Origin of the sequence: Microbacterium candidum (assembly GCF_030315975.1) — a bacterium.
Lineage (GTDB): Bacteria > Actinomycetota > Actinomycetes > Actinomycetales > Microbacteriaceae > Microbacterium > Microbacterium candidum.
Window position 1 is genome coordinate 1 of record NZ_JASXSZ010000005.1, and the last position, 57,671, is coordinate 57,671.

The following is a 57,671-nucleotide window of genomic DNA, read 5'->3' on the forward strand; positions in this document are numbered from 1 at the left end:
TCGGTGACGTGGTGGATCTCGCACCAGCCGGCGGGGACGCCGCAGCCGGGGATGATGCAGCCGCCGTCGCGGAGCGCGATCGCCCGGCGCTGGTACCGGTTGAACACGCGTTCCTCGGTGCCGAGCCGGACGATGCGGCCGCTGCCGGCGAGGGTGACGCGTTGGATGACGCCGGCGCAGGCGACGTGGCGGGCGGTGAAGATGGATGCGGGCTCGGCGGACCCTTCGAGCCAGGCCCGCCCGGTGCTCGCGGTGAGGTCTTCTTCGCGGATGGAGACGATGAGGGTGGGGGCGGCGCCGCCGATGGTGGGCAGGTCGCGGCTGGCGGCGGCGACGGTGAGCGCCGCGGCGAGGGCGTCGTGCAGCTTCTGCGGGCCGGTGCGGTCGTCCCGCGGGACGTCGTGGGCGGGAGGTGACTCCGTGTCGTGGAAGCGGACGGCGTGCGGGGAGGTGGTGGCGTCGTGGATGCGCACGAGTTGCGCGGCGACCTCGGGCAGCAGTGCACCGCGGATGGGGATGACGCCGTCGCGGGCGGTGCCGAAGGTGATGCCCCGCCTGCGGGCGGCGGCGTGCGCGTCCGGTTCGGCGCCGTCGGGGTCGAGGACCGCCGCCCACACCTGCGCCTGGACACGGAGCAGGTCCGCGCACGCGGGCGGGAGGCCGTCCGGGCCCTCGCCGCGGGCGGCCGCCGCGAGCAGGCCGTCCGCGGTCAGCACACCCTCGACGCCGACCCGGTCCCGCATGGCGAGCAGGGGACCGGCGACGGCGAGCACCCCATCGACCCCGGTCTCCGCGTCCAGCAGAGCGTTCCGCATCGCGGGCAGCCGTGCCGGCATCCCCGCTCCGGTGACCGGGTCCCATGCGAGCGCGGTGGCTTTCGCGGCGCGTTCGAGTTTCGCGGCGGTGTGCGGCCCGTTGCGGGTCAGGCGCTGGACGAGTTCGGTGACGTTGCGGCATCCCATCCGGGTGGTCAACCGCTCCTCCCGCACCGTCGAGCTCGACCGGTCGGCGAGTTCCCCGACCATCTCCACCAACAGTGCGTCGACGGCTCGGGCGAGGTCCCCGGCGCGGGCGATCGCCCCGACGAGATCGTCATCTGACGCCGCATGCACCCCGCCGCCTCGGGCGCCCGTGTCGATCAGCTCGCCGACGCGCGACCGCACCGCGATCAGGTCGTCGACGAGTGCGTTCATACCACCATTCTGGTGAGGGCCTCCGACATTGAAACCCCAGGTCAGAGGTTATTAACAGACTCTGTTGACAAGCGTCCGAACGGTGCAGAACCCCATCCTGGGGAGGAAACCACGAGTCGCGTCGGCGACCGGATCAGGCCTGGCCGTTGCTGGCGATCGCAGCCACCGCGCGCGCCAGCTCCTCGCCGCTCGGAAGGACGTCGGGGCTCACGAGCCACAGGATGCCGAGGCTCTGGACGAGCAGGAAGTCGAGCTTCGCGATCGCGGTGAGATCCTCCTCGCTGAGGTCCGGCCGAGCCGCCCTCAGCCCTTCGGCGATGCCGAGGTGCGCCTGCTCGGTCGCCTCCGCGATCGCGCGGCTCGCGCGGGCGTCGCGTGACACGCGCATGGTGTTCTCGAGGCTCGCGAGCAGCGCCTCGCGGTTCGCCGCGAAGACCTCGGGCATGCGGTCCCACATCGTCGCGAAGCCCTCCAGCAGGGGGAGTGCCGCGGTCTCGTCGACGATGGCCTCCATCCGGTCGCCGATCCCGGTGCCGAGCGACTCGGTGAGCGCGGCGCTCACGAGCTCGTCCTTCGATCCGAAGTGGTACCCGATCGCTGCGAGGCTCACGCCCGCCGCCGCGGCGATGTCGCGAGCGGTGGCCTTCGCGACCCCGCGCTCGAAAATCACCTGTCGTGCGCCGGCCAGCAGATCCTCGCGATTGCCCATGGCGCCATCCTAGAGCAGAGATTTAGACATTCGTGCTAGACAAACGTCCAAACCGCGTGTTAGACATATGTCTCATACAAATGTCTAACAGATCGGATGCATCATGTACGAGCTGAACCCGACCCCTCACGTCCTCGTCTCCGGCGGCGGAATCGCGGGCCTCGCCCTCGCCGTGCAGCTCGTCCGCAGCGGCATCCGCACGACCGTCGTCGAGCGCGCGGCGGGGCCGCGGCCCGGAGGACAGGCGGTCGACCTGCGCGGAGCGAGCCGCGAAGTCGCCGAACGCATGGGCCTCATGCCGGGCATCGACCGACGCCGCGTGCACGAGGAGGGCATGGCCTACGTCGACGGAAAGGGCCGCGTGTTCGGGCGGATGTCGATGGCCGACTTCGACGGCGAGGGCGCGGTCGCCGAGATCGAGATCTCGCGCGGCGACCTCGCCGAGGTGCTCCTCGACACGCTCATGGAGGCGGCCGAGACCGCCCCTGGACTCCTCGACCTGCGTTTCGGCGATCGCATCACCGCGATCGCGCAGGATGCTGACGGCGTCGACGTCTCATTCGAGGTCGCCGCATCCGCTCGCTTCGACGTGGTCGTCGGCGCCGACGGCGTGCACTCCGCGACCCGCCGGCTCGCCTTCGGCCCGGAGGAGCAGTTCGCGACCTACCTCGGCGGCTGCGCGGCGTTCTTCACGATGCCGACCCCCGCGGGCCTGGAGGAGGGCTGGTTCTCGATGCGGTTCGTGCCGGGGATCACCTTCGGCATCCGCCCCGACTTCGACCCGTCGACGTCCAAGGCGATCCTCACGCTCCGCATGGACCGCGACCCGTCGCTGCGCGGCGACCGCGCGGCGCAGGAGGCCCTCATCGACCGCGCCCTCGAGGGAGCGGGATGGCACGCGCCGACCGTGCAGGCGGCGCTGGGCGACGCATCCGATCTGTACTTCGACGAGCTCGTCCGCATCGACGTGCCGGACGTCTCGAGCGGCCGGGTCGTGCTGCTCGGCGACGCCGCGTCGTGCGGATCGCCGATGACCGGCCAGGGGACGGCGACCGCGCTCATCGGCGCGTACCTCCTCGCGGCGCGCCTGGCTGAGACGCCCGAGGATGCGGCGGGCGCCCTCCGCCGGTACGCCGCGGATATCGTGCCCTTCGCTGAGCACGGCAAGGAGATCCCGTACGGCGGCATCGAACGCATGGTGCCGAAGAACCGCTTCGAGGCGGCGATGTCGCGGGTCACGTCCGGCATCATGCTGTCGCGCATCGCCCGCCCGCTCATGAAGCGCGTCTTCGCTGGCGCGGCCGAGTCGCCCGCCCTGCCGGAGATCCCGGTGCCGGTGCGCTGACGGGCGTCGCGTCGAGACTGGGGGTACATGCCGAACCGGGGAGTATGGCGCCCTGGCTCGGCAAGTACCCCCGGTCGCGACGCCCCGGGCCGCGCGGCAGCGCCGGCCGCAATGCAGCGACGGCCGCAATGCAGCGACGGCCGCAATGCAGCGGCGGCCGCCCTGCCCGAGGGCGCGGTGCCGGCTCACGGCTGACCCGCTCGCGATACGCCGACGGGATGCGTCGCGGAGAAACCCCGACCGGCAGGCGAAGATGTCACCGTGACCTACGACGTGACCGAGACCGATGTCGAGTACGCGGCCACACGTGTGCAGCTGAGGACGAACGCCCACTTCGCGTCGTTCGTCGCGGCATTCGAGATGGCCGTCCCCGAGCTCACCGACCGAGATGCCGTCGCCCGCCTCGCCGAGGACGGCGATTGGTCCGGCTTCGTGCGGGGTCTGCAGTGGGAGGCGCCGAGCGGATTCGTGCGGGTGGGGACGTTCCGCCCCGACGCCCTCATGCGGTTCGCGGGCAGCCCGACGGCGAGCGCCGTCTGGCTCGTCGTGAACCACGGCATCGGCGCGCGTCTGTTCCGCCAGGATCCCGCGACCGCGCTCTACTCGCCGCTGCGGATCGAGGCGCATGCGGCCCGCGATGCCGGGACCGTGATCGGATTCGACCTGCCGAGCGCGTCCTTCAAGAGCTTCGGCCTCAACAAGCTGACGCAGGCGGGCGCCGAGCTCGACCGTGCGCTCGGCGACCTCCTCGAAGACCTGGGGATGCCGCGGCCGACCGCGCTTCGCCGCTGAACCTTGGGCCGCTGAACCCACAGCCGTCGAGGCCGGGGGTTCTGGCTGAGGCAGGGCGTACAGGCCCATGGCTCGGCTCAAACTCCCGGTCTCGGCGAACCCCAGGGTTGGTCAGCCCGCGAGGACGTCGAGGCACGTGATGGCGGCCGCGGCCGACCACGCCTGTGGGCGGCACGCAGCAGGGTACGGAGCGGGCACGGCGCGTTGCGCGGCGGAGTCGCCGCTGTGCAGCTCCGGCATCCGGTAGCCGAACGCCTCGGCGGCGCGCAGCATCCCCTCGGCCGTCTCGCGGGCCTCTGCGAGCAGGCCGGCGCGCAGCATCCCGCGCGCGACGATCGCCGTGTCATGCGCCCACACCGAGCCGCGGTGATAGCCGAGCGGCCAGTAGCCCGCGGCATCCGTCGACAGGGTCCGGATGCCGAACCCGGACGACATGGATGCGCCGACCAGCAACGCCGCGACGGCCTTCTCTTCGGCGGGGGAGAGGATGCCGGTTCCGAGCAGGTGCCCGATGTTCGACGTGAGCGTGTCGACGGCCCGGCCGTCGCGGTCGAGGGCGATCGCCGGGTAGCGGCCCTCCGGCGTCTCGACCCAGAAGGCCTCCGCGAAACGCGTACGCAGCGAAGCCGCCCATGCGCGCAGGTCGGGCCCGCCGGGCTCGCCGAGCGCGTCGAGGAGCGCGGCTGCCCCGACTGCGGCCTCATAGGCATAGCCCTGCACCTCGCACAGCGCGATCGGGCCCGCCGCGAGCGTGCCGTCGCGCCACTGGATCGAGTCGCCCGAGTCCTTCCAGCCCTGATTCGCGAGGCCCCGGCCGGTGCGGTCGACGTAGGAGAGGAATCCGTCCCCCGTGCTCCGGACGATCCAGTCGAGCGCCGCGCGGAGGTTCGGAAGCAGCTCGCGGACCTCGGACTCCGGCATCCCAGCGGCAGCGGCCTCGACGAGGAGCGACACCCAGAGGGCCGTGGCATCCACCGTCCCGTAGTACAGCGGCGGCAGCACGATGCCCTCGCCCGGCATGACGAGCGCGACGGAACGCAGCTCGTGGGCGATCTTGCCCGGCTCCTCCTCGGTCTCACGGTCGTCGCGCGTGCCCTGGAGGCGTGCCAGGACACGGAGGGTGGATGCGGCGAGCCCGGCGTCGACGGGCAGGAGCAGCCGCGCCGCCCACAGGCTGTCGCGGCCGAAGAGCGTCAGGAACCAGGGAGCGCCGGCGGCGAGGAAGGCGTCGGCCGGGTGATCCGGAAGTGCGAGCCGGAGCGCGGCGAGGTCGCCGAGGGCCGTCCGCAGCCAGGCCGCCAGGCGCGGGTCGGCGGCGTCGGGGACGGGCCAGGTGACCGCGGGTGCCGCCTGCACGACGAGGCTCGCGTCCTCGAGGCGCGCCGCGAGGACGACGGATGCGGCATCCCCCGGCTCCACGTGCATCCGCCACGAGACCTCGAGCGTGTCTCCGTCGCGTCGCCACCTTCCGCCCTCGGCCGTGAGGTGGAGGTGCGCGGTGTCGGCTGTGACGGTGACGAACTCGCCGACGATCAGCTCCTCCGACGCGCGGGGCCCGCCGATGCCGGCCTTGACCTCCTGCAGCGGCCGGAAGTCGGGCTGCAGCCGAACGGTGACATCGGCATCGATCGTCCGGGGTGCGACCGAGCGCAGCGTGATCGTCTCCCTGATCTCGCCGGGCTCCACCTCGCGCGACCGCGTGAGACGCACGTGCGGATCGGGCGACGGGTCGTCGATCTCCCGGACGGTCGCATCGAAGACGACCTCCGAGACCGAGCGCGACGCGGAGCCGATCGGCTCCGGCGCGACACCCGCGCACCGGAGCGCAAGGGCGCCGATGAAGCGCCGGTCGCCGTGGTACACGCCGTCGATCGGCGCGGTCATGTCTCCGCACTCGCGCGACCACACCTGGGTGGGCGCGGCGAGCGCGATGACGGCGTCGTAGAGGTAGGGCTGCCGACCCGGGGTCATTCTTTGACGGCTCCTTCGCTGGAGTTCATGATGCGGCGCTGGAAGATGAAGAACAGCACCGCGACGGGGATGGTCATGAGGAGGGCCGCCGCGAGCTTCAGCGGGTACTGGCTGCCCTGGCTGAGCTGGCCGGAGGCGAGTCCCGCGACGCCCTTCGTGAGCGTCGTGAGCTGCGGCGACTGCGTCGACACGATGAAATGGCTGAGCTCGTTCCACGACCCCTGGAACGACAGGATGACGATCGTGATGAGCGCGGGGCGCGCCATCGGCAGCACCACCGACCAGAACACGCGGAAGCTGCCGGCGCCGTCGATCCGGGCCTGCTCCTCGACGGAGACGGGGATCGACTCGAAGAAGTTCTTCATGATGAACACGCCCGCCGCATCCACGAGGAGCGGCAGGATCATGCCCGTGTACGAGTCGTAGATCCCCAGCTGGTTCAGGACGAGGAACTTCGGGATGAGGAGCACGACGCTCGGGACTGCCATCACGGCGATGACGGCGGCGAACACGATGCCGCGCCCGCGGAAGTGCAGCCGGGCGAGAGCGTAGCCGGCGAGCGACACGAAGAACACGCGGCCGAGCGTCACGACGATCGTCACGATCGCGGAGTTCATGAACCACAGTGGGAAGTCGCTGTGCGCGAAGAGGCGCTCGTACGCCGCGAACGACCACGTCTGCGGGATGAGAGAGATCGGGTCGGTCGCCGCATCCGGCTCCGTCTTGAAGGACGTCGACACCTGCACCAGGAACGGGTAGATGTACACGAGCGCCAGCGCGATGAGGAGGACGTACAGCGCCGTCTGGCTGAGCCTGCGCCGCATCATGAGGCGTCTCCCTTCGGCAGGTACGCGCGGATGCGGCGGCGCGAGACCGGCCGGTCGCGCAGCACCCAGCGCTGGAAGAGCGTGAAGACGATGATGATGAGGAACAGGATGAAGGCGATGGCGGCGCCGTCGCCCCACTTCTGATCGCTGAACGCCGTCTGGTACGAGAGATACGCGGGCGTGAGGGTGGTCTTGCCCGGGGAGCCCCCCGGCGTGCCGGTGTAGATCTGGTCGAACATCTGCCAGCACCCGATGAGACCGAGGGTCACGACGGTGAAGATGGTCGGCCGCAGCTGGGGGAGCGTGATCCGCCAGAAGCGCTGCCACGCGTTCGCGCCGTCCATCATCGCGGCCTCGGAGAGCTCTCCGCCGATGTTCTGCAGCGCCGCGAGGAACAGCAGCATGAACGTGCCGCTCGTCGTGAAGATGGCCATGAGGATGTAGGCGCTCATCGCGACCGAGGGGCCTGCCATCCATTCCCACCACGTGACGCCGAGGAAGCGCCCCTGCGTGAGGATCTCGGGTCCGGGGGTGTTGCCGGTGAGGAGGTGGATGATCCCGCGGGGGTCCTGGAACCAGTTCGGGCCGCTGCCCCCGAGCTGCGCGATGATCTGATTGACGACGCCCGTCGTCGAGAAGAGGAAGAGCCACAGCACGGTGATCGCGACCGAGCTCGTGACGGACGGGAAGTAGAAGGCGGTGCGGAAGACTCCGCGGCCGCGGAGGACCGCGCGGCTGACGAGCACCGCGAGGAACAGCGACAGTGCGGTCTGCAGCGGGACGACGAGCAGCACGTACCAGGCGTTGTTGCGCAGGGACAGCCCGAAGTTCCGGGTCGCGAGGCCGCCGTCGGTCGTGACGTCGGCGTAGTTCTGAAGGCCGACGAAGCTCACGCTCGGCGCCAGCGGGCTGCCGTTGCCGTTCCAGTCGGAGAAGCTCACCCACAGCGCCATCAGCACCGGGATGAACAGGAACACCCCGAGGATGAGGATGACGGGGAGCGAGAACAGCCATCCCGCCACCCCCTCTCCGCGGCGGATCCCGGAGGACCGATGTGAGGTCCGGGAGGACCCGCGCGGGGTCCGGGGGGACCCGTCGCGGAGAGGGGCGGAGGCCGTTGTCGGCGTGGCGGGCGCGGTCATGGTGTTACTTGACGACCGCTTCGAGGTTGGTCTGCACCGACTGCAGGATCGTCTTCGGGTCGCTGGTCTTCAGCGTCTCGAGCTGCGAGTTGAAGTCGGCGATCACGTCGGCGGCGCCGGCGTTGGTCGGGACGCCCTGCGCGTACTCGGCGCCCTTGAGGAAGGGGACGAGCGGCGCGTTGTCAGCGGTCCAGGCGTCGGCAGCGGACTTCACCGAGGGCATCGGGCCGAAGGCCTTCGAGAACGCCAGCTGCTGCTCGGCGGTCGTGAGGTACTCGATGAAGTCGAGCGCGGCCTTCTGGTTCTTGCCCGCGGCCGACATGCCCCAGCAGTTGGTGAACTGCAGGGTGCCCTTGCCGGCGGGGCCGGCGGGCAGCTCGACGACCTTGTACTTCACGGTCGGGTAGTCGCTCTGCATGGCACCGGTGATCCAGTTGCCCTCGATGGTCATCGCGCCGAGCTGCTTGCCGAACGCCTCGCCGCCCCAGCCTGCGCCGACATCCTTCGCGTACGCGAACGAGCCGTCGTTGAGGTGATCCTTGACGTAGGTGAGGGCGGTGACGTTCGCCGCGCTGTCGGCCTCGGCCTTCTTGCCGTCTGCCGAGACGAGGCGTCCGCCGGCCTGGGCCATGAAGGCGCCGATGCGGGCGTACTCGCCGCTGAAGACGAGACCCTTCGTCGTGCCGGAGGTGAGCTTCTTGGCGTCGGCCGCCAGCTGGTCCCACGTCGTGGGGATGTCGGCATCCGTCAGCCCCGCCTTCTCCCACAGGTCGGTGTTGATGATGAGCTGCAGCGTCGAGAAGTCCTTCGGTGCACAGTAGAACGTGTCGTTCACGCTGAAGTTCTTCACGAGAGACGGGTAGAAGTCGCTCTTGTTCTTCAACATGTCGCCGTACGCCTGCAGCGACTTGTTCCCGGCGAACCCGGCGATCGCGTCGGTGGACAGGTAGAAGACGTCCGGCGGGGTGCTCGCGGCGAAGCCCTGCGAGAGCTGCTGCGAGAGGTTCGTCGCGGGGACGACGGTGACGTCGACGCCGGACTTCTTCGACCAGGCGGCCGCCGCATCCTGCACGGCCTTCGTCTCGGCGTCGCCGCTCGAGCCGATCATGAGGGTGAGCGGGGACTTCGACGAGGTGAGCCCGCCGGCGGACGGCGATGAGCCGCTTCCGCTGAACCCTTGACCGCAGCCTGCGAGCACGAGGGCGGCGATGGCAGTGCCGCCCACGGCGATCGCGGCGCGTGCTGTGTATCGCGACATCAGATCTCCTTCGATTGCATCGGGTGGTACGCCGAGAAACGTCATCCGGTCTGCAGGGTGTTGCATCCAATGCTGACCAGTTCGTCCAAGCAGGGGAAATTTGATCGTTCAAATTCTTGGCGCCAGGCCAAGATATGGTGTTGGCACTGGGGATGTCAAGGAGGGGAGTCGATGCGTCGACCAGCGACAATCGAAGACGTCGCGCGAGTGGCTGGGGTCTCGCGGCAGACGGTGTCGAACGTGATCAACAGTCCCGAGATCGTCCGGGAGTCCACGCGCGAGCGTGTGCGGACCGCGATCGCGGAGCTCAACTACTCGCCGCACGCGTCGGCGCGGCGCCTGCGCACGCAGCGCAGCTCGACGATCGGCATCCATCTCGATCCGTACGCGGGAGGCATCTCCGGCGTGGTCCTCGACCGGTTCGTGCACGCCCTCACCGAGCAGGCCGGGGAGCGCCGCCAGCGGGTGCTCGTCTACGCCGCCCGCACGGCGGAGGACGAGATCGCCCGGATCGCCGAGCTCGCCGACGGGGGCGACATCGACGCGGTCGTCATCACGGGCACGTTCCACGGCGACCGGCGCACGGGGTGGCTCTCCGAGCGGTCGCTGCCGTTCGTGTCGTTCGGCCGGCCGTGGGGGGTCGACGACATCGACGACCCCGCGCACCTCTGGGTCGACGTCGACGGGGCGGCCGGCACGCGCGCCGGCACCGAGTACGCGATGGGCCAGGTCGGCCCGCGCGTCGCGTTCCTCGGCTGGCCGTCTGGCTCGGGCACGGGAGACGACCGCGAAAGGGGCTGGCGTGAGGCGCGGCGGATGCTGCCGGCCGCCCCGCGCTTCACGGCGGTGGAGAGCGTCGCGGCGGGCCGCGCGGCCATCGAGGCAGGGCTCGCCGAGGGCGGGTTCGACGCCCTCGTGTGCGCGAGCGACGCCCTCGCCATCGGCGCGCACCTCGCCGTGACGGCGCGGCGTCTGGAGATCCCGATCATCGGCTTCGACAACACGCCGGCCGCCGAGGCCCTCGGAATCTCGAGCGTCGAGCAGCTGCCCGAGAAGGTCGCCGAGGGCGCCCTCGAACTCCTCATGGGGGAGCAGTCCGCGATCAGTCCGCGCTCGGCCGTTCCGGGTCGCGCCCATGTGCTGGTGGAACCGCGACTGGTGGTGCGGAAGGGTCCGCTGTAACGGCATCCATCGCCGGCGTCGTGGCGGGCTGCCGCATCCACACGAGTCCGACGACTCCGGCCGCGAGGTACAGGGCGGCCTGGAGGTCGAGGAGGGGGCTCAGCAGCGTCGGGTTCCCCGCGAGGCCCGCGAGGAGGATGCCGCCCGCCTGGCCGATGGCCGCGATGAGCCCGACCGCGGCGAAGGCCGCACCGCGCTCGCGGGGTGCCGTCGCCGTCTGCATGACGCTCATGACGCCCGTCATCATGACGACTCCGGGTGCGCCGACGATCGCGAACAGGACGACGTACGGCCAGATGTTCGTCGTCAGGAACGGCAGGTTCCACGTCACGAGCGAGATGATGCCGAACGCGAAGACGCTCCCGACGGTGAGGGCGCGCGGCCCAGCACCTCGGGTGAAGAAGCCGAGCGTGAGGCCTGCGGCGATCGCTCCGATCGCCTGGATGCCGCGGAGGAGCCCGACATCCCCGTCGCTGCCGTGCAGCGGATCCGTGACGAACAGCAGGAACAGCACGAGGAACATGCCCTGCGCGATGCTGGCGAGCCCCATGATGAGGTAGATCGGCCGGAGCGGACGGATGCGGAGCGCAGCTCCCACCCCCATGCTCTTCTCGCCGCCGTGCGCGCCGCCGTGCGGGTGCCCGGCCGTGCGGGGGAGCGTCGAGATGAGGATCGCCGAGACGACGTAGCTCGCGGCGTCGATCGCGATGACGAGCGGGAGCCCGCCCGCCATCAGCGCGATGCCGCCGAGCGGTCCGCCGACGAGCCGGCCGAGGTTCTGGTTGAGTCCGACCAGCGCATTCGCGGAGACCAGCTTGTCCTTGTCGACGAGGTCGGGAAGGAGCGAGTTCTTCGCCGGCTCGAACAGGGCGGCGAGCGACGCATGGACCGCGATGACGGCGTAGGCGATCGGGAGATCGGCGGCCGAGTGGACGAAGAGCAGCGGAATGAGGGCGAGCGCCTGGCCGATGTTCGTCCCGACCATCACCCAGCGCCGGTCGAAACGCCCCGCCAGCTGCGCAGCCAGCGGCGCGAGGACGATCGCGGGGGCGAGCTCGAGGATGAAGGCGATGGAGGTCCCGACCGCGGAGCCGCTCAGCCGCAGCACGACGAGCGGCAGCGCGATGAAGAGGAACCAGTCGCCTGTGTCGGACACGAGCCCGGCGACCCACAGCCGCTGGAAGGCGGGGGAGCGGAACGCGCTGCTCATGATTCCTCGCCTCCGGCGTTTCCGAAGGTCGGGCGAGGGAACGCGAGGACCGAGAGCTCCGCGATCGCGGAGCCCGCCGGCGCATCGGCGCGGGTCGGGGCGATGTACGGGCGCACGAGGGCGTCGATCTTCTCGACCAGTGTGCGGAGCTCCTCAGGGGTGACCCGCAGGCCGTAGTTCGAGAACGCATCGGCGTCGCGCCACTTGGTGGGCAGCATGCCGCGTGTGCGCAGATGCGCCTGGGCGAGCTGGTATTCGAGCTGCAGGGATGCGGATGCCACGCTCAGTGCAGAGGCGGCGACGTCCGGGTCCGTCGCATCCACCGTCGTGTCGAGGCCGGTGATCGTCGCCCGCCACGGCCGCTCGCGCCCGTCTCCGGACTCGACCGGCTCGACGAGCCCGTGCTTGGCGAGCACGCGCAGGTGGTAGCTGCTGTTCGACGGCGAGTCGCCGACCGCCCGCGCGCACGCGGAGGCGGTGGCCGGGCCCTCGGACATCAGGTATCCGAGGAGGTTCAGTCGCACCGGGTGGGCGAGGGCCTCGAGCGCCTCGGGATCGTCGAGCCGGCGCCTGTTCTCGCGGGGGTTGTCCTGCATGACCGCGCTCCGTTCTGAAAGGGTACTTCGAAAGACTCTTTCAGAGTACGCCTCGGGGGCCCGATGTGAAAGCCCCTTTCAGAAATCGCTCCTGCGCCAGAACAGGAGATTCGGCGAGAACAGGACGATTGGCGCCGAATCGTCCTGTTCTCGCCGTTTCACCTGTTTCGGGTTCTCCTGTTTCGGGCGGCGGGGTCAGCGGCGGTGGAGTCTCCGCTCCAGTTCGGCAGCCTGGGCCTGGACGAGCGCGGCCAGGGACGCTGCATCCTTCGCCTGCGCGCCCGCGTCTTCCGGCCACGTGACGGCGATCGCCGCGATGGGCCACCCGGTGTGGTCGCGCACTGCGACGCCGACGGAGCGGAGGCCCAGGGTGATCTCGCCGTCCTCGGTGGCGTATCCCGTCGCGCGGACTTCGCGCAGCACCTCGCGCAGCTCGGACGGACGCGCGGGGCCGCGGCCGGTGCGGTCGGCGAAGGCGGAGGCATCCGGGTACAGCGCGGTGATCTGCTCGCGGGGGAGCGCCGCGAGCATCGCACGCCCGGTCGCGGTCAGGTGCGCGGGGAGGCGCACGCCGACGTCCGTGACGAGAGCGGGCCTGCGCGGGGCGCGCTCCTCGACGACGTAGAGCACATCGCGTCCCGTCATGACGGCGAGGTGCGCGCTCTCGCCCGAGCGGTCGGCGAGGGCGGCGACGAGGGTGCGGCCGAGGCGCGCGATCGGCTGCTGCCGTGAGTAGCCTCCGGCGAGCTCGAACGCGGCCGTGCCGAGGCCCCAGCGGCGGTCTTCCGGGAGGTGCACGACGAAGCCGTGCTGCTGCATCGAGGCGAGCAGGTGGTAGACGCTCGAGCGCGGAATACCGAGCGTCGACGCCATCGTGGAGGCGGCGACCGGGCCCGGCTGGCGGGCGAGGTACGCGAGGATGCGCAGCGTCTGATCGGCGGCGGGGACTTGCGGCATCTTGTCTGGCATGGCAGACAAAGGATGCCACGAAGCCCTCCCGTTCGGAAGGCCCGAGGTGTGGAATCGTCATATGACTTCCTCCACCGTGCTTGCAGACTCCGTCCTCGTCGGCGAAGCGCCCCTCAGCCCCGCCGACGTCGTCGCGGTCGCCCGTGACGGTGCGCGCATCGAGATCGCCGCCTCCGCCCTCCACAAGGTCGCCGCATCCCGTGCCCTCGTCGACCGCCTCGCCGACGACCCGAACCCGCACTATGGCGTGTCGACCGGCTTCGGAGCGCTCGCGACGAAGTTCATCCCCGTCGAGCGCCGCATGCAGCTGCAGGTCAGCCTCATCCGCTCGCACGCGTCGGGCACCGGCGCCGAGGTCGAGCGCGAGGTCGTCCGGGCGCTGCAGCTGCTGCGCCTCCAGACCCTCGCGACCGGACACACCGGCGTGCGGCCCGTCGTCGTCGAGACGTACGCGGGGATGCTGAACGCCGGCATCACCCCGATCGTCCGCGAGTACGGCTCGCTCGGCTGCTCCGGCGACCTCGCCCCGCTCGCCCATGTCGCGCTCGCGTCGATGGGCGAGGGCCGCGTCCGCGATGCCGCCGGCGTCGAGATGGATGCCGCCGAGGCGCTGGCCGCCGCATCCATCGCCCCGCTCGAGCTGCGCGAGAAGGAGGGCCTCGCCCTCATCAACGGCACCGACGGCATGCTCGGCATGCTGCTGCTCGCCCTCCACGACTTGAGCGTCCTCTTCGACACCGCCGACCTCGCCGCGGCCCTGTCGGTCGAGAGCCAGCTCGGCACCGACGCCGTGTTCGCCGCCGACCTGCAGGCCCTGCGCCCCCAGCTCGGCCAGGCCGAGTCGGCCGCCAACCTGCGCGCGTTCCTCGGCGACTCGCCGATGGTCGCCTCGCACAAGGGCCCGGAGGACGGACGGGTGCAGGACGCCTACTCCCTCCGCTGCTCGCCGCAGGTGCACGGCGCCGGCCGCGACACGGCCGCGCACGCCCTTCTCGTGGCGACCCGCGAGCTCGCCGCCGCCGTCGACAACCCGGTCCTGACCGACGACGGCCGTGTCGAGTCGAACGGCAACTTCCACGGCGCGCCGGTCGCGTACGTGCTCGACTTCCTCGCGATCGCCGTCGCCGACCTCGCGTCGGTGTCCGAGCGCCGCACCGACCGCGCCCTGGATCCGGCCCGCAGCCACGGCCTCCCGCCGTTCCTCGCCCACGAGGTCGGCGTCGACTCCGGCCTCATGATCGCCCAGTATGCGGCGGCCGGCATCGTCTCGGAGCTCAAGCGCCTGGCGGTCCCCGCATCCGTCGACTCGATCCCCTCGTCGGCCATGCAGGAGGACCACGTGTCGATGGGGTGGGCCGCCGCCCGCAAGCTCCGTCGCGCGATCGACGGCCTGTCCCGCGTCCTCGCGGTCGAGATCGTGACGGGATGCCGCGCCCTCGACCTGCGCGCGCCGCTGCAGCCGGGCTCCGCGACCGGCGCCGTGCGCGACCTCGTCCGCACCGTCGTCGAGGGCCCCGGCCCCGACCGCTTCCTCTCGCCCGACATCGAGGCCGTCACGGCTCTCGTCATCGACGGCTCCGTCGCCCGCACGGCGCTCGCCGCCGCATCCCGCTGATCTGATTTCCGAAGGAGTGAACGACATGACCGTCTCGACAGGCTCGACGACCGAGCAGACCCGTACGATCCGCGCCACGCGCGGCAACGAGCGCACCGCGAAGAGCTGGGGCGCCGAAGCCGCCAAGCGCATGCTCATGAACAACCTCGACCCCGAGGTCGCCGAGCACCCCGAGGACCTCGTCGTCTACGGCGGCACCGGCCGCGCCGCGCGCAGCTGGGAGGCGTACGACGCGATCGTCCGCACGCTCGACGAGCTCGAGCCCGACGAGACGCTGCTCGTGCAGTCCGGCAAGCCGGTCGGCGTGTTCCGCACGCACGAGTGGGCGCCGCGCGTCCTCATCGCGAACTCGAACCTCGTCGGCGACTGGGCGACGTGGCCCGAGTTCCGCAAGCTCGAGGCCGAGGGCCTCATGATGTACGGCCAGATGACCGCGGGCTCGTGGATCTACATCGGCTCGCAGGGCATCCTGCAGGGCACGTACGAGACGTTCGCCGCTGTCGCGCGTTCGCTCGGCAAGGAGTCGCTTCGCGGGACGCTGAGCCTCACCGGCGGTGCCGGCGGCATGGGCGGCGCGCAGCCGCTCGCCGTCACGCTGAACGACGGCGCGTGCCTCATCGTCGACGTCGACGAGTCGCGCCTGTCGCGCCGCGTCGACCACGGCTACCTCGACGTGTACTACACCGACCTCGACGAGGCGATCGCGCGTGCCGTCGCGGCCAAGGAGGCGGGCGAGGCCCTGTCCGTCGGCATCGTCGGCAACGCGGCCGAGGTCTTCCCGGAGCTCTTCCGCCGCGGCGTGCCGATCGACATCGTCACCGACCAGACGAGTGCCCACGACCCGCTCGCGTACCTGCCGATCGGCATCGCCTTCGAGGACTGGAAGTCCGCGGCCGCCGCCGACCCGGAGGGCTTCACCGAGAAGGCCCGCGAGTCCATGGCCGCGCAGGTGGCCGCGATGGTCGCGTTCCAGGATGCCGGCGCCGCCGTCTTCGACTACGGCAACTCGATCCGCGCGGAGGCGAAGCTCGGCGGGTTCGACCGGGCCTTCGAGTTCCCGGGCTTCGTCCCGGCCTACATCCGCCCGCAGTTCGAAGAGGGCCGCGGCCCGTTCCGCTGGGCGGCGCTGTCGGGCGACCCGCAGGACATCTACAAGACCGACCGTGCCATCGCGGAGCTCTTCCCCGAGGACGCGGCGCTGCACCGCTGGCTCGAGAAGGCCGGCGAGAAGGTGCACTTCGAGGGCCTGCCTGCACGCATCTGCTGGCTCGGCTACAAAGAGCGTCACCTCGCGGGCCTGAAGTTCAACGAGATGGTCGCCTCGGGCGAGCTTTCCGCGCCGATCGTGATCGGTCGCGACCACCTCGACTCGGGCTCGGTCGCCTCCCCGTACCGCGAGACCGAGGCCATGAAGGACGGCTCGGACGCGATCGCCGACTGGCCGCTCCTGAACGCCCTGCTGAACACCGCGTCCGGCGCATCCTGGGTGTCGATCCACCACGGCGGCGGCGTCGGCATCGGCCGTTCGATCCACGCCGGCCAGGTCACCGTCGCCGACGGCTCGGCCCTCGCGGCGGAGAAGCTCGAGCGCGTGCTGACGAACGACCCCGGCACGGGCGTCATGCGTCACGTCGACGCCGGCTACGACCACGCGAAGGACGTCGCCCGCGAGCGGGGCCTCAAGGTCCCGATGCTGGACGCCTGACGTGACGTTCCCGGCGCGCCCTGGCGTCGCGACCAGAATGGCTGAGATCGCCGACATCGGGCGCGACCCGGTGCGGGGCGGGTACTCGCGTCACCTCCTGGATGACGCGGACCTGGCCCTGCGCGCCTGGTTCCGTTCGTCGGCGGCCGCTCTCGGACTCGAGGTCGAGCAGGACGGCAACGGCAACCTGTGGGCCTGGTGGGGACCGCGTGCTGCGGGCGCGATCGCCACCGGCAGCCACCTCGACTCGGTTCCGGGCGGCGGCGCGTACGACGGCCCCCTCGGCGTGGCGTCGGCCCTGGAGGCCGTCGCTCAGCTGCAGGCATCCGGTTTCGAGCCGGTGCGCCCGATCGTCGTCGTCGCCTTCGGCGAGGAGGAGGGGAGCCGGTTCGGCCTCCCGTGCTTCGGCTCGCGGCTCATGGTCGGCGCATCCGACCCGGCCGTAGTGCTCGCCCGCGCGGACCGCGACGGCGTCACGCTCGAGGAGGCGTGGCGCGGCGCGGGGCTCGACCCCGCGACCGTCGGGGCAGATCCGTCACGCGTCGCGGAGCTCACCGCGTTCGTCGAGCTGCACGTCGAGCAGGGCGTCGACCTCGAGCACCGGGAGATGCCGCTGGCCGTCGCGTCCGCGATCATCCCGCACGGCCGTTGGCGTCTCACCGTGGACGGCGAGGGCAACCACGCGGGCACGACCCCGATGGTCGGCCGCCACGACCCGGTCGTCGCCCTCGCCGAGGTGATCCTCGCGGTGCGCGACACGGCGGTCGCCGCCGGTCCCGGCGCCCGGGCCACGATCGGTCGCGTCGCCGTCACCCCGAATGGGACGAACGTCATCGCCTCCCGCGCGGAGGCGTGGCTCGACATCCGCGCCGCCGCAGACGACGACGTGCGGGCGCAGCTCGCCGACACGCTCGCGCGGGCCGAGATGCTCGTGACCGCGGAGGGCTGCACGCTCACCGTCGTCGAGGAGTCGTTCTCGCCGATCGTCACGTTCGACGAGACTCTGACCGATCGCATCGCCGGCGTGCTCGGGGGAGTCCCAGCCATTCCGACCGGTGCCGGCCACGATGCCGGCATCCTCGCCCCGCACGTGCCGAGCGCGATGATCTTCGTGCGCAACCCGACGGGCGTGTCCCACGCTCCCGGCGAGGGCGCGCGCGACGAAGACTGCGAGGCAGGGGCAGCGGCGCTCGCCGATGTCCTGCGAGAGTTGGCATCGTGACCTCCTTCCACTGCGGCGCGGCCCTCGTCGCCTCCGAGGTCGGCGTGCGCTTCGCGGACGGCGTCCGCCTCGAGATCGACGGCGGAGTCATCGCGGCCCTCGATGTCAACGCCTCGCCGCAGCCCGGCGATCTGCGGCTGTCCGCCGTCGTTCCCGGATTCGTCAACGCGCACTCGCACGCCTTCCATCGCCTCCTGCGTGGTCGCACGCACGACGACGGCGGCGACTTCTGGCAGTGGCGGACGCGCATGTACGAGTCGGCCGCCGCGCTGACCCCGGACGGCTATCGCGAGCTCGCGACGCGTGTCTTCACCGAGATGCGGGATGCCGGGTACACCGAGGTGCGCGAGTTCCACTACGTGCATCACCGGCTGGACGGCTCGCCGTACCCCGCCCACGACATGGAGATCGCGCTCGCGGAGGCGGCGACTGCCGTCGGCATCCGCCTGCTGCTGCTCGACACCCTGTATCTGCGCGGGGGAGTGGGCTCGCCGCTCCTGCCCGAGCAGACGCGGTTCGGCGACGGCGACGTGCCCGGCTGGCTGTCCCGCTGGTTCGGGCTGCGTGAGGCTCTCTCGCGCTTCCCGCTCGTGGCGCTCGGTGCCGCGGTGCACTCCGTGCGCGCGGTCGAGCCGGATGACCTCGCAGCGGTCGCGGCCGGGCTCCCGGCCGATGTGCCGCTCCACGTGCACGTCTCCGAGCAGCCCGCCGAGAACGAGGCGTGCCTCGCCGCGTACGGACTGACCCCGACGGGGCTCCTGGCACAGCATGGTCTCGTGACCTCCCGGCTGTCGGCCGTGCACGCGACGCATCTGACGGATGACGACATCCGTCTGCTCGGTGATGCCGGGGCGACGATCGTCATGTGCCCGACGACGGAGGCCGACCTCGGCGACGGCATCGGACCGGCACCCGAGCTCCTCACCGCCGGTGCGCGGCTCACGATCGGGTCGGACCAGAACGCCGTCATCGACCCGTGGGAAGAGGTTGCGCGGCTCGAGCTCGACCAGCGGCTCCGGCTGCAGCGTCGTGGGATCTTCTCGCCTGCGCAGCTGTGGCGCGCGGGCTCGGAGACCGAGGGATTCGCCGTCGGCATGCCGTTCGACGCCGTCGAGCTCGACCTCGGCTCCCCGCGCGTCGTCGGTGCGGCGTTGGAGCAGCTGCCGCTCGTCGCCCGATCGGGCGACGTGACGGCGACCATTGTGGCGGGGCGCGTGACGCGCCCGGAGAGGTGAGCGGGATGCTGATCACGAACATCGGCGAGCTGACGACGAACGTCCCGACCGGCGATGACCCGTACGGGACGATGACGGATGCCGCCATCCTCATCCAGGGCGACCGGATCGTGTGGGTGGGTCCGGCGGGGGAGGCGCCGTCCGACCCCTCGACAGGCTCGGGGACCGAGGTCGTCGACGCGCGTGGCCGCGCCGTCATCCCGGGCTTCGTCGACAGCCACGCGCACCTCGTGTTCGCGGGCGACCGCGCCGACGAGTTCGAGGCGCGGATGACCGGCGTCCCGTACGCCGCCGGCGGCATCCGCCGCACGGTCGCGGCGACCCGCGCGGCCTCCGACGACGAGCTGCGTCGTCACCTGCGGGAGCTCGTCGCCGAGTGCGCCCGCCAGGGCTCGACGACCCTCGAGGTGAAGACCGGGTACGGGCTCACCGTGCACGACGAGACGCGCGCCGCGCGGATCGCATCGGAGGTCACGCCCGAGGTCACGTTCCTCGGAGCGCACGTCGTCCCGGCCGAGTACGCCGATGCGCGCGACGACTACGTGGACCTCGTCACCGGTCCCATGCTCGACGCGGTGGCCCCGCACGCGAAGTACATCGACGTGTTCTGCGAGCGTGGTGCGTTCACGCCGGACGAGTCGCGTCGCATCCTCGCCGCGGGAATGGCGCACGGCCTCATCCCGCGCATGCACGGCAATCAGCTCGGGCCGGGCGAGGGCGTCCAGGTCGCCGTCGAGATGGGCGCGGCATCCGTCGACCACTGCACCTACCTGTCGGATTCCGACGTTCTTGCGCTGGCGGGCTCGTCGACGGTGGCCACGCTCCTGCCCGGGGTCGAGTACTCGACGCGTTCGCCGTACCCCGACGCCCGCCGCCTCCTCGACGCCGGCGTCACGGTCGCGATCGCGAGCGACTGCAACCCCGGTTCGTGCTTCACGAGCTCGATGCCGCTCATGGTCGCCCTCGCCGTCCGCGAGATGCACATGACGACCGCCGAGGCCGTGTGGGCCGCGACGGCGGGCGGCGCGAAGGCGCTGCGCCGCGACGACATCGGCGCGATCGCGCCGGGGATGCGGGCCGACCTCGTGCTCCTCGACGCGCCGACGCGCGTGCATCTCGCGTACCGGCCGGGTGTGCCGATCATCTCCGCGGTCTACAAGGACGGGGTCGCGGTCGCCTGACCGGGTCTCGCGCACGGATGGCGAGAGATCGTACGGTTGGCGAGAGAAATCCATCGGATCTTCTCGCCGGCCGTGGTTCCTCTCGCCATCCGTCCCGCTACTGGTCGGGGGAGACGGGCTCCCACGTCCCGTAGACCTCGAAGCCCGCGCGTCGCGCGAGGGCGATGGATGCCGCGTTGTCCACCTGGCAGCGATACTGCGGCTCGTAGCCGCGGGCGATGATCTCGCCGGCAAGCGCGCGGACGACCCGGCGGGCGATCCCGCGGCCGCGGTGCGACTCGAGGGTGAGCACGCCGAGGTCGGCGAGCTGCGTGTCGTCCCAGGGGTACGCGCTCGCAGCACAGACGAGTTCGTCGCCGTCGAACGCGCCGACGACGGCCCAGTGGTCGAGTTCGACGTACGCGTCGTCGAGGTCCTGCTCGCTCGCGCCGGCTTCGAACGCGGCGAAGGCATCCTCGTCTGCTGAGGTGAGGAGGCGGATGTCGTGGCCGGTTTCTTCGCCGATCCGGTCGTCCGCGGCGAGGTAGTGGACGAGGTCGGGGTCGTGGAGGCGTGCTCCGGCTTCGGCGGACGCTGCGCGGAAGGACGCCGCATCCGTCGCGGTCACGCCTGCGAGGGCGGGGGAGACGACAGCGGTCTCCGTCCCGTCGGCGGCGACGAGCAGCATCGCGCGGCGATCCTCCTCGAGGGTCGGGTTCGCGGTTAGGGCGAATCCGCCGCCGCGGTACGGCTCGGTGGCGAACTGGGTGCGCCAGAATTCTTCGACGATGGATGCGGGCATCCCCCGATGCTATGGGATTGCTACGAATGCTTCGACCGCACCGGTCAGCATTTCGCGAGCACGGGCCGTGTCGTGAAGCAGGCTCTTCGGGGCCGTGCCGAGGCCCGCGATGATGTCGTCCATTGCGCGGTGGCCCTCGTGCGGGTCGTTGAGCGAGCGCAGCGAGACGAAACGCAGGTGTTCCGGTCCGGGTCGTTGAGCGAGCGAAGCGAGTCGAAACGCAGGTGTTCCGACCGCGACGACGCCGGGCCGCCTTAGGAGCAGACGTCGATCCCACGTTCGAACACGCGCTCGCGCGTCTCGGGGTGAGGTGCCCAAAGAATCGAGATATGTCTTGCACAGCCGCCGGGCGTCACCGGCGTGACCGGAACGGGGGTGCTGAAGGGCGCCCGACGCTCGCCACTGGGCAACGGTGCGGAACGACGACGCTGTCGATCAGGATCGGTCTCCACAGACGTCAGGTGCGGAGTCGGACGTGGAGTAGTCCACGGAGGCTCACATGGAGTCGGTCACTGAGTCGGTTGCGGGGCCCGCACGGAGTCCGGCCGGGGAGTCAGGCTTGGTAGACATCCCCGTCCGGCGCCGTGATACCTACAGCCGCGAGGTTCTGCGCCTCCGCCGTCGCCGGATCGAACGGCTTCGCGGCGGTGAAGACGATGCGCGCGCGCTCGGGCGTGATGACCTCCACGTCACGCGTGTTCCACGGGGTGTCCCGCGGACCGGTGACCGACGTATCCATCGCGCGGCAAGCCTTCGCCAAGCCGTCGACCTCGTTCAGCACGCACGCGAAACTGAAGGAGACCGCAGGGGCCTCATCGGGAACGCCGGGGGCCGACGTCAGCAGGACGTCCTGGAAGGCCCACCGCCGCAGGTGGACCAGCCGCCCGGGGATGCGGAAGAGCTCGAAGAACCCCATCCCGCGGGTCCAGAACTCCACCGACGCGTCCAGGTCGCCGGACGGGATCGTCACGAACGCGGGCATCCCGTAGATGCCGTGGAAGGGCTCAGGGGCGACCGCATCCGGACCGGGAACAGGGACCGGGCTGATCTCGAAGGCGTTGTAGTACTCGCTCATGCGCCCAGCATCGACCCTGACGTAACGGGAGGGTCAAGCCCGGGCTCATCGCGCGACGTCGAGCTTCCACTCGACGGGCTCGACGGCGTCGATCGCATGCCAGCCATGCGCGTCCGCGTGGAGCTCCCACGCGAAGGTCGCCACGGCGCACGTCGGCATGTGCGTGATCCGCTCCTGCGACAGGGCGTACGCCAGCTCCGTGATGCCCGGATTGTGGGCGACGAGCACGACGGATGCCGCACCGGCGCCACCGGACTCGACAGCCGCGCGAAGGAGCGCTGTGCCGGGAGCCGCGTACAGACGCCGCTCGAGGGAGACCGGGACCCCGAATTCATCGGAGAACGCCTGAGCGGTGGCGCGTGCGCGCACGGCCGTCGACGAGACGATGGCATCGGGGACGAAACCCGACACCGCGAGCCGCGCCGCCATCACGGGCGCATCGCGCCTGCCGCGCGCGTTGAGGGGCCGGTCATGGTCCGCGAGCCCGGGGTCGCCCCAGTCGGACTTCGCGTGACGGACGAGAGCGAGCCGGATCATGATGACACGTACACCCAGGCCGTGCGTCCGCTCGCGAGGACGATGGCTTCCCGCCGGTAGAGCGCCACCTCGTATTCGTCGGCGGCCTCCACCTCTTCCTCGGTCACGTGGAGGACCATCCCCGAGACACGGTCGAGGCGATTGCCGGTGGGGCGGACGATGGGATGCCGGGACGCTCCGGACAGATCCACGACGCGGCGGTCGTCGATGTCGGCGTACGTCACGGTGTAGCCGGGGAGCCAGTCGGGCTCGCCCGCCACGATGCGCCCGAACGTGTCCAGCTGGACATCGGGCTGCTGAAGAGTTCCGTAGGAGAAGAGGAGCTGGTCGACAGAGGCGTCGGTCACGCCGCCAGGCTACGCCCCGCTCACCCCGACACGCCCAGGACGGCCTGTGCGATCGTGAAGATCAGCAGCCCGGCGATCGCTCCGACGATCGTGCCGTTGAGGCGGATGTACTGCAGGTCGCGGCCGACCATGAGCTCGATCTTCTCGGTCGTCTCCGCCGGATCCCAGCGCTCGACGGTGTCGGTGATGATCGAGGCGATGTCGTGGCGGTAGCGGTCGACGAGCACGACGGCGGTGTCGGAGACCCACCCATCGACACGGTGCTGGAGCGCCGCATCCGTCGCCAGCCGGCCGCCGACCTCCGCGATCGCCTCCGCCGCACGGCGGCGCAGGGCGCTGTCCGGATCGGCGAGCGACGCGAGGAGCCCGGTCTTCGCGGCGTTCCACGCCTGCGCGGCGAGTTCGCGCACGCGCGGTGAGTCGAAGACCGCGAGCTTCGCGTCCTCCACGCGGCCGATCGTCGCAGGGTCGTGCTGCAGATTGTTCGCGAGGCGGGCGAGGTACCCATCGATGGCGTGGCGGGCGGGATGCTGCGGATCGGCCTGGACCGCGTGCGCGAAGGTCAGCGCCTCCTTGTAGACGGTGTCGTCGACGAACCGGTGCGCGACCGACGGCACCCAGGACGGCAGGCGACGGGAGACGAGGCCGTCGAACGATGCCTTGTTCCCCTCGAGCCACGTCGTGATCGAGTCGATCGCGAGGTCGACGGCGCCGTGGTGGGCCCCGGCATCCACCACGTGTTCGAGCCACTCGCCCGCGGGCGGTCCCCACTCCGGCACGATGAGATGCTCGCGTGCGAGCCCGGCCAGGACCTCCTGCACGTCCTCGTCGCTGAGCGCGCGCAGGATGCCGGCGGCGGCAGCGGAGGCCTCGGACCCCACCCGCTCCGCGTGCCCGGGCACTTGGAGCCATTCGCCGAGACGCCGCGCGACAGAGGTCGCCTCGAGCTTCGCGCGCACGACGTCGCCGGACAGGAAGTTGGTCTCGACGAACTCCCCGAGCGTGCGGCCGATCTCGTCCTTGCGCGTCGGGATGATCGCCGTGTGCGGGATGGGGATGCCGAGCGGATGCCGGAACAGAGCCGTGACCGCGAACCAGTCGGCGAGGGCGCCGACCATGCCGCCCTCTGCGGCGGCGCGGACGTAGGCGAGCGCGGGGAAGCGGTCCTGCAGCGCGAAGGCGATGACGAACACGATCGAGAGGAGGATCAGCGCGCTGAGGGCGATGCCCTTCATGACCCGCAGGCCGCGCAGCCTCTCCTGGTCGGCGGGGCTCAGGAGTGCCGTCGGGGTGCGCGCCATGTCGTCATCCTGCCACGCGGTCCTGCCGAGGGCGCTGCGGGGTACCCTTTCCCCGTGATCGAAGACATCAAGAAGCGCGCCCTGCACCGCACCGCGATCATCGAGGGCCAGGTGCGCGGGCTCGCCCGGATGATCGAGAACGAGGACTACTGCATGGACATGATCGGGCAGTCCCGTGCGATCCAGAAGGCGCTCGACTCGCTCAACAAGCTCCTGCTCGAGAACCACCTGCGCACGCATGTATCCCATATGTTCGAGATGGGCGGCGACCAGAGGGAGAAGGCCGTCGCCGAGCTGCTGAAGGCGTTCGACTTCGAAAGCCGCTCGTAAATCATCAAATCTGGATGAAGACGCCGGGCAGGCCGTCACACGAGAATTCTCTCGTGAAGAGACCATCGTCGCGCCGCCTGGGAGTCTCTGCGGCATCTGCTGTCGTCATCGCCCTGGCCGTCGTCGGCTCGCTCGCCGGAGTGGCCGCATGGTCCGCGCCTGCCGCCGCGGGCGCGTCGGCATCCAGCGAGGCGTCCGGAGAGAAGAGCATCTTCGACCCGCACGACGGCCACTACTGCGACGGATGCCAGCCGCCGCTGGACTACCAGGGCGGCCCGACGATGGATACGCAGACCATCGAGGTGATCCCGATCTTCTGGCAGCCGGATGGTGCGGAGCCCTTCCCCGCCGGCTACGTCGACGGGATCAACCAGTACGTCACGGATGTCGCCGCAGCCAGCGGACATAACGACAACGTCTACTCCGTGGCAAACGAGTACTACGACGAGTCCAGCGGGGCGAAGACGGCGCTCACCTACAACATCACGGCGGGGACGCCGCTGACGGACACCACGGCGTTCCCGGACACCGGGTGCACGTCGGATTCCGCCGCGACGCCGATCTGCATCACCGACGATCAGCTGCGCACCGAGCTCGCCCAGTTCATCAAGGATCAGGGTCTTCCGACCGGCATGGGCGAGTTCTATCCGGTGTTCTTCCCGCCCGGGGTGCAGACGCAGGATCGCGACGGCACGACGTCCAATTCGAGCTATTGCGGCTACCACCGGATGTTCGGGGATGCGTCACAGGAGATCGTCTACGGCAACGAGCCGTTCGAGGAGGCGAACTGCGACGGCGGCCAGAGCCCGAACGGGAGCCTCGCGCTGGACGGCGGGATCAGCACCCTCAGCCACGAGCTCGTCGAGGCGATGACGGATCCGAACGGTGACACCCCGGCGTGGCTGGACGCCACGGCGCACGAGATCGGCGACATCTGCGCTGAGGACTACGGAACGGCTCTCGGCTCGACCGACCCGGCGAACCCGTTCACGACCGAGTACAACCAGGTCATCAACGGCCACAAGTACTACACCCAGACCGAGTTCAGCAACGCCGCGTTCAAGAAGTACGGCCCGGGATTCGGGTGCGCCCAGAGCGCGCAGCAGGCGTCGGCCGACCCGTCGAAGTCCCCGGAGGACATCGCGCAGGTCTTCTCGGACGTGACCCCGAACATGACGAGTCACGGGAACGAGCCGGTCGACGTCAGCGTCACCGTGATCAACCGCGCCGGCGACGCCGTCGAGGGGGATCGGGTGTCGTTCTCCACTTACGCGGTGTCCGGCGACGGCAGCTGCGGCCAGTTCGGCGACGCATCCGCGATGACCGATGCGCAGGGGAACGCCACCACGACCTACACCGGCAGCTCGGGCACGGTCACCTGCGCCCTCGTCGCTCTCGAAGCCAAGGGCGGGCACTCCTCGATCAGCCGTGTCTATCAGGGGAAGGCGGCCGAGACCGCCCCCCAGGCGACCGACACGTTCCCGGCGACGCTCGAACCGGGCGGGTTCGAGAAGTCGTTCACGACGACGTTCACGAACCCCACCAAGGAGACCATCCACAGCGCGCAGGTGGAGTTGGACGTGTTCCCCGCCGACAAGGCGACGGTCGCGGTCGACAGCGCGGACCTGCGGCTCACGGCCTCGACGACCGGCCCCGGCGGCCCGTTCGTGCCGGTGGACCTCACCGGATCGACGAAGGACGGCGGTGCGGTGTTCGGCATCGTCGACCCGGGTGACGGGCTGACCCTCGAGCCGCACAGCGAGCTGACGGTCTACTTCCGGATGGGCGTCGCCGACGGCGTTCCGACGCACGAGGCTCCGCAGGTCGCCCTCGAGGCGTACCTCGACCAGGTCAACGCCGCCTCGGGTGCGGGCACGACCATCGCGGACACCTATGCCTCTGATGTGCGGCTCGTAGGCGCCACGCCGTGGTACCTCGATCCGCGACTGATCGTGGGCGTCGTGGTCGGGCTCATCGCGATCGGAGCCGGCGCCTTCGTCGTGTACCGCCGGCACGAGTCGCGCCCCTGAATCCCGCGGAAACACGGCAATATTCCGCGAGCGGCATGTTGCCGTGCGCTTCCGATCGTGCGTTCGCGGCGGTGTGCCGGGGGTGAGGACGTAAGTCCCCTTGCGGGCGGATTCCCCACAGGTCTAAGTTCATGAATCGTTCCGGGTCAGGGCCGGGACGATCAGGTTCTGCGACCGAGTCTTTGGGGACGTGATGGCTGTGCAGAAGCGATGGGGAGACGGGCGTGCCTCCAGCGCGCCCGTTGCGCCCGTATCGCGCCTGCGCCGCGCCGCGACCTGGGTCGCCTCCCTCGCCATGGTCGTCGCCGTCACCCTCGGCGGGCAGCTGGATGCCGGTGTCGCGACCGCGGCGACAGCGCCGGTGACGAAGGCGGATGCGGCGTCCGCCGCCGCGACTCAGGCCGCCGCCCGCGCGAACACGACCGTGGCGCTGCAGCGCCTCCTCGAGCAGGACCTCGTCATCGCCGCGCTCCGAGCGGCAGCCGCGCAGCAGCAGACGGTGGTCCAGACGCAGACGCACCGCACCGCGGTGCGGACCGTCGTCCTTCCGTCGATCACCATCCCGACCCTTCGGTCGGTCCCCATCACCACCGTCCCGATGCAGGTGCCGTCGACTCCGAGCCCGACGCCGGCCTCCGGCACATCCGGGTCGCAGATGACGTGCGTCCACTCGGCGGACGGCAATTCTGTGACCTGCACCTCGGGCAAGTCGAACCCGACGCCGAGTGCATCGCCGACACCCACGCCCACGCCGACATCGTCGCCGACGCCGAGTGCGACGCCGACGCCCAGCGCGACGCCCACGCCGAGTGCATCGCCGACACCCACGCCGACCTCGAGCGACACGCCCACGCCGACTCCGTCGCCGTCGGCCGCGACGACCACAGCGCCGACGACGACGCAGCACCTCGACGCCGCCTCGGCACCGGCGACGCCTGTTGGGCCCGCGGGCGCGCTGAGCGCCTCCGACCTGTCCACCGCCGCCGCGCAGGCTGAGGCCGATTGGCGGGCCGTCGACCCGTCGGCGGACTTCTCGGGCGTGACGGTGACATCGGCGGCACTGGCCGGGCTGGCGCTCGGATCGCAGACCGGCCCGTCGATCGTCGTCAGCACGGATGCCGCCGGCTGGGGCTGGTCGGTCACCTTCCCGGCGGATCCCGCGTCCGCCCACATGGACCTTCGCACCGTCATCCGCCACGAGCTCGGCCACTACCTCGGCCTCGACCACGCGACGAGCGGACTGATGGCGCCGACGCTCCAGCCCGGCCAGGTGTGGCAGGCGGATGCGTCGCTCCTGCCGGCGCCTACTCCCGCGGCTCCCGCTCCCGCGGCTCCCGCTCCGGCGGCGCCGACGACGGCAGCGGCGACGACGACGGATGCGACCAGTCCAGCTCCGACTCCTGCTCCGACCGCGACGGACGCGTCCGCGACGACTCCGGTACCGGCGACATCGCCCGACCCGACTGCGACGGCCACGCCGGATCCGACTGCGACGACCACGCCGGACCCGACTGCGACGACTCCGGCGCCCAGCACTCCGACCGCGACCACGGCTCCGTCGACCTCGCCGACGACTCCGACTTCCACGACCCCGACTTCCACGACTCCGACGGCGACCCCCACAGCGCCCACAGCCACCGGCCCCGTGTGGGTCGCGAGCGGCAGCACCCTCACGCTCAGCGCGGGGTCGGGCACGCTCGACGGCCGCGTGAGCTTCGACGCGGCGACCGGATCCGTCGTGTACGCGGACGCGACCGGCGCGACAGAGTCCGCCCCGATCGCCGGGATCACCCGAGTCAGCATCGTCGGCGGTGCGGGGGACGACGTCGTCACGATCGACCCCGCGGGCACCCCCGCGGGTGTGAGCTATGCGTTCGACGGGGGAGCGGGCACCAACACGATCGGCGGCCCCGCGGCCGACACGCAGTGGGCGATCACAGGTCCGGGCACCGGCGGTTTCGGTCCGGTCTCCTTCACGAACGTCGCGAACCTCAGCGGGGCCGCGAACAACCGCGACACGTTCACGCTGCAGCCGGGCGGATCGATCTCCGGTCTCGTCGACGGGGGAGCGGGCGGCTACGACTCGCTCGTCATCGCGGGGCACCGGCAGTCCGTCGTGTCCTCGGGAACGGACGCGCACTCCGGGACGCTCCTCGTGGACGGCGTCGCACTCCGATATGCGGGGCTCGAGCCGGTCACCCTCGCCGCCGGCGCGGCATCGGTCGTCATCCACCAGACCGGTGACGCGACGGTGACGAACAACGGCGACGGCACGGTGACCGTGTCGGGCGGCACCGAGAGCACGACCTTCACGCAGACCGGGACCGCGAGCCTCACGATCACCTCCGACGTTTCGGTCACGTTCCAGGGCGGACTCACGATCCCCGGGGCGACGCTCGTCGTCCAGGCTCCGAAGATCGTCGTGGGCACGGTCGTGATCGACACGACCAGCTCGACCGGCGACGGCACCATCACCTTCACGGCCTCCTCGACCGACAACGGGACGACGGCGAACGCGAAGATCACCGCATCGGCGGCGGCATCCGTCGTCATCACGGGCGCGACCATCCGCGGCGGCGCGATCACTCTGTCCGCGACCTCGGGCTCGTCGCCCACCTCGGCGAACGCGATCAACATCGTCTCGGTGAGCTCGAGCGCGACCGTCACGCTCAAGGACACCACTGTGGTCTCGAGCGACAGCGTGAACGTCTCGGCGACCTCGACGGTCACCGCGTCGGCCGCGTCCAACCCGGCGAACGGCACCGATCCTTCGGTGGATGCCGCGTACTCGCAGCTCGACGTGAAGAACATCGCGCAGACGAACCTGTCCGGCACCACCACCTTCCAGGTGAAGAAGGCCGTCACGGTCGCGGCCGCGACCAGCACGAACCTCACGACGACCGCCGACGCGCTCCTCGCCGCGGCCGGCGCAGGCATCGCCCTCGTCACGCTGAACGAGTCGACGACGTCGTTCATCGACGCGACGACGTCGGGGAACAAGGCATCCGCCCTCTCCGTCACCGCCGACACGGCCAACGCGCTCACGACGAACGCGGCGGCGAGCCCGGGCGGTGCGACGCAGAACACGGGCGCCGACGGGACGGTCATCACGCCGCAGCAGTTCCTCACCGGAGCGATCACGGCGCTGAGCCCGCTCGTCGCGGCCGGCGCCCTCGCGGTCGCGCAGGTGAACGCGACGACCCAGGCGTACATCGCCCCGGCATCCGGGACCTTCCAGGCGGATCTCGGCACCGGGCAGGTGCTCGTACACGCGGCCGGCGGCGTCACGTCTCCCGTCACGGCCGACGGCCACGCGGTGCTCCGCAGCGGGGTGAACCCGGGTCTCGCGGTCGGCATCGGCGTCGCGGTGGGCGTCGACACGGCGACCGTCGTCGACGACGCGCACATCGGCGGAGGCGTGTCACTGACCGCGGGGGGCGTCACCATTGAGGCGCCGGATTCGACCGACACGTTCGACACGAGCGCGACCGCCGGCGCCGGGACCGCCGTCAACCTCGTCGGCGCGGGAGCGGGCGGAGCGTTCCAGGGTGCATTCGCCGTCAACGTCGTCAACGTCACGCACACCGCTACACTCGCGCCGAACGCGGTTCTCAAGCTGGCCGCGCCCGCCGACGTCACGCTGACGAGCGTCCACACGACCGAGTCGACGACGAACGCGATCCCCGCGGGCGACTTCTTCACCCCGACCGACGGGAAGTCGGTCGGCGGGTGTTCCACAGCGACGTCGTGCACCACGATCTTCCTGCCGTTCCCGATCATCCACTCGAACGGACTCCTCGCGGGCGTCCCCGCGATGACGGGCGATCAGGTCACCTACTCGAACGGCGGCGGCACGAGCATCGGCGGCCTCACGATGGGCGGGACGTACTACCTGTACTGCCCGACCGTCGACCCTGCCCTCCCGTTCGTGTGCCTGCCCGACCCCACCACGGGGCTGACCGCGTACCAGCTCGTGTCCGGCAGCCTCTACCTCCCGCAGAACCCGATCACGTCGCTCTCGGACTATGCGAAGTACGTTCTGCCCCTCGATCCGACGGTGGCGTCCGGCGACTTCCACTTCCTGTCCCTCGTGCAGAAGCCCCTCGACAACGTCGGCTTCGGCGCGGGCGTCGCCGTCAACATCGTGAACGACACCGGCACGGCCGCACTCGGAGACGGCTCGGCGCTCACGGGTGCCAAGTCTCTGACGCTCACCGCGCAGACGACGAACTCGTCGACTCTGCTGGCGAAGGCGGGATCCACCGGCGGCACCGTGGCGTTCACACCGGTCGTCTCGGTCGCGATCTCGAACGTCGCCACGAACGCCACGATCGGGGCGGGCTCGCTGCTGGTGCTCGACGGCGGACTGACCGCGACGGCCACGCAGGATGCATCGGTCGCGACCGGCGCGAGCGGCGACACGACGTCGGACGGCGGCATCGGCGTCTCGGTGGCCGTCAACGACGTCGACCACGAGGTGCACGCGACGACGGCCCGCAGCATCCAGGCGGTCGACGAAGTGGGCTTCAGCGCGATCGGCACGTCCGCCACCAGCGCGACGACCTGGGCGGGCACGGCGGGCGCGCCGTCGGACAACTCGAGCCCGGCCGCATCCGTCAACGGCCAGGCGGACCGCTATCTCGGCATGGCCGATGCGCTGGCGGGCGCCGCCCCGAAGAAGACGCCGACCGCCGGCAGCGCGACCGACTCTCAGACGCCGATCAGCGCGGCGGCCGCCATCTCGTTCAACCTTGTCACCTCGGTGAGCGACGTGACCGTTCCCGGCACCGTGACGATCACGGCCGGCGGTCCGCTCGCCCTCGCATCCAGCGGAAACACCGACGGATCGGCGCTCGCCGACGGCGAGACCGGCACGGGGGGTGCCGCGGTCGCCGTGGGTGCGGGCGTCGCCATGAACTTCGTGACGATCCGCAACCTCGCCGACCTCGCGCCCGGCGCGGACGTCACCGCCGAAGGCGTCGAGCTGTCGGCGACGATGACGCCGCACAACGCCGACGGCACCGCGGACAGCAGCAACAGCGAGAGCGCCACCGCGATCTCCGCGACGGGCGGCGGCACGACGCTCGGCCTCAACGGGTCTGTCGCGCTCGACGTCGTCTCGAGCACGACGAGCGCGCAGGCGAAGTCGCAGGCGGCCGTCCCCGCGAGCGGGACGACTCCCGCGGTCCCGGCGGTCTACGCGCACGTGAACGCCGGTGGGGGAGACGTCAAGCTCGAGGCATCCACGGAGCTGGACTCCGTCTCCAGCGCGACCCCGTTCTTCGACCAGTTCGACCCGTCCACGGCGATCATCGCGAACCCGTCCATCACGTACCCGGCGGGCACGACTCCTCCGCTCGACACCATTCAGCTTGCCTACGTGCTCACCGACGGCAACCTCCAGACCGGTCAGCCCGTCATCTATCGCACGGGCGGCGGCGACCCCATCGGCATCGCACACGACCCGGGCTGCAAGATCGCCGGGCTCGGCTGCCCGACGACGCTCGTCAACAACCAGATCTACTACGTCGTCATGATCAAGCCCGGATACTTCGGGCTGGCGAGCTCCTATCCGGGCGCGATCCTGCCGAACCCGGAGGTGATGACCCTCGACCCGTCTGTGGCGACGGGCTCGGCGCACTACTTCATCGCGGTGCCGATGAACGGCACGCCGGACCAGGCGGAAGCCCCGAAGATCGGCGTCGGCGCCTCCTTCGGTCTCAACATCGACAACGTCACGACGACCGCGGCGATCGACGACGGCGTCGCGCTCATCGGCGGCCACGACCTCTCCATCAAGGCCGACGACGGCAACGGCGCCGACACGAAGGCCGTCTCGGGAACCTCCGGCGGCAAAGTGGGGCTCTCGCCCTCGGTCGCTCTCACGATCGTGAACGTGACGACGCACGCGTTCATCGGGACGGGCGCCGCCATCGCCGTGACGGGCGCGATCGAGATCGAGGCGAAGGAGAAGGCGAAGGTCGGCAGCGAGGCGTCGGGCGATGTGGATGCCGAGTCCTTCGGCCTGGCGCTCGCGATCAGCATCGAGGTGGCCGGCGACGACGTCGAGGCGTGGATCGCGCGCGATGCCACCGCCGACGGATCCGTGTCGGTCGCGGCGATCGGTCAGTCGACGAGCGAGAGCAAGACGGATGCGGCGGCCCCCGGCGCTCCGACCGAGTCGAACGGCGGCGTCACGAGCCTCGCGGACACCTTCCTCGGGCAGGGCAACATCGTCTCGCGGGGCATGACAGGGCAGGGCGCGTCCGCGGACAAGACTCCGACCGCCGGCGACAGCGACACCGGGGGGACCTCCCTCTCCATCGCGGGCGCCGTCACCGTGAGCGTGGTGAACACGACATCGCACGCCTTCCTCGCCGACGGGATCACCGTGACGAGCGCGACGGATGCCGTGTCGCTCGTGAGCTCGGCGAACACCGATGTGAAGAGCGAGGGCAACGGGCAGACGGCAGCGGACGCCACGAACGGCGTCGGTGCGGGAGTCGCGGTCAACGACGTCACGATCGTGAACATCGCGACGACCGGCGCCTCGACCATCCACGCGCAGGGTGTCTCGGTGACGGCGACGATGACCGAGGTCGAACCGGAGAAGGCGGGCGACCCCGTCGACAAGACGCACACCATCGAGGCGACCGCCAAGGCGGGATCCAGCAACACGGAGAACATCGGTGCGGCGGGTGCCCTCGCCCTCAACATCGTCTCCGCACACACGGAGGCCCTCGCGCCGAGCGGCGCCACGATCGACGCCGGCAGCGGTGACGTCACGCTCATCGCCGGATACTCCGAGGACGACGGGTCAGAGGCATCCGCCCGTGCCGGGTTCAAGACGTGCCAGCCCTTCCTGGGCCTGCCCTGCAACATCGCTGCGCCCATCACAGGCCAGAACGACGAGGGCACGAAGATCGGGGTCGGCGCATCCGTCGCGATCCAGGTCCTCGCCGACACGATCGTCCGCGCCGAGATCGCAGACGGCGTCCCACTCACCGCGGGCGGGAACGTCGAGGTCTCCGCGGAATCCGAGCGCAAGATCACGACGATCGCCGAAGCGGGCACGCAGGGCGGAAAGGCGTTCAGCCCCGCGGTCGCGCTCGTGGTCGACTCCGGCGACACGGCGATCGCGCGGATCGGCTCGGCCCCGGCGGGTCTGGTCGTGACCGGCGACGTCACCGTGTCGGCATCCCACTCCGTCGACGCCACGAACACGAACGCCAACGCGAACGTCGTCCAGTCGGGGGAGGGATCGGTCGGCGTCGGCGCAGCAGTCGCGCTGCCGCTCGTGTTCGGCTGGACCACGACCGCGGAACTCGGTCGCAGCGTGACAGCCGGCACCGTCACCGTGCGCGCCGAGTCGGAGGCCCTCGTCGCCGCGCTCGCGAACGCGAGCGTCATCGGCGGCTTCGACCTTCCGAACCTCGACGGCAGCGGCGATCAGGGGAAGTCCGCCGACCAGACCGCTTCCGACACCGTCAAGAAGGACCCGAACGCGGGCAAGGTCGCGGGTGCCGACCCGAAGAGCGCATCGGATTCCCAGCAGAAGGGCGACGCCGCGTCGGAGTCGAAGACCGGCAAGTCCGGCGGCAAGGGCGTCGGCGCGGCAGCGGGCATCGCGTTCGTGTGGCTGCAGACCTCCAACACCGCGACGATCGACCCCGGCCTCGTGATCGTCGCCACCGGCATCCCCGCGACGGGCGGCGTCGCAGCCGTCCCGGGCTCCATCGAGGTCGAGGCGACGCAGTGGACGACGTCGGCGGCGCGCGCCATGGGCGCGGCGCTCGACCCGCAGGACGGCGGCACGCACATCGCGGCGGCGATCGGCTTCAACTACGTCGACGTCGTGAACCACGCGACGGTCGGCGCGGGATCCAGTCTCACCGGCGACGAGATCGCGGTCACGGCCGCGACGCCCAAGGACCCGAACGGCGACCCCGAGGAGAACACGGTCATCGCGTGGGGCCTTGCGGGCTCGGGCGGCAAGGAGAACCCGTCGTTCGCGGCATCCGTCGGCATCAACGTCGTGCTGTACGACACGGCCGCGTTCGTCGGCGCGGGCAGCGCGCTGTCGGCCACGGGCGAGTTGACCGTCGCGGCCTCGAACCCCCTGGGCCTGCAGAACCTCGCTGTCGCCGCCGCCGTCTCGATCAAGGGCGTCGCGCTCGGGGCCGCGATCGCGGTCAACGTCCTCTCCCCGATCACCACGACCGCGATCGTCGATTCCAGCGCGGCTGCCCGCACCTCGCTCGATGCGGGAGGTGCGACGACGATCAGCGCGACCACGAGCGTCGGCCAGCTGGGCTTCGACCTGTCGCTGCTCGCCTCGATGGCCCTGCAGAACCTCAGCGAGGTCCCTGGGGTCTCGCTCATCCCGCCGCCGGCATCGGGTTCGACGGTGACGAACCCGGTCATCAGCAGCATCGCCGTCTCGGGCGGTGCGGGCACCGGATCCGTCGCGGTCGCCGGCTCGTTCGTCGTGGATGTGTGGAACCTCACGTCCGACGCGCACGTCGGCGGCAGCGCTCTCGTCAACCAGAAGACGAAGGGCACCGAGGAGCAGACGCTCACCGTCAAGGCGACGAACGACATCGTGCAGACCGACATCTCGGGCGGAATCGGCGCCACGACCGGCAACGTCGGCGTGGGCGTCGCGGTGATCGTCAGCGTCACGAACCAGACGGTGAACGCCTCCCTCGGCAGCGGGGACGTGACGAGGTCGGGCGGAGCGACGACCGTCGAAGCCGCATCCACCGACCCGGTCCTGGCCGTCGCGGCGTCGGCGGGGGCGGCCGCGAAGGTCGGCGCGTCCGGCTCGATCATCGTCTTCGTGGTGAACGCCGGGACCGGCGCCGGGACGTACGCGTCGGTCGGCGACGGCTCGAGGATCGACGCGGGCGATCTCGCCGTGACCGCGACGAACCTCGCGGCCGACGGCTCGAAGACGTCGATCCAGCTCTACGCGGGCGGGCTCGCCTTCGGCGGCACCGCCGGCATCGGCATCTCGGCCATCGCGCTCGTGCGCACGAGCCCGGTCTCCGCCGTCATCGGGAACGACGTCGAGGTGACGACGGACGGCCCGGCCGGCGCGAACGGTGTCACGGTCGGCGCCAGCCAGGGGCAGGACATCAACGAGATCTCGATTGCCGGCGGCGGTGGTGGCGAGGTCGGCGTCGCGGGATCCGCGACCATCGAGGTCCTCACGAACACCACGCGCGCGAGCGTCGGCGACGGCGGGAGCACGGCGACGCCCGGATCGATCTGGATCACGGCGGACGACCACACGAAGCTCCTCGCCCTCGCGGGCCAGCTCGCGATCGGCGGCACTGCCGGGGTGGGCGCGGGCGTCGACGTCGAGGTCATCAACAAGACCACGAGCGCCTCGCTCGGAACGATGGATGCGGCGACCGCCACCGGCGCTGCGACCGCATCGGGCGGCGACACCGTCATCCGGGCGACCTCGAGCGAGAACATCGACTCGCTCTCCGTCGGCGCGGCCTTCAGCGGAGACCTCGCGATCGCCGTCAACGTCACCGTGCCCGTGATCAACGTCACGACGACGGCGACCCTCGGGGCGAAGTCCCATGTCTCCGCGCGCGGCAACGTCATCGTCGCCGCAGACGAGGTGCTGGACCTCACCTCGGTCGGCGGCAACATCGCCGTCTCCGGATCGGTCGCCGCGGGCGTCGGCGCGTCCGTGCCGATCGTCACGAAGACGACCACGGCATCCATCGGCGACGGAGCGATCGTCGCCGGCTTCGGGACGAACGCGGGCTTCGGCACCGTCGCGACGGGCTCCTACGCGACGAGCCGCATCGACGGAGCGTTCGACCCGCGCGGCTACAGCGACGGCCCGACCGGCGGGTGCAACGCGATCGGGTGCCAGGGCCTGCCGAGCCAGACCCCGTTCAACGCTCCCACGGGCTCGGCGATCAACCTCGGCTACGCGGCCGGCTTCGCGAACGGCCAGGAGGTCCTGTACGACGCGGGCGGCGGGGTCGCGATCAACGGACTGACGCCGGGTCAGAAGTACTACATCCTGAACGTCCCGAACTACCCGACGTGGATCCAGCTGAGCGACAGCCCACGCGGCCCTCCGATCACGGGACTCTCGCTTCCGTCCACGGGACTCATGGGCGAGCACCAGCGGTTCGTCCCCACCAACCAGCCCGGCATCGCAGCCGATCCGTCGCCGCGGTTCACCCCGCAGAACGACGTGAACACGGCCACCGGCACGATCACACTTCCCTACGAACTCGACACCAAGGCCGGCACTGAGGCCCAGACCGGCGACGAGGTGGTCTACAGCACCGGCGGCGGTGCCCCGATCGGCGGACTCGAAGACGGCAAGACGTACTACGTCATCATCGTCTCGTCCGCGACGACCGACCACGGCACGATCATCCGGCTCGCAGCGACCAACAAGGATGCGCTCGCCGGCACCTACCTCCCGCTCGGCACCGGCGGCACCGGCCACTCGCAGAGCATCGTCGCCAAGGGCACGCTCTCCACCGCCGACGGCAGCGCCACGAGCGCCCCGATCATCACGACCGGAACGACCACAGGCTTCACGGGCGTCGCCGTCACCGCGACCAACAGCGACACGATCCTCGCCCTCGGCGTCTCGGCCGGCGGCGGAGGAACCGCGGCATTCGCGGTCGCCGGATCCGTCGCGGTCGTCACCGTGAACACGACGGCTTCGATCGGCGCCGACGCGCAGGTCACTGCAGGCGACCCTACGGGCCCCGCATCCACCCAGTCCGTCCTCGTCGTCGCGGGCAACAGCTTCTACCAGCTCGGCGTCGCCGCATCCGTCGCCGTCGCCGGAGACGCCGCGGTCGGCGCAGGCGTCGGCGTGCGGGTCGTGAACATCGCGACCGCCGCCACGATCGGCGACGGCGCCGACATCCAGGCGGCCGGAGACATCGTCGTCACTGCGACCGGCAGCGACCAGATCATCTCGGTCGCCGCGGTCGCTGCCGCTGCGGCCTACGTCGGTGTGGCCGGCGGCGTCACGGTCACCGTCGTGAGCGAGTCGGTGGACGCGCACACCGGCCAGAACGTCACGCTCCACGCGAACGGCGACATCGCGGTGCTCGCATCCGCTCCCTCGACGCTCATCCTCGTGACCGCGAGTCTCGGGGGCGGCCTGGTGGGCGTCGGCGCGGGCGTCGACGTCGCGGTCATCAACAAGACCACGAGCGCGTACCTCGGCGGATCGAACGTCGTCACGGTCCTCGCCGGGAACCCGGCCGGGCTCTCCGGGATCGACGACGGGACACGGGATGTCGGCACCTTCGGCGTCTACGGCACGTTCACGGGCCTCGCCGTGCAGGCGTCCTCGAGCGAGACGGCGTTCGGCATCGTCGCCGGTGTCGGCGGCGGCCTCGTCGGCGTCGCCGGCAGCGTCGGCGTCCACGTCTTCACGGTCGTCACGAAGGCCTTCATCGCGCAGGGGACGACGGTGAACCAGGGCACGAACGGCGTCATCGCCGGCGCGTCCCCGACGCAGTCGGTGGACGTCTCGGCGACGGATTCCTTCAGCGCGCTGACCTTCGCGGGCGGCGTCGCCGTGGGCTTCGTCGGCGCCGCGGGCGCCGTCGACATCGGCGTCGCGAACGTGTCCGTCCAGGCCTACCTCGGGACCGGCAGCGACATCTGGGCGCAGTCGAACGTGCAGGTCAACGCGCTCGCGTACAAGCACGTCCAGACCTACGCGATCAGCCTCGGCGGCGGGGTCGTCGGGCTCGCCGGAGCCGTCTCGGTGTGGTCGGTCGGCACCGCGCCGACCGCGACCTACCAGCAGAGCGCCTACGGACCGGACAAGGGCGTGTGGACGAGCGGCACGACCTACGCTGCGGGCGACCACGTGACCTACCAGGGCACGGACGGCGTGACGCACACCTACACATCCACGAAGAGCGGCAACCTCGGCAACACGCCCGTCGACACCGGGTCGTCGTCCGACTGGTGGCGTCAGTCGGACAAGGATGCGACGCAGCCCCAGTCGACGCCGTGGAACAGCTCCACGACCTTCAAGAAGCAGGCCGTCGTCACGTACGAGGGCCGGACCTTCACCGCTTTCGCGGACAACACGAACGAGGCGCCGCTCACGGCCGGGGGCGCGGTCGCGACCGACTGGCGCGAGACGAGCGGCAGCCCGCAGCAGATGGGCGACACCGCCGCCTCGGGCAACGACGGTGGAGACGGCTGGGGCTCGATCCTCGGCAACACCGACAGTGCGGCCTGGGACGGCACGGTCGCCTACACCAAGGGCACGATCGTCCTGTACGACGGCGTGCACTACCAGGCGCTGAACGACATCGTCGCGGGTTCGACGACGACTCCGAACGCGACGCCCGACGTCGACACGACGGACTGGCAGAACGTCCAGTCGGAGGCGCAGTTCCAGTACGGCGGCGTCTCGCACGCCACGTCGGGCAAGATCACGAAGCCCGGCGGATCCCTCGTCACGAACCAGTTCACGCAGGCGGCGCCTCCCGCCGGGACGTCGGCCGGCATCTACGGCTCGGTCCACGCGGGCGGCAACGTCGCGGTCACGGCGGACGACGGCCTGGATGCGGTCGCCGCCGCCGGTGTCGCGGCCGTCGGCCTCGGAGGGTTCGGCGTCAGCGTCAGCGTCATGACGCTCGCACTGCACACGGATGCGGGCATCTACACGGGCGCATCGGTGAGCGCTGGCGGCACGGTCGGCGTGCGCGCGAACCTCACCGAGAGCGTCCTCGGCGTGATCATCGCCGGGACCGCGGGCGGTCTCGCCGTCTCCGGCCAGGTGCTCGTCCTCGTCGACTCGTCGAGCCAGAACGCGCACATCGACACCGGTGCCGTCATCAGCCGGGCGCGCGACGGAGTGTCGGTGAAGGCGGCCGCCGACCGGACGGTCACGACCGTCTCGGTCCAGCTCGCCGTCGGCGTCGGGGCCATCGGCGCGTCGGTCATCGTCGACGTCATCAGCGGCGACACGACGGCGACGGTCGGAGGCGTGCTGCTCGGCGACGGACGCGACCCGGCGACCGACCCCACCGCCGACCCCAACGCCGTGGGCGGTCTCGACGTCGAGGCCACGGACTCCCTCACCCCGACGCTCGTCGTGGTCGCCGTGGACGGCGGAGTCGGCATCGGAATCTCCGCGGACGTCGCCGTCATCACGTATTCCGGACTCACGAGCGCGTCCTCCGGCGCCTACGGCAAGACCGGCACGGGCGGTCTCGTGGTCTCCGCGACCGGACACCACACCGGGCTCGACGCCCTCACCGTGAACGTCGCCGCAGGGCTCGCCGGCGGAGTCGGACTCAGCGTCGCCGTCGCGACGAACGCGCGCTCCACCGAGGCATCCACGACATCCACGACGAACCTCTCGACGAGCGGGCCGGTCTCGGTCACGGCGACGGCCTGGAACGAGGCGTCCGCCGTCACGCCCGGCGTCGCGCTGGGCGGCGGAGCCGGACTCGCGCTGATGTTCCCGTTCGCCACGATCACCGGGCACACGCGCGCGCAGCTCGACGGGTCTGTCTCGGCGGCATCCGTCGCCGTATCCGCTCTCGGGCAGAACCAGGTGAGCGCCCGCGCCGACGTCGTCGGGCTCGGCATCGGCGCCGGAGGCGCCGGCGCGCTCGCGGATGCCGAGATCACGTCGGACGCCGACATCACCGCGTGCGTCGGCGCGTTCACGAACGGCGCGTGCGCCAAGGACACCGCCGTCATCCACGCCGCCGGTGCCGGAGGCGGAACGGTCGAGATCACCGCCGGGGCCCCTGCGACGCAGAGCAGCGGACAGGCCTTCCCGGCCACCGTGACGGACTGCGGCCTCGCCGGCGGCGCGACGAACGCGGCGTGCGCGATCGCGAAGGGCGGCTCGGGCGGAGTGCTCGGCGCCGGAACGGTCTTCGTCGCGAAGGCCGTGCTCGGCGGGGCGGTCGGAGCGCACTTCTTCGGCACCATCAGCGCCGCGACCGACGTCACGATCTCGGCGACCGGCACGAGTCTCGTGGACTCGCAGACGCTCGCGGTGTCGGGCGCGCTCTTCGGCGCCCTCTCCGGCTCCACCAGCATCTCCGACATCGCACCCACCGCATCTGTCGTCGCCGACGGAGCGGGTTCGATCACCGCGACCGGCGCCGTCGCCGTGCGCGCCACCGGCGTGAACATCGCAGGCGTCGAGGCCGATTCGGTGAGCGTCGCGTTCTACTTCAACGTCTCGTTCTCGGTCCCGACCGCATCGGTGGAGGCGCCCGTCACCGCCGCGTTCAGCGGATCGGTGAGCGGCGCCTCGGGTCTCACGGTCCAGGCGCAGGCGACGAACACCGCCACGACGAATGCGCTCCCGGTCGCGGTCAGCCTGTTCGCGGGTGCAGGCGGCAACGCGATCGCCGTCATCGCGAGCACCGCGAAGACCTCCGCGACCATCGGGGCCGGAAGCATCTCGGTGACGGGGCAGGTGATCGTCGACGCCTCGTCCGTGAACACCGCGACCGCCACGATCAAGGGCGGCGCGGGTGGCGCGCTGGGACTCGCCGTCATGCTGGCGAGCACCGACATCGAGGCGGGGACAACGGCGACCTTCGGCGCAGACCTCACGAGTGCGAGCAAGCTCTCCGTGACCACCGAGGGCACCGACACCGCGACGACCACGATCCTCGTGATCGGCATCGGACTCATCGCGGGTGGCGGCGGCGCGAACGGCTCGGCGACAGTGAACACCACGGATGCGGCGACCATCGTGAACAGCGGCACGGCCCCTGCCGCGCACATCACCGCTCCCGCCGCGAACATCCTCGTCACGGCGACGCACAGCCGCGTCGCGAACGCGCAGGTCAACGGCGGCGCGGGCGGCATCCTCGCGGGAGCCGGACTCGTGTCCTCTGCCACCGCGCAGGGCGGCACGAAGGCGTTCGTCGACACCGGCGTCACGATCGCACCTGCGGACGCGAACTCCGCGAAGCCCGGTTCGCTCACGGTGACGGCGACGGACACCTCCGACGCGACCTCGACCGCCATCCTCGGCGTCGGCGGCGTGATCGCCGGCGGCGGCACGAGCACGACGGCGACCGTGAAGCCCGTCGTCGCGGCCTACATCGGCAACGGCGACACCGTCAATGTGACCGGCGACGTCGCGGTGACGGCGATCTCCACCCGCGCCGAGGGCGCGGCGACGTCGAAGAGCTACGGCGGCGGCGGCGTCCAGGTCGGCATCGCTGTCGCAACCGTCACGAGCACCCCGTCCGTGACCGCGTACATCGATGCGAACGCAACCGTCACCGGCCGGAACGTGACGGTGGATGCGCAGTCCCGCAGCGACGCCGGCCAGCCGCCGCTGCCGGACACGGAGCCGATCGGCAGTCACCCGTGCGGGACTTCCGGATCGTACTGCGTCAACGTCGACACGACGAACAACACCGTATGGTTCCCGAGCCACGGCCTCAACGTCGGCGACACGGTCCTGTACACCGGGAACGGGATCACGGGCCTCACCTCGGGCCGCATCTACACGATCATCGCGCAGACGCCGGACTCGGTCACCTTCGGAGACACGTTCCTCACCGGGCAGGTGGATGCGAGCGACCTGACGGGCACGTCCGGCATCGACCCGAGCCGTGATGTCATCCGGTTCGGGCAGCCGCACAACTTCGTGAACGGCGACGCGATCAAGATCACGGGCGTCGGCATCGGCGGAGTCGCGGCGGGCGGCACCGCGTATGTGCGCGTGGTCACCCCGACCACCATCCAGCTCTACGCGACGTCGACCGCGGAAGAGCAGGCGGTGGCGCACTTCGCGTCGTTCACGATCACCGACACGACGAACGCCGTGAACGGCAGCACGATCAACGCGAGCAACCCGTTCTCGGTCGACCAGCGGGTGTCGTACCAGGCGCCGTCGCCGAAGACGTTCGACTACGGCTACGTGAACGTGCAGACCTCGTGCGCCGACAAGAACCACTGCTTCCTGGCCGACGCGAGCCAGAACGACATCCTGATCGGCACCACCACCAACCAGTACGACGTCCAGTACAACAATGCGCTGCCCACTCTCGCGCCCAACGGCCTGTTCACCGGAGAGCGCGTGACGTACCGCACGAGCAAGGGCGCGACGCCGATCACCGGGCTCGTGCCCGACACCGACTACTACGTCGTCCTCATCCCCGGCACGAACGGGATCCACCTGGCGGCGACCCCGTACGACGCCGTCCCCCACGACTACGCATGCGGTTCGAACACGTGCCACGACAACGCGACCTGGCTGACGATCAGCGCGCCGACGGGCGGCGTGCCCGGCATCCAGCAGCTCGTGCCGGCGCCGATCGGCGGGCTCGTCGATGGAGACACCTACCTCGTCGCGCCGGGGAGCACGTCGTCGGCGTTCTCGCTGCGGAAGGTCACCTATGACGCGTCCGGGAACCCGGTCGATGCGGGTGCGACGACTCTCTCGACGACCGTGTCTCAGACGGGCACGCACGTCGGCACCTTCACGGCGCAGGACGTCTTCGGCCTGCAGCAGTTCTTCATCTCCGGCCTGCACCTCGTACCCACGTGCCTCACGACGGACACGAGCTGCACGGCGCAGACCGACCAGGCCCAGATCCCGCTCGTCTCCACGGTGGCCGGCGGCTCGTATGGTCTGTACGGACCGGACGGCACGTCGCTGCGCTCGATCGCTCCGCCTCCGGGCACCGGCCAGTCGTTCGCGATCGCGGCCGGCGGTGGTGGCGGCTTCGTGTCGGTCACCGTTCCGACGGCGAAGATGACGTACAACCCCACCGTGCACGCGTATGTCGACGGGCACGTCACGGCGACCGGGGATGCCGCGATCACGTCCACCGCGAATGTCGACGCGACGTCGTCCGTCGACAACGCCTCGGGCGGCGTGGTCGCCATCGGCATCACGGAGAGCGATCTCAACGTGACGGCGCGCAACACCGCCTCGATCGGCGGCGGTGCATCCGTGAGCGCGGCGGGCGACCTCCTCGTGTCGTCGACGAGCCACCAGTACACCCACAACCATGCGAACAGCGTCGGCGGCGGCCTCGTCGGCGGCTACACCGCGAAGGCGTACACGAACCTCTACGACTACACCACCACCGAGATCGGCGCGAGCAGCGCGTTGTCCGGCCGCACGATGCAGGGCCTCGCGACCTCCAGCGGCGACAACAGCATGTTCGCGCACGCGATCATGGGGGCGCTGTTCGGCGGCACCGACGTCGAGGCCTACCTCAACGTGACCTCGAACGACAGCGTCCTCCTCGACGGCACCAGCACCGACCATGGGACGATCACCGGCGTCTACGGTGTCGACCTGCGCGCATGGCATGGGGCGGAGACATCGGCGAACGACCATGTGTCGGCCTGTGGATGCATCCCCCTCGGTGGCATCACCGACAACCACAACACCCCCGAGGCGAACGGCAACGCGCCGATCATCGTGAACAACGCGGTGAACGGCCACCAGGGCGTCACGATCTTCGCGGGACCCCGGCTCGTCCCGGGAAAGAACGCGTCGCTCGACACTCCGGCGTCGCCGCTCTACGCGCCGACGGACCTGAAGCTCACCGAACTCGCGCTGTACGTGCAATCCGAGAACACCGGCCCGATCAGCGACCGATGGGATAAGAGCTCGAGCACTCTGCAATGGGACTCCGACGTCGTCATCAACTCCGGGCCGGCTCCCATCCTCGTCGTCAACCCCGACGGCACGATCGCCGAGGCCGTCAACATCACGGTCAACGGCGTGCACAACCCCGGGAAGACCGACGTCGGCACGACCGGCACCCTCGAGGTGGACGACCTCGTCAACGCGAACAGCGGCGCGATCTTCATGACCTCGAACGACGGCAGCGTCGCGGGCGGGTCGTGCGTCGGCGGCACCGGGACGGCGTCGTGCACGACGTGCGACGTCATGCTCGACGGGATGCCCTGCACGGGGGTGCCGCACTACTGGGGGACGTTCGTCTGGCGCGACAACTGGACCGGGGTCACCATCCTGAACCACTCGACGCGGATGCTGGTGGTCGACGACATCAACGTCATCAACACGACGAGCACGCCGTTCGTGAAGTACGTGGCCTCCGGCAGCAATGCCACCCCGACGTTCAAGATCGCCGAGATGGTGACGCCGAGCCTCATCACGATCACCAATGACAGCCCGGGCTCGACGGCGACCACCCCGATCACGCCCCCGCCGGGCCTCCTCATCAACGGGACGATCCAGAACCCGATCGGCGAGACCGACATCACGAACGTGTACGGATCGATCACCTCGTCCGGCGACCGCGGCGTGGACAGCTCGTACGACGCGACGATCCCGAACTGCAGCTCGGTGCCCGCCAACGCCCCCGGGACCACGAACCGGTGCGCGCACCACGACCTCATCCAGACGAACATCCTGAAGCTGGTCGCGGGCCAGGGAGCGGGCGTCGGCATCGGCACCGGGGGCGCCTACCTCAACGTGGACCTCATCACGTGGCTCCACCACCCGCAGTCGATCACCGCCTCGGCGGGCGGCAGCATCCAGCTCGACCTCCTGCAGCGCCTGCGCGACTCGTCCCTCACGGCGGCGCCGGTCATCCCGTACCTCTTCTCGATCGGCGCGATCACGGCCGGCGACAGCATCGCGCTGCGGCTGCAGACCACTGTGTACGAGACCGGCACCGGAACGGGGCTCGGCGTGACCGTGCAGTCCACGGGTTCGAGCCCGAGCGGGCCGTACTTCGTCTTCTACTACGGCGACGCCTCTCCCGCGGTCGGCGAGGCCCTCGAGCAGGGCGCGTTCGGGAGCAGCCCGCAGGACATCGCGAGCGCGTACTCCTTCACGATCCTGGACGCCGGGGGCCTCACACCCACGGGTTCCATCACGGTGGATGCCGCGGGCCAGGGCTACACGCAGGACACCGCGAACACCGGCCTGACGAACGCGCAGACCGCATACCCGCAGAACCAGCGCATCGACGTGCAGGGCCTCGTCGACGTCGAGCAGGCCGGCAACCTCAACACCCACACGAACGGCTTCGTGACGTGGACCGAGCGCACCGGCGACCTGCGCGCGGGGGAGATCAAGAGCTTCTACGACACGGTGACGCTCACCGCGCCCGCATCCATCGTCGACGCGCACACCGCGACGCAGAGCGGCACCGAGGTCATCGCCGTGAACGTGACGCTCACGGCGCTGACCGGCACGATCGGGTCGGCGACGGACTTCGTCGAGATCGACACGTCGTACTACAGTGCGACGGACTCGGGCGGCGTCGAGCCGCAGCCGTTCGGCGTGCTGAACGCCTTCGCGCCGGGGGAGATCCGCCTCACCGAGACGCTCGGCGACCTCCACGTCGGCGCCGTCTCGACGTGCTTCGCGGCGGCGGCCGCGACGTGCGCGGACATCACGCTGACGACGGATGCCGGCTCCATCACCGACGGCCAGACGGTGCCGTTCAAGACGGTCGCGCCGACCTGCATCGCAGCCACCGACGGCACGACGATCACCGCCACCGCCCCGCACGGCTTCACGAACGGCCAGCAGGTCGTCTACACCGGCGCCGGTGTCGCGGGGCTCGTGAGCGGCCGTGTCTACTACGTGATCTTCACGGGGCCGACGACGTTCCAGCTCGCGACGAGCCTCGCCGGGACCGGCGGATCGGGTTACTGGTGCGACGCATCCGCGTGCCACACGAACCCGAACCCCATCTCGTTCGTCGGCGTCCCGTACTCCTTCACCCCGGCGGCGGACGTCATCGGCAACACGATCGACCTGGTCGCGAACGGCGGCGGCATCGGCGCGGCGGACGGCTCGCGGGACCTCACCCTCGACTCCGCCAAGGGCTCGGGCTGCACGAGCCGGTCGACGTTCGCCTACCAGTCCGTGAACCACCAGAACGCGTCGGACGCCGACCGCGCGGTCACCGCGACGTGCGACGTCGCCGCGCAGGCGGACGCGAGCATCTTCGTCACCGAGACGGCAGGTCCCCTGAACGTCCTCCTCGCGCACGCGGGCCAGAACGTGCGGCTGACGACGCTCGAGGCGTCCCACGACGGCACGACCGGCGGCGACGACAACAGCATCCTGCTGCTGCACTCCGGCAAGACGCTGCAGGGGGAGAACGACTCGCAGGCCGTGCCCCAGGGTCTCATCGAAGCGGATGCGGGCAACATCATGCTGCGCTCGGCCGACGACGTCGTCACCGACCCGTCGAGCATGATCCTCGCGCACAGCGTCGGAGCATCGGCCACCGGCACGACGGACCCGAATCAGTGGGCGCTCACGACGGGCAACATCGACATCTACGGCGACTGCACCGGCAACGCGTCCGGCGTCTGCGCGATCCCCGGCTTCGCGAACCCGAACGACGGAACCGTCATCGTCCTGCGCAGCGGCCAGACCGCCACGGGCATGCTGCCCGGCCAGATCGGCGCAGCAGACGGCGGGCTCACCCGCATCTACGGCAACACCGCATCCGACCTCATCGTCTTCGACCGCACGATCCTCGGCACCGGCACGCGCGCGTACGGCAGCAGCGTGCCCGCCGTGAAGAACGCGTTCGCGGCGGTCGGCGACGGCACGGGAGCAGCCTGCACCACCGGATGCGACGACCACTTCGTCGTCAACCGGCTGCAGTCGATGGTCGGCATCGGCAGCGACGTCGCGCTCGGTCACACGCTGACCCTCGACGGGCAGTCCGGCTCGAACACGTACGACGTCTACACGAGCGGCAGCCTCTTCCAGGCGACGAACTACGAGCTCAACATCCTCGGCTCGCACGCGCCGGACGACGGCGCCGACACGCTCAACATCTACGGCTACGACACCTACACCGGGAACGCTCCCGACAGCACCGGCGTGAACTACGGGACCAACGACATCTTCCTGCTGCGCGGCACGCCGTCCGGCATCCAGGGCGAGACCGGCGCCCGGCCGGCGCTCTACCAGGGCACCGGCGCACACCCCACCGGATCGGGCGACCCCTACTCTGCGGGCTCGGCGTTCGTCGCGCTGCTGCACGCGACTCTCAACCAGACGCAGGCCGTCGACTCGACCGGCCAGCTCGTCAACGGCGGGACGACCGGCCAGTTCGGCGTCGAGCGCATCGACTACGACAGCGCGGCGAACGGCGGGCTCCACGTCTACTCCCTCGGCGGCAACGACTACTTCGCCGTCGACGACAACGCGGCGCCGACCTACTTCGACGGCGGCACGGGCAACAACACGTTCCAGATCGGGCAGATCTACGGCCTGCGCCGCACCGCGTCGGCGAACCCGACGCCGGGCACCTTCGCCGGCTCCGGCAACCTCGCCGCGGAGAACGTCTTCGACGTCGCCACGGTCGCGACCACGCGCGGCTGGCTGTCCCGCGGCAACAGCTCGCCGATCGTCGCGCAGGGCGGCACGGGCAACAACACGTTCATCGTCTACAGCAACCAGGCGGTCGTGCACCTGGAGGGCAACGGCGGCAACAACCTCTTCATCGTCCGCGGCTTCGCGCTGGCGCAGACGGATGCGGCGGGCAACATCGTGCTCCCCGGCGGCTGCCTGACGATCGCGGCCCCGGCCTGCATCCCGCTCCCGAAGACGACGAACGGATACTCGACCGCGGCGGACTCGAAGGTCGTCACGGGCGCGGGCAACAACCAGGTCGAATACAACATGAACGCCCCGCTGTCGGTCGACGGCGGGACGGGCTTCAACAAGCTCGCGATCCTCGGAACGGAATTCGCCGACCACATCGTGGTCACCGACCACGGCGTGTTCGGGGCGGGGATGTCGGTGAGCTACCGCAACATCCAGGTCATCGAGATCGACGCGCTCGAAGGCGACGACGTCATCGACGTCCTCTCCACGCCCGCGGGGGTCGCCGTGCGGGTGATCGGCGGACTCGGCAGCAACACGATCAACGTCGCGGGCGACGTCGTCGGAAACGTGTACTCGCAGGACATCGACGGCACGAGCTCCGTCATCAACCACGCGACGCTGACGCAGGACCAGCTGTACCAGGATCTCGTCATTCCCGGCGTCAGCATGTCGGTCGCGCAGCCGAACCAGGGCGCCGTCCTCATCTCCGAGGGCGCCGGCGGCACGGTCGTGCGCGAGACCGGGAACAACACCCCCAGTCCGCCCATCGGCACGCTGGACTCGTACTCCGTGCGGCTCGCGTACCAGCCGACATCCACCGTGTACATCGCGATCACGGCGGAACCGGACACGCGCCTGAACCGCACAGGGAACCCGTACGGCGACTCGATCCTGCTCGCGACGGGCGCCGACCCGAACGCCGGGACGACGACAGCGCTCTCCGACTTCTACCGCCACATCCTCGTCGACGGACTGCCCGTGGATGTCGCACAGCGCACGATCGTCCTGGTGTTCACGCCGACGAACTGGATGACGCCGCAGCTCGTGTGGGTCGGTGCCATCAACGACACGCTGCCCGACGGGACGCGCGTGTACGAGATCAGCCACTCGGTGCTCTCCGCAGACCCGGCTTACGCAAACTCGGTCGTCCGCAACGTCGAGGTCACGAAGATCGACCCGGGCACCCCCGGGGTGACGGTCACGAACCTCGGCAACTCGAACAACGCGGCCGGAATGCCGACGCCGAACGACAGCACGACGATCCTCGGCGGCAGCGGCAACGCGGCGACCGGCATCACGGGCTCGTACGCGATCTCGCTGAACAGCGCGCCCACGGCATCCGTCACCGTGACGATCACCGCGAGCGACGGCCGCGTCGTCCTCTCCAGCGCGAGCGGGCGCCTGTCCGCCGGCCCGGTCGCCAACACGTACATCCTCACGTTCGACCCGAGCAACTGGAACATCCCGGTCGTGATCGTCGCGAGCGCGGGCCTCTGGTTCGCGACATCCGACCCGCACCACACCCTCCTCACGTTCACGACCACGTCGTCGGACGCGGCGTACAACGCAGCGACCTCCGACGCGCCGGTCGACATCACGGTGCTGAGCGATGCGACGCCGGGCGCGGTGATGCAGGCGCCGGACCACATGGTCGTCGTCAAGTGCAGCGACAGCTCGTGCACCGCACCGGGACCCGGCTCGGCCTACTCGCTGCGCCTCACCATGGCGCCGACGCAGAATGTCACGATCGCCCTCATCGGCGATGGGCAGACGGTCGTGACGATCGGCGGACGCATCAGCCTCGCCGCCGTCGCCTCGCGCGGGAGCTTCACCGGGCCGGTCGTCGTCAGCGGCGCCACGATCACGCGCACCGACGGCAAGAGCTGGCTGGATGCGGGCTTCCGGATCGGGATGATGTTCCGCATCGGCTCGTCCGGCCCGCTCTTCAAGATCCAGGGCATCGACGGAAACGTGCTGACCGTCAGCGACGGCGTGTTCGACCCGGTCTCCGGCGTCGAGAGCATCGGCGCGCTGACCGGCTTCACGGGCAACGCCACCCTCACCGCGTGGGCGCCCGTCATCACCTTCACTCCGGCCGACTGGTACGTCCCGATCGCGATCCCGGTCGTCGGCGACCCGCGCTTCCACGCCGTCAACGCGCACATCCTCGAGTTCCCGAAGGTGCCGCACCTGCTCTCGAGCATCCGCGGCCCGCTCGCCGTCGAGGGCGGCCCGACCGGCATCACGTACGGCGCGCTGCGCTACGCGATCATGATGCCCGGCGAATCGAACGCGGCACCGTTCGGCATCGGCACGCAACCGCCGGAGGCGCAGCAGGTCAACGTCCTCAACATCTTCGACGACGGGTCGAAGCAGGACCAGACGGGCACCCAGAGCGCGACGAACATCTCCGGGTTCGGCATGGGTCCGGGCGTGGACTTCAGCGGTCACAAGGGCTACGTCCCCGGTGACCCGGCGCACCCGACGTTCGGCGAGCCCTCGGTCTTCCCGAGCGGCATCACCTACGGCTCCATCACGGTGGACGCGAACGGCAACGTCCAGACGAACTCCGGGGTCACCACCATCCAGGTCCTCAACGTCATGATGGGCCAGGGCAACGACCACCTGCTCATCACGAGCACGCTGCAGCAGGGGCCGTACACGAACGAGAACGGCACGCCCGGCACGACGTTCGTCCACGGCGGCATCACCGTCGACCAGGGCGGCGGCGCGAGCTACCTGCGGCTCGCCGGGACGTTCGCGGTCACGGCATCCACGATCGTCCGCAATGACGGGCAGTCCTGGAGCGCGTACGAGTTCGCGATCGGCCAGCAGCTCCTCTGGAACGGCCTGCCGTTCGGCATCATCACCGGCCTGAACGGCGCCACCCTGACCTTCGCAGGCCGTACCGGCGCGGCGGGCGGCCCCGCGCTCGGATCCTCCGTCACGGGCGTCCTCGCGGTGTTCGACCCGGCGATCACGTCGCACGCATCGTTCACCTTCACGAACCACACCATCACGCGCAGCGACCTCCGCTCGTGGCGGGAGCTCGGCTTCGCGGTCGGTCAGGCGCTCATCGTCGACGGGATGCCGGTCGGCACGATCACGGGCATCGGCGGACCCACCGACGACATCCTGACCGTCAGCGGCGTGCCGTCGCCGGTCGCATGCGCGACCGTGCCCGGCACCTGCACCGCGACGGTGTCCGAGTACTCGACGACCGCGGGTCTGAACCCCCTGCGCCTCGGCGGCAACGTCATCACGATCACGGGCGGTGGCGGTCCGGACTCGCCGCTCGTCGTCTACGGATCGACGTCGCAGGACGGCGTCTGGTACAGCGGCGACCCCAGCATCCCGTCCGCGCGCGACTTCGGCACGAAGCCGTTCCCGAACCAGATCGGCAACGGCTCGGCGGACTTCATCTTCCCGGTGGCGTCCACGTTCGCCCACGCCGGCAACAACATCATCGACGCGAGCGCCGACTTCGCGAACGTCCCGAACGGTCAGCTGCCGTCCATCGGCGTCGTCATCTACGCCGGCCCCGGCCAGAACACGATCTACGGCAGCCAGGCGCCCGACATCATCGCGGGCGGCTCCGGGAACAACACCATCTGGGGCGAACGCGGCGCGAACCTGCTCCTCGGCACCGACGGCATCAACGTCGACGTCATCACGCGCACCATCATGTTCCCGACGGCGAACGCGAGCCCGTACCCGAACGCCGACCCGCTCGTGCTGTGCTCGCTGTCGCAGGCGGTCGCGACCGGATGCGCACCCGCGGGCAACAACACGATCTATGGGAACACGCCGGGCGCGGGGGAAACGACGACCGACAGCTACGGCGACTACGACAACGTCATCTTCGGCGCGATGGGCGTCGTCACCCGCGACACCGGCACCGCGACGGTCGGCGCGCAGGGCGGACCGCGGACGGTCCCGAACGTCACGGTCACCGCCGGAGCGATCGGCGCGAACGGCAACGGCCAGGCGACCCTGACGTGCGCGACCGCGTGCTTCACGCAGGCGGACGTCGGACTCGGCGTGACGGATGCCGCGGGCTACCTGTCGGCGGGCACCGTCATCGTCGCCGTCAGCAGCGACGGCACGACCGCGACGCTGTCGCGCAACCCGATGGGCGCGGGCGCCGACACGGTCCAGGTCGGCCCGCTGTACGGCTACATCCGCCCCACCGGTATGACGGTGTTCGGCAACGACCGCGTCGAGTCCATCCAGACCGCCGGCGAGATCCTGGCGATCGCGACGACCGCTCCGCAGAACCACGGCGACGCGACCCTCTACGGCAGCGGCGGCGACAACGTCCTCATCGGCGGCGACGGACAGGACAACATCCAGGGCGGGCCGGGTCGCAACCTCATCATCGGCGGGAGCGGGCGCCTCAGCCGGGTGACGAGCACGGTCTCCGGGTTCGCCGTCGCCGGCACGACGATCATCCGCACAGCCGGTTCCTTCCTCGCGGACGGCTTCGCAGTGGGAATGACGGTGGAGATCGACGGCGCGCCTTCGTGGCACGTCACTTCCGTGACCGCGACGACGCTGACTCTGGACGCAGCGGCGCCGGCATCCGCATCCTCTCTCTTCGGGGTCAGCTTCGACTTCACCGACCCGCGCTTCCAGGCGCTCGGCGGCACGCAGATCTACTCGACATCGATGCCGAACATCGGCGCGGCGCTGAACGACGGGCACCAGCAGTACGACCCGACCGGCTCGGCCTGGTGGGGCGTGTTCCTCTCCCACGCGGGCCGACCTGTCGGCATCCAGCTGTCGGTCCCGGCCGGGACACCCGGCGTCTCGAGCGACCTGCAGGACTCCGCGTACCAGGGCGCCGACTACATCGCCGGCGGCTCCGGCGACGCGGTGATCTTCGGCGCGTCGAACAACGACATCATCCAGGCGCACGGCTCGATCGACATCGTCGACCCGGGCGGCCTCGCGACCTCGAACGGCACGCCGTCGGTCGGCACGGTGTTCGCGGGAGCCGCGACGTGCTCGTTCCGCGGGTTCTTCCTCGGCGACCGTGTCGGCGCGTGCCGCGACGCATCCAATGCCCTCCTCATCAACGCGTCGCGCGACGACATCCCGACGCTCGACCACGCCTTCGCAGGAACCGCGACGTTCACGACGCACACGATCACGCTGCCGGCGGGCATGACGTGGGCGGACCTCGGCTTCCATTTCGGGCAGACGGTGACCGTCAACGGCATCCAGGTCGGCGTCATCACCGGCATCGCGGGCGGTGTCCTGACCGTGACGGGCGACCTCGCCACGTGCATCGGCGTCGGCGCGATCGGGAACGTGACCGTCGCGGCCTTCGGCCAGTCGTACGTCGAGGGCGGCGCCGGGAACAACACGATCTTCGCCAACCAGGGCCAGAACGACATCGTCGGCGGCAACTCCGACATGTTCAGCCTGAACCTGCCGAGCGAGCGCGCGAGCGGCTCGAACCTGATCTTCGGCGGGTCGGGACTGGATGCGGGGCGCGTGACGTGCGGCGACGGCATCCTCGGCCCGAACAACCAGTGCATCACGAACGCGAACGGCCACGCCCACGACGCCAACGTCCTCATTGCGAACAACGGCGACATCGTCCGCCTCGTCGGCACGGTCGGCGCGCAGGCGGCGCCGAACTCGACGTTGAACGGCATCCCGGTGTCGGCGATCGGGTTCCTCGAGTACAACTACGACCTGTACGGCTACACGACGGCGTCCGAGCGCATCATCCCGCGCGCGGTCACGCTGCTGGACTACACGCCGGGCGGCCCCGACCTCGCCGGGCAGGTCGGCCCCCTCGTCACCGGCACCGCGGCGACGAACGACGTCGGCGACATCGGCGGCACGCCGCTCGCGTGCGGCCTGAGCGCCGCGCAGCAGCTCCTGACGCCCTGCCAGCAGAAGGGCAGCGAGATCCACGCGGAGTCCGGGGACGCCTTCATCTACGGCGGCCCCGCGAACGACGTCATCTACGGCGGCGGCCAGAACGACACGATCATCCTCGGCTACGGCGACAACTGGGTCTCCGGCGGCCGCGGCGACTCGTGCATCATCGGCGGCGGCGGACGCTGCTTCGCGAGCCGGGTCAGCACCGGCTACGGCGAGCCGCTGTACGGCATCGCCCCGGCAGCGGCGACGACGCAGCTCATCACGACGCCGGGCGACGTGCAGCAGGCCGTGATCAACGTCGAAGGGTCGCTGCGCTGGACCGCGATCCTGACGCCGTACAACTGGGATCCGGCAGCGAACGGCGCCCCGAGCTTCGCCGCCGGCTGCGCGCCGAGCGACAAGACGTGCCCGTACTACCAGCCGCGCTACGGCCACAACATCATCTACGGCGGATGGGGCGGCGGCGTCATCCACGGCGGCCCCGGCCAGTCCGCACTCTCGGGCGCCGAAGCGCCGGAGCTCGGCTACACCGACAACTTCGACATGAGCGGCAACGCCGTCAACACGGCGCCGATCCGGACCGACTGGTACCACCCGTACAACCCGGGCAACCCGATGGGGTGGGTGCCGATCACGACCCCCGCCAACGGCAGCGCCGCGCGCACCCAGCAGATCGGCAAGTCGTCCTACTTCAACGTGAACGACCCGCGCCGCCAGGTCTGGCTCAACCCGAACGTCGTCAACCCGAACCCCGGCGCGGACAACCCGCTCGTGTGCGTGTGGGCCGCGGGCTCGACGCCGCAGGCGTCCGGCTGCCTGCCGTTCTTCCTCACCTTCGACCCGACGGATGCGGGCATGCCGCTCGACACGGTGTGGAGTCCCGGGACGGTCTACCCGCAGATGCCGACCACGGGCGACAAGGCGATCTTCGGCGACCTCGGCAACGACTGGATCGTCGCGGGCATGGGCCGCGTGCGGGTGTACGCGGGCAACGGCAACGACGTCGTCGACCTCCGCGCCTCGACGTTCGTCGACGGCGGCCTGAACGATGCGCCGGTGCCGAACCTCGTCACCAACGGCGACGGGACGTTCAGCCTCCCCGGCACCGCGAGCCCCGTGTACGGAACGCCCGCCTGGGAGGCGCTCGCCTACGGCGGCGCCGGCCAGGACATCTTCTTCGCGGGGACCGCGGGCGACCGCCTCATCGACTGGGTGGGCAACCACAACAGCTTCTACGTGCCGTTCTCGAACTTCGGGATGCCGACCATCAGCCGCACGCTGCAGCCGGCGCTGCAGGACTTCCTGTACGCCCTGTCGGCGAGCGACGGCGCCGACCCGACGCTGCAGCTGCGTTACGCGGCCTTCGACACGACGTACAGCGGCATCGTGTCGCGCAACGGCGAGCCCTACGGTGAGCTGAGCCTGACGCTGCAGCACGACGCCGGCTGGCACCAGCAGGCGGGGGCTCCCTTCAACCCGATGCCGGAGAACCTCGGCGGTGTGGGCGTCGACGTGGCGAAGACTGCGAACATCCGCCCGATCACGTCGCCGAACACGCCCGGACCGGTCACCACGAGCCCGTGCGGGTGCCAGGCACCGTACGACTCGCTCGCGATCGACAAGGCGATCGACGCCGCGAACCCGAACATGCCGACCGACCTCGAGCGCGCTCGCTCGGCACCGGGCCGCGAGCTCGGGGTGGGCGACGCGCTCGTCTTCACCTACCTCGTGACGAACCCGGGTATCGCACCCCTGCGGATCGTGTCGATCACCGACGACAACGCCGGAGGCACGCCGTTCCACCCGGTGTACGTGTCCGGCGACGTCAACGGGAACGGGCTGCTGGACCACGGCGAGATCTGGCTGTACACGTCCGCCGGCGTCGCGGGCGCGGCATCCGCCGCCGTGCTCGGGACCTCCACGAACACCGTGACGATCGTGGGCTACGACACCGTCAACCACGTGATCGTGACGGCGTCCTCGCACTCGACCTACACCGCGGTGCCGACGATCGTGCAGCTGGTGAAGTCGATCAACCCGGTCGATCCCCGCAACCCGACCCCGACGGAGGACGCCAACACGCCTCCCGGCGTCTCGGTGCTCGCGGGCTCCGCCATCACGTTCTCCTACCTCATCCGCAACCAGAGCTCTGAGGTCATCACCGCGGTCGCGATCGTCGATGACGGCAGCAAGCCGGGAACGGTGGCCGCATCGATCGCCGGCGGGCAGATCGTGCCGACGCTCGTCTCGTGCGGCGGCGTGATGCGGAACCTCGGCGACACGAACTGCAACGGCGCGTTCGACCCGGGTGAGGCGTGGGTGTACCACTGGACGACGACCGCGATCGCCGGGACGTACCGCAACACCGCCGTGGTCACGGTGACGACCGCGAGCGGGAAGACAGGCACGTCGACCGATGTCGCGAACTACGTCGGCCTCCCGCCGAGCATCGTCATCCACACGGCCGTCAACGCCGCGAACCCGGCGAACCCGACGGTGTGGGAGGACGCCAACACGTCGCCTGGCGCGTACATCGTGATCGGCCAGCCGATCGTCTACACGTATCTCGTGACGAACAACGGGCCGGTGGCGCTCACGAACGTCGCGGTCTGGGATGCGACCTACGCCTTCGCTCCCATCTGCGCGACGGCCGGCGGGTGCACGGGCGTGCTCCTGCCGGGCCAGACGTGGATCTACACGTCGAAGGGCGTCCTGTCGATCACCGCGACGGCGGGCACCCACCCGGACCAGTCCCAGGTCACCGCGAACCCGGTCGGCGGCACCGCGCAGGTCACGTCGACCGACCCGACGTACTACACGGGCTCGACGACGCCGCCCTTCGTCATCGTCAAGAAGGTCAACGGCGCGAGCGGGTCGGCGACGAACCCGGTGTACATCCCGGTCGGCGGCACGGTCGTGTTCACCTACGTGGTGACGAGCCCGTCCGGCGGCATCCCGCGCTCGGCGATCGTCCTCACCGACGACAACGGCAACCCGTACTACGCGGCCGGCTTCTTCCACCCGGTCTACCTCTCGGGCGACAACAACGGCAACGGCATCCTCGACAAGAACGAGTCGTGGGTCTACACGTCGGCCGGGACCGCGGGCGTCTCCATCGCGGTCGCCGGGCTCCAGTGCAACAACGTCCTCATCACCGCGACCGTGAGCCCGAAGGTGTACGCGGCGACCAGCAGCGCGTGCTACTTCGGCACGACCACGAACCTGCAGGTGCAGAAGTACACGAACGGCGTGCACGACACCGCATCCACCGCCCTCTACGTCCCGCTCGGCTCGGCCGTCGTGTGGACGTACCGCGTGACGACCACCGGCAACGTGCCCGTGAAGATCACCGGCATCACGGACGACAACGGCGGCGGGGTGCCCTTCTCACCGGTCTACGTGTCCGGCGACACGAACGGCAACGGCCTCCTCGATCCGGGCGAGTTCTGGCTGTACACATCGGTCGGCGTCGTCACAGCGACCGCGCGCGCCGGCTCCTACGCGAACACCGTGAAGGTGACGGCGAACGAGCCGCGCACGAATACGGGCCTCACGGCCACCGACACGAGCTACTACTTCGGCGCGACGAGCAGCATCACCATCACGAAGGCGGTGAACGCGAAGGATCCGCTGAACCCGACGCGCTTCGAGCTCGCATCGTCCGCTCCCGGGCCGAGCCTTCCGATCGGCTCGATCGTCACCTGGACGTATCTCGTGACCGACACCGGCACGACGTCGCTGGCGATCATGGGTCTGGTCGACGACGGCGGCGGGTGCGCGAAGTGTGCGTTCGGTGTCCTGCCGGTGCTCGACGCCTCGAACAACATCGTCGGCGACGGGAACCACAACGGCCTGCTCG

General features: G+C 70.5%; 25 protein-coding genes (1 of these 25 running past the window's edge). 11 read left to right on the plus strand and 14 right to left on the minus strand.

Annotated elements, in window-relative coordinates; genetic code table 11:
- A partial coding sequence (locus QSV35_RS14735; protein ID WP_286289562.1) for an HNH endonuclease signature motif containing protein occupies positions 1 to 1,193 on the minus strand: 1,193 nt, incomplete at its 3' end.
- 133 nt (positions 1,194 to 1,326) lie between these two features.
- Entirely contained in the window at positions 1,327 to 1,902 is a 576-nt protein-coding gene (locus QSV35_RS14740) for a TetR family transcriptional regulator (protein WP_286289563.1), read from the minus strand.
- A gap of 103 nt (positions 1,903 to 2,005) precedes the next feature.
- Between QSV35_RS14740 and QSV35_RS14745 the strand changes: the two genes are divergently transcribed.
- Both QSV35_RS14745 and QSV35_RS14750 read left to right on the plus strand, forming a co-directional pair.
- Positions 2,006 to 3,247 (plus strand): FAD-dependent monooxygenase, encoded by a 1,242-nt coding sequence (locus QSV35_RS14745; RefSeq protein ID WP_286289564.1) that lies wholly within the window; start codon positions 2,006 to 2,008, stop codon positions 3,245 to 3,247.
- A 261-nt stretch (positions 3,248 to 3,508) separates the two neighbouring features.
- Positions 3,509 to 4,039 carry a DUF302 domain-containing protein gene (locus QSV35_RS14750; protein WP_286289565.1) on the plus strand — a complete coding sequence of 177 codons (531 nt, stop codon included), beginning with the start codon at positions 3,509 to 3,511 and terminating at the stop codon, positions 4,037 to 4,039.
- Positions 4,040 to 4,150: 111 nt separating this feature from the next.
- Here the strand turns inward: QSV35_RS14750 and QSV35_RS14755 are convergent, their stop codons facing one another.
- From QSV35_RS14755 to QSV35_RS14770, 4 genes are all read right to left on the minus strand, one after another.
- Positions 4,151 to 6,010: a glycogen debranching N-terminal domain-containing protein gene (locus QSV35_RS14755; RefSeq protein ID WP_286289566.1), complete on the minus strand. Its 1,860-nt coding sequence runs from the start codon at positions 6,008 to 6,010 to the stop codon at positions 4,151 to 4,153.
- Positions 6,007 to 6,837 carry a carbohydrate ABC transporter permease gene (locus QSV35_RS14760; RefSeq protein WP_286289567.1) on the minus strand — a complete coding sequence of 277 codons (831 nt, stop codon included), beginning with the start codon at positions 6,835 to 6,837 and terminating at the stop codon, positions 6,007 to 6,009. The genes QSV35_RS14755 and QSV35_RS14760 overlap by 4 nt, the downstream gene beginning before the upstream one ends.
- Positions 6,834 to 7,859 carry a carbohydrate ABC transporter permease gene (locus tag QSV35_RS14765; protein ID WP_286289568.1) on the minus strand — a complete coding sequence of 342 codons (1,026 nt, stop codon included), beginning with the start codon at positions 7,857 to 7,859 and terminating at the stop codon, positions 6,834 to 6,836. Before QSV35_RS14765 ends, QSV35_RS14760 begins: the two co-directional genes overlap by 4 nt.
- Before the next feature lie 124 nt (positions 7,860 to 7,983).
- Entirely contained in the window at positions 7,984 to 9,237 is a 1,254-nt protein-coding gene (locus tag QSV35_RS14770) for a sugar ABC transporter substrate-binding protein (RefSeq protein ID WP_286289569.1), read from the minus strand.
- 171 nt (positions 9,238 to 9,408) lie between these two features.
- Between QSV35_RS14770 and QSV35_RS14775 the strand changes: the two genes are divergently transcribed.
- Entirely contained in the window at positions 9,409 to 10,419 is a 1,011-nt protein-coding gene (locus tag QSV35_RS14775) for a LacI family DNA-binding transcriptional regulator (RefSeq protein ID WP_286289570.1), read from the plus strand.
- Here QSV35_RS14775 and QSV35_RS14780 read toward each other — a convergent pair.
- From QSV35_RS14780 to QSV35_RS14790, 3 genes are all read right to left on the minus strand, one after another.
- The gene (locus QSV35_RS14780) at positions 10,340 to 11,629 is read right to left on the minus strand and encodes an MFS transporter (protein ID WP_286289571.1); all 1,290 of its coding nucleotides are present in this window, start codon (positions 11,627 to 11,629) and stop codon (positions 10,340 to 10,342) included. The genes QSV35_RS14775 and QSV35_RS14780 overlap by 80 nt on opposite strands.
- On the minus strand, positions 11,626 to 12,225 hold the full coding sequence (locus QSV35_RS14785; protein ID WP_286289572.1) for a winged helix-turn-helix domain-containing protein: 600 nt from the start codon (positions 12,223 to 12,225) through the stop codon (positions 11,626 to 11,628). Before QSV35_RS14785 ends, QSV35_RS14780 begins: the two co-directional genes overlap by 4 nt.
- 195 nt (positions 12,226 to 12,420) lie before the next feature.
- Complete coding sequence (locus QSV35_RS14790; RefSeq protein WP_286289573.1) at positions 12,421 to 13,194, minus strand: IclR family transcriptional regulator; 774 nt, start codon at positions 13,192 to 13,194, stop codon at positions 12,421 to 12,423.
- Positions 13,195 to 13,255: 61 nt separating this feature from the next.
- Between QSV35_RS14790 and hutH the strand changes: the two genes are divergently transcribed.
- From hutH to hutI, 5 genes are read left to right on the plus strand one after another with little or no spacing between them, the layout of a single operon-like run.
- Positions 13,256 to 14,809, plus strand: coding sequence for a histidine ammonia-lyase (gene hutH, locus QSV35_RS14795; protein WP_286289574.1), 1,554 nt, complete (start codon positions 13,256 to 13,258; stop codon positions 14,807 to 14,809).
- 25 nt (positions 14,810 to 14,834) lie between these two features.
- Positions 14,835 to 16,514, plus strand: coding sequence for a urocanate hydratase (gene hutU, locus QSV35_RS14800; RefSeq protein ID WP_286289575.1), 1,680 nt, complete (start codon positions 14,835 to 14,837; stop codon positions 16,512 to 16,514).
- A 37-nt stretch (positions 16,515 to 16,551) separates the two neighbouring features.
- Positions 16,552 to 17,736, plus strand: a complete 1,185-nt coding sequence (locus tag QSV35_RS14805; RefSeq protein ID WP_286289576.1) for an allantoate amidohydrolase — start codon at positions 16,552 to 16,554, stop codon at positions 17,734 to 17,736.
- Positions 17,733 to 18,971: a formimidoylglutamate deiminase gene (locus tag QSV35_RS14810; RefSeq protein ID WP_286289577.1), complete on the plus strand. Its 1,239-nt coding sequence runs from the start codon at positions 17,733 to 17,735 to the stop codon at positions 18,969 to 18,971. Before QSV35_RS14805 ends, QSV35_RS14810 begins: the two co-directional genes overlap by 4 nt.
- A 5-nt stretch (positions 18,972 to 18,976) precedes the next feature.
- The gene (hutI, locus tag QSV35_RS14815; RefSeq protein ID WP_286289578.1) at positions 18,977 to 20,152 is read left to right on the plus strand and encodes an imidazolonepropionase; all 1,176 of its coding nucleotides are present in this window, start codon (positions 18,977 to 18,979) and stop codon (positions 20,150 to 20,152) included.
- 97 nt (positions 20,153 to 20,249) lie between these two features.
- On the opposite strand, the gene QSV35_RS14820 is transcribed toward hutI, so the two are convergent.
- The 5 genes from QSV35_RS14820 to QSV35_RS14840 all read right to left on the minus strand — a co-directional run bounded on the left by QSV35_RS14820 (position 20,250) and on the right by QSV35_RS14840 (position 24,193).
- A complete protein-coding gene (locus QSV35_RS14820) occupies positions 20,250 to 20,933 on the minus strand; it encodes a GNAT family N-acetyltransferase (RefSeq protein ID WP_286289579.1) in 684 nt (227 codons plus the stop codon).
- A gap of 553 nt (positions 20,934 to 21,486) precedes the next feature.
- Complete coding sequence (locus tag QSV35_RS14825) at positions 21,487 to 22,008, minus strand: VOC family protein (protein ID WP_286289580.1); 522 nt, start codon at positions 22,006 to 22,008, stop codon at positions 21,487 to 21,489.
- Positions 22,009 to 22,053: 45 nt separating this feature from the next.
- A complete protein-coding gene (locus QSV35_RS14830; protein WP_286289581.1) occupies positions 22,054 to 22,545 on the minus strand; it encodes a SixA phosphatase family protein in 492 nt (163 codons plus the stop codon).
- On the minus strand, positions 22,542 to 22,892 hold the full coding sequence (locus tag QSV35_RS14835) for a gamma-glutamylcyclotransferase family protein (protein ID WP_286289582.1): 351 nt from the start codon (positions 22,890 to 22,892) through the stop codon (positions 22,542 to 22,544). Before QSV35_RS14835 ends, QSV35_RS14830 begins: the two co-directional genes overlap by 4 nt.
- A gap of 20 nt (positions 22,893 to 22,912) precedes the next feature.
- Positions 22,913 to 24,193, minus strand: coding sequence for a DUF445 domain-containing protein (locus QSV35_RS14840; RefSeq protein ID WP_286289583.1), 1,281 nt, complete (start codon positions 24,191 to 24,193; stop codon positions 22,913 to 22,915).
- Positions 24,194 to 24,247: 54 nt separating this feature from the next.
- Here QSV35_RS14840 and QSV35_RS14845 point away from each other — a divergent pair, with 54 nt between their 5' ends.
- The 3 genes from QSV35_RS14845 to QSV35_RS14855 all read left to right on the plus strand — a co-directional run.
- Positions 24,248 to 24,523 (plus strand): metal-sensitive transcriptional regulator, encoded by a 276-nt coding sequence (locus tag QSV35_RS14845; protein WP_286289584.1) that lies wholly within the window; start codon positions 24,248 to 24,250, stop codon positions 24,521 to 24,523.
- Positions 24,524 to 24,576: 53 nt separating this feature from the next.
- Positions 24,577 to 26,553, plus strand: a complete 1,977-nt coding sequence (locus QSV35_RS14850; RefSeq protein WP_286289585.1) for a hypothetical protein — start codon at positions 24,577 to 24,579, stop codon at positions 26,551 to 26,553.
- A gap of 193 nt (positions 26,554 to 26,746) precedes the next feature.
- Positions 26,747 to 57,671, plus strand: partial view of a DUF7507 domain-containing protein gene (locus QSV35_RS14855; RefSeq protein ID WP_286289586.1) — the 5' portion only. It continues 2,009 nt past the right edge of the window; 30,925 of the gene's 32,934 nt are visible here — the first part of the coding sequence; the start codon lies at positions 26,747 to 26,749; the stop codon falls past the right edge of the window.

What these genes read in the sequence shown, in the direction of transcription:
- QSV35_RS14740 (WP_286289563.1), bottom strand. Translation starts at nt 1,902, where the DNA reads ATGGGCAATCGCGAGGATCTGCTGGCCGGCGCACGACAGGTGATTTTC.
- QSV35_RS14745 (WP_286289564.1), top strand. Translation starts at nt 2,006, where the DNA reads ATGTACGAGCTGAACCCGACCCCTCACGTCCTCGTCTCCGGCGGCGGA.
- QSV35_RS14755 (WP_286289566.1), bottom strand. Translation starts at nt 6,010, where the DNA reads ATGACCCCGGGTCGGCAGCCCTACCTCTACGACGCCGTCATCGCGCTC.
- QSV35_RS14760 (WP_286289567.1), bottom strand. Translation starts at nt 6,837, where the DNA reads ATGATGCGGCGCAGGCTCAGCCAGACGGCGCTGTACGTCCTCCTCATC.
- QSV35_RS14770 (WP_286289569.1), bottom strand. Translation starts at nt 9,237, where the DNA reads ATGTCGCGATACACAGCACGCGCCGCGATCGCCGTGGGCGGCACTGCC.
- QSV35_RS14775 (WP_286289570.1), top strand. Translation starts at nt 9,409, where the DNA reads ATGCGTCGACCAGCGACAATCGAAGACGTCGCGCGAGTGGCTGGGGTC.
- QSV35_RS14780 (WP_286289571.1), bottom strand. Translation starts at nt 11,629, where the DNA reads ATGAGCAGCGCGTTCCGCTCCCCCGCCTTCCAGCGGCTGTGGGTCGCC.
- QSV35_RS14785 (WP_286289572.1), bottom strand. Translation starts at nt 12,225, where the DNA reads ATGCAGGACAACCCCCGCGAGAACAGGCGCCGGCTCGACGATCCCGAG.
- QSV35_RS14790 (WP_286289573.1), bottom strand. Translation starts at nt 13,194, where the DNA reads ATGCCAGACAAGATGCCGCAAGTCCCCGCCGCCGATCAGACGCTGCGC.
- hutH (WP_286289574.1), top strand. Translation starts at nt 13,256, where the DNA reads ATGACTTCCTCCACCGTGCTTGCAGACTCCGTCCTCGTCGGCGAAGCG.
- hutU (WP_286289575.1), top strand. Translation starts at nt 14,835, where the DNA reads ATGACCGTCTCGACAGGCTCGACGACCGAGCAGACCCGTACGATCCGC.
- QSV35_RS14805 (WP_286289576.1), top strand. Translation starts at nt 16,552, where the DNA reads ATGGCTGAGATCGCCGACATCGGGCGCGACCCGGTGCGGGGCGGGTAC.
- hutI (WP_286289578.1), top strand. Translation starts at nt 18,977, where the DNA reads ATGCTGATCACGAACATCGGCGAGCTGACGACGAACGTCCCGACCGGC.
- QSV35_RS14820 (WP_286289579.1), bottom strand. Translation starts at nt 20,933, where the DNA reads ATGCCCGCATCCATCGTCGAAGAATTCTGGCGCACCCAGTTCGCCACC.
- QSV35_RS14825 (WP_286289580.1), bottom strand. Translation starts at nt 22,008, where the DNA reads ATGAGCGAGTACTACAACGCCTTCGAGATCAGCCCGGTCCCTGTTCCC.
- QSV35_RS14830 (WP_286289581.1), bottom strand. Translation starts at nt 22,545, where the DNA reads ATGATCCGGCTCGCTCTCGTCCGTCACGCGAAGTCCGACTGGGGCGAC.
- QSV35_RS14840 (WP_286289583.1), bottom strand. Translation starts at nt 24,193, where the DNA reads ATGGCGCGCACCCCGACGGCACTCCTGAGCCCCGCCGACCAGGAGAGG.